Genomic DNA, 57,477 nt, shown 5'->3' on the forward strand with positions numbered 1-57,477 from the left:
AGCCGGTGCGGCAATACGCGCAAGCTGCGTGCGGTCGTCCATCGCAGAAGCCGCCGTCATGCACCCCGAACGATCCGCTGATGTGCCTCGCGTTTGATGCCTCGCAGCAACTCCCGCTTCGATCTCCCGCAGGCCGAGATCGGTGGCGATGGGGCGAGGCCGGCTGAAGGAAGAGCCGGCAGACTCCCTAGCGCGGCACGCGCGCAGTGGCGGCGCGCGTTGACGACCTCACTCGTTCGCGGCGCCAGCGGCCGCGACGACGCGTGCTGGATTGACTCGATTCCAGAATGTTCCTATTTTGTTCTATTGTCAATTTTCACGTCCGGGGACGGGCGGCTTCGGTCAGGTCAGGGATGAACGGGTCGAGATGGCAGCCGCAGCCACCATCCTTCATGCGGACCTCGATGCATTTTACGCATCGGTCGAGCAACTGCTCGAGCCGTCGCTGCGCGGCAAGCCGATCGCCGTCGGGGGCGGGGTTGTGCTGGCGGCGTCCTATGAGGCCAAGGCCTTCGGGGTGCATGGCGGCATGTCGGGGCGAGAAGCGCGCCAACTGTGCCCGCAGCTCGTTTTCGTCGGCGGCCATTTCAGCGATTACCAGCGGCTGGGCGACGCGGCCATCAAGGTGATCGGCGACTTCACGCCGCTGGTCGAGCGAATTTCGATCGACGAGGCGTTTGCGGATGTTGCCGGCTGCACGCACCTGTTCGGAACGCCTGCCGAGATAGCCGCGTCGATCCGGTGGCGCGTGCGCACCGAGCTCGGCCTTCCGATCTCGGTCGGCGTCGCCCGCACCAAGCATCTGGCGAAGATCGCCTCGCAGGTCGCAAAGCCCGACGGACTTGTCGTCGTTGATCCCACCGCCGAGCTAAGCTTTCTTCACGAACTGCCGGTTGAGTTGATGTGGGGGGTAGGGCCGGTCACCAGGACCCGGTTGGACGCGATCGGCGTTGCGACGATCGGTCAGCTCGCCAAACTGTCGGAACGGTCGCTGATGCACTTGCTCGGTCCGGCAGCGGGCGAGAAACTCGCCGCGCTGGCCTGGAATCGCGATCCGCGACAGCTCAAGCCACACCGGCGCGCGCGATCGGCAGGAGCACAATCGGCACTCGGCCGAAAGCCTGCGATCGAGCAAGTCATCCGGCCAACGTTGCTCCATCTCGCCGACCGCGTCGCCACGCGGCTTCGGGCGAAGTCACGGCCTGGACGAACCGTGACGGTGCGCGTCCGCTTCGCCGACCTGAAGTCGGTGACGCGCTCGATGACGCTCGATGCGCCGGTGTGCACGACCATCGTCCTGGCCCGGCTCGCCGAGAATCTGGTGCGCGCTGCCCTTGCCGACCATCCCGGCGAGAAGGTCATCTCGCTGTTGGCGATCTCGGTGTCGCATCTCGAGGAGCATTGGGATCTTGCGCTGGAGCTTCCACTCGGACTGGCGGATGAAGCGCTTCGCCCTGGAAGCCCGACAGGGATGGCCCGCTGGGCGGCGGACCGTGCGATCGACAAGATCCGCGAGCGCTTTGGCTGGGAGGCGATCGGATATGGTTCAGCCGCGCTGGAGGTGGTTCATTCGGTGCCCGATGCGTTTCGCAAGCTTGCCGAGAGAGAGCTCTAGCGCTCGCTGGTTCACGTACCTGTCACTGCATTAAGAAAAGGCAATTTGGAATCGCGCGCTTGTGAGTGGCGACCCCGCACCGCCGGCTTATTTTGAGCCTGCGGAGGGACAGCCATGAAGCACAGCGCCGAACTGATCCAGACGATGCGCGATGCGTTGGATGCGGTCATGACAAGCGTGCCGGCGGATCAATCCGTGTTCGGTCTCAAGGCCGCTGTTGCGGAATGCATCCTGCGAGCCGCAGCTCACGGCCAGACATCGTTCGACGGGCTCGTGACCTCAGCATCCGATCAGCTTCAGTCGATCATCTCGATGCTGACCTAGGCGATCGGGAGGCGTGCGACCATCGCTCGCACCATGCCGCGCGGAGCGCTGATGATGCAATCGCTCGGGCCGACGGTTCTCTCAGGGCAGCGATACGACCCGTAGATTGTTGGTCGTTCCCGCTTGTCCAAAGGGAATGCCGGCAACAACGACCAGCAGATCGCGGCTCGATGCAAACTGCTCTGCATGCGCGAATGCAGTTGCGCGCTCGACCATCTCCTCATAGCTCTGAACGTCGCCGGAAAGCACGCTGTGAGCGCCCCAAAGCAGGCACAGGCGACGCGACACTTCGCGGCTTGGGGTGATGGCGAGGATCGGGCGGCTCGGCCGCTTGCGCGCGACGCGTGCGGCCGTGGTGCCGCTCGAGGTGTAGGCCACGATGGCCGCGGCGTGAACGACGGAGGCGAGATCGGCCGCTGCCGTCGCCACGGCATGCGGTGGCGTCTGCTCTTCGCCGGGCTGGGTCGCCTCGACGATCGAGCGGTACATCTTGTGTTGCTCGGTGCTGCGGATGATGCGGTCCATCATCTCGACCGCCTCGCGCGGATATCGGCCTGTCGCGGACTCGGCCGACAGCATCACTGCGTCTGCGCCGTCATAGATGGCGGTCGCAACGTCGGAGACTTCCGCACGCGTCGGCGTAGGGGCGGCGACCATGGAGTCGAGCATTTGCGTGGCGACGATCACGGGCTTCACCGCGAGACGGCAGGCCCGCACCAGCTCCTTCTGGCGCCCCGGCACGTCCTCATGCGGGATTTCGACGCCGAGATCTCCCCGCGCAACCATGATGGCGTCGCACAACTGGATGATATCGTCGATCCGTTCGAGCGCTGCCGGCTTCTCGATCTTGGCCATCAGACCGGCGCGGTCCCCGATGAGGCCTCTCGCCTCGATGATGTCCGAGGGCTTCTGCACGAACGACAGCGCAACCCAATCCACGCCAAGTTTCAGGCCGAACTCCAGATCGAGGCGATCCTTCGCGGTCAGCGGTGAAAGATCGAGGACCGTCCCCGGCAGATTGACGCCCTTGTGATTCGAGATCGTGCCGCCGACGATCACCTTGGCTTCGATGAAATCGTCACCGAGCCCGGTAACGCGAACGCGGACCCTGCCGTCGTCGATCAGAAGGTCATGGCCAGGGGCAACGGCGGCAAAGATCTCCCGATGCGGGAGGGGAATTCCGGTTCGGTCGCCTTCCGATCCGGACAAAACGAACCGAATGGTCTCTCCGGCCACTGCGGCGATCTTTCCATCGCGCAAGGTGCCGACGCGGATCTTCGGACCCTGGAGGTCCATCAGGATGCCGATCGGTCGGCCGACTTCCTGTTCCAGCTTTCGGATCGCCGCGTGAATGCGTGCGTGGTCGCTCTGCGTTCCGTGACTGAAGTTCAGGCGGAATGTATCGACGCCCGCCAGCAGCAGCGCCTCGAGCATCTCGGGGGAACTGCTGGCGGGACCGACGGTTGCGACGATCTTGGCGCGTCGATGACGGCGCATGGGTCACCTCATTGCTGGCTTGATTCCCGGCTTGCCGGCTGCAATCAGCACGGCGCGGATATCGTTGACATTGGTAAGCGTTGGCCCGGTGCGTACGAGGTCTCCAAGGCGGTCGAAGAACGTATAGCTGTCATGGGCAGCCAGGTACGCCCGTGCGTCAAGCAGATTCGCGGCGGCGCGCCGCAGCGTATCCGGACCGATCAAAGCGCCAGCCGCATCTTCCGTTCCATCAATTCCATCGCTGTCGCCCGCAATGGCCCAGATATCGGACGCGCCGGACAGGGCGACGGCAAGCCCCAGCAGGAATTCGGTGTTGCGGCCGCCACGTCCCGCCGGCCCGCGCCCGATCGTAACCGTCGTTTCTCCTCCGGACAGCAGCACCGTGGGGGCGGGGCCTGGCTGCGCGCGCCTCGCGACTGATAGGGCGATGCCGGCCATCACGGTTCCGAGTTCCCGTGCCTCGCCCTCGATCGCGTCGCCAAGGATGATCGGCGTCAGGCCTTCGTCTCTGGCGGCGCTGGCCGCAGCGTCAAGCGCATGGAATGGAGCGGCAAGGATGCGGACATCGGCATCGATCTCGCCGGGTTTGGGCGTCTCGTCCGCCCGTTCAAGCACAAGCCGCGCCGCTTCCGGCAGGTCGATGGCAAACCGGCCAACGATCTCCAGCGCATCGGCTTTTGTGCTGCTGTCCGGCAGCGAGGGACCGGAGGCAATCGCGGCGGGATCGTCGCCGGGAATGTCTGAGATCACAAGGGTCGTGACGCGGGCGGGACGGGCAGCCAGCGCCAGCCGCCCGCCCTTGATCGCAGACAGATGTTTGCGGACAACGTTCATCTCGGCAATTGTCGCGCCGCTTGCAAGGAGTGCCCGATTGACCGCCTGCTTGTCGGCGAGAGTCATCGGAGATGCCGGAAGGGTCATCAGCGCCGAGCCACCGCCGGACATCAGCGCGATGACGAGATCGTCTGCTGAAAGCCCCTCGACGGCGCGCAGCATGCGAAGGGCAGCGGCCTTGCTCGTGTCATCCGGCACGGGGTGAGACGCTTCGAGCACTTCGATGCGGCCGGTTGGAACCGAATGGCCGTGGCGCGTGACGACGACACCCGAAAGATCGACGTCAGGCCATGCCGCGTCGAGGCCCGCCGCCATGGCCGCCGACGCCTTACCCGCGCCGACGACGATGCATCTGCCCTTCGGCTTTGCCGGCAGGGCGCTGGCGATCGTGATCCTCGGATCGGCGCTCGCGATGGCGGCGCCGAAGATTCGCCGCAGGGCGGTCCGAGCTCGCACATCCGTCCATTTGTCGCTCAATCGTTTGCGCTCCGGCCGATAAGTCTCTTGTTATGGCGCCTTCTCGAGACGGTCGTAAGACACGGGTGCCTCCAGTCGACCGCCTTCACCGGGAAAGACCTTCGCGCGAGCGGTTGCGGCGCTTGCCGTCGCTTCACTGCCGAGAATGAACGCGCGCCGCATCGGCTTGATCAGGAACAACGCGGTGAGGGCAGCGGTAGCATTGAGTGCAACCGCGACGATGAACACGGCCTGCCAGCCGAGCTGGGAAGAGATGATGCTCGCAAGCGGCACGAGCAGCGCTGCCGTGCCCTTCGCCGTGTAGAGCATGCCGTTGTTGGTGGTTGCGTATTTGGCGCCGAACGTGTCGCCCGCCGTCGCGGGAAACAGGCTGTAGATTTCGCCGAAGACGCCGAAATAGATCGCCGTGGCCAGCACGAAGACAACCGGAATGTGACCGTAGCTGGACAGCGTCAGCAACATCAGCGCCGCAGTCGCGAACGCGATAAACATCGTGTGCTCGCGGCCGATATTGTCGGAGACCCAGCCAAAGAGCGGACGGCCGAAACCATCGAAGACGCGATCGAGCGAGATGGCAAACGTCAGCGCCGCCATCTGGAAGCCCGCCAGGGTGACCGGCGTGTCCGCGATCTTGAAGTCATGGGCGATCGGCCCGATTTGCGCGGCGGTCATCAACCCGCCCGAAGCCACCATGACGAACACCAGGTACATGACCCAGAAGATCGGGGTGCGCAACACCTGGGGCGGGGTGTAGTCGATCGCGCTCTGCGGCAGATTGAGCCGCTTCTTCCTGGGCGCCTCGACGCCATCCGGCGGGCGGACGAACCAGGCCAGCAGGATGACGATGAGGCCTTGCCCGATCCCGAAGGTCAGGAAGGTGCTCTGGTAGCCGCTGGCGGCGATCATGTTGGCGATCGGTACGACGGTGAGGGCCGCACCGGCGCCAAACCCGGCGGCGGTTGCCCCTGCAGCCAGGCCGCGCCGGTCCGGAAACCATTTCAGCGCATTGCCGACGCAAGTGCCGTAGACGGCGCCGGCGCCAATGCCCGCGACGATTGCTGCCGCATAAAGCGTGACGAGAGATGAGGCGTATGAGTTCATGACCCAGGCCAACCCGATCATCAGCCCGCCGAACGTGATGACGATGCGGGGGCCGTATTTATCCACGAACCAGGCCTCCACCGGCACGAGCCATGTCTCCGTCATCACGAAAATCGTGAAGGCGAGCTGGATGGCTGGACGACCCCAGTGAAACTTCGCGTCGATCGGATCAACGAACAGTGTCCACCCATATTGCAGGTTGGCGATCATCGCCATGCAGACAATTCCGATCGCCAGCTGCAGCCAACGGAAGCCGCCGGCCGATGATGCCGGATTCGTGGAGATCATGTACGCTCCTAAGATCACTGTCGTTTGGGCCGGCTGCGTCGGGCGATCGTCCCGCCGCCGCCTACTGACGGAATTCGTTGGTCAACTCGCCGATTCCGTCGATCGCGACGGTGACCGTGTTGACAGGCTCCTTCATCACCCCGACGCCAATCGATGTCCCGCAGCAGATCAGGTCGCCCGGCAACAGCGTCATGTCGTGCGAGATCTTGCTGACCAGCGTCTGTGCGCTGAAGATCATGTCCGCGATCGGGTAGTTCTGGCGCTCGACGCCGTTCAGGATGGTGCGCACCACAAGGCGTGCGGGGTCGAGGCCTGAGGCAATGACGGGACCGAAGGGGCCATATCCGTCGAAGCCCTTGGCCCGTGCCCATTGCGGAAAGGTCGGGTCGCGATTGAGGATGTCCGCGGCGGTGACGTCGTTGGTGCAGGTGTAACCGAAGATGAAGGCGTCGGCCTGCTCGGGCGCGACCGCCGTGCAGCTCCTGCCGATGACGATGCCAAGCTCGCCTTCGTAGGTCGTCTTGCCGTCGTAGCCCACCGGGCGCCTGATGACGGCGCCGGGTGCGGTGACGCTGGTTGGCGCTTTCAACAGGTACAGCGGTTCGGCAGGTTCAGGCGATTTCAGCTTCTCCGCAAGTGCGTGAAAATTGTTCCAGAGCGCGATGATCTTGCTCGGTTGCGTCGGGGCGAGCAGCTCGACATTGTCCGGCGCCAGCGTTTGTCCCGTCGGTCGCGTGTCGCCGAACATGTCCCCTTCGTGCACGGAGATGCCGGCTGGGGTGAGTTGCCCGAAGCCGATTTCGGCATGGTGGCGGAAGCGGACCCAGCGCGTAACATTGGCCATCGGGATCACGCCACCGCCAGCGTTTCTGCTGCTGCGGCGCCGGCCGCTCCGTCATAGAGGCCGGCCAGCCTGGTGCGCTGCGCGACCAGGGCCAGCACCGCATCGAGGGCGGGCGTCGCGATTCCTGTCATCCGGCCCATCTCCTGCACCACGGTGATCAGCGGATCGATCTCGACCGGACGTCCACGTTCGAGATCCTGCAGCATCGAGGTCTTGTGCGCGCCGACCTTGCGCGCACCTTCGATGCGGCGTTCGACATCGACCCGAAACTTGACGCCGAGGCTTTCCGCGATCGCCTGGGCCTCCAGCATGATCGCCCGGGACAGCGCGCGCGTGCCGGGATTGCTGCAGATCACGTCGAGCGTCGCGTGGGTGAGGGCGCTGATCGGGTTGAAACAGACGTTGCCCCACAGCTTGAGCCAGATCTCGTCACGGATACGGTCGAGAACGGGTGCTTTCATGCCCGCGGCCACGAACAGCTCGGAAAGTTTCTGGACGTCGGATGTGATCTCGCCGGAGGGCTCGCCCAGCGGAAAGTTGTTGCCGTAGACGTGGCGGATCACGCCGGGCGCCTCGATTTCGGTGGCGGGGTACACCACGCAGCCGATTGCACGTTCGGGGCCTAGCTCGTTCCACTGCCGACCGCCGGGATCGATGCTCTCGAGCGTCGATCCCTCGTGCCGACCACCGTGCTTGTGGAAATACCAATAGGGAATGCCGTTGACGGCGGTGACGATGCGGGTCCGATCGCCCAGCAGCGGCTGCATGGGTTCGATGACGCCGGTGATCGAATGCGCCTTGAGGCAGATGATGACGTAATCCTGCTCGCCGAGTTCGGCGGGGTTATCGGTACAACGAGGATGCACGACGCGCTCCTCGTCGCCGATCAGGAGCTTCAGGCCGTTCTGCCGCATCGCGGCGAGATGTGCGCCCCGCGCGACCAGGCTGACATCGGCACCAGCGCGCATCAATTCGACACCGAGATAGCCGCCGATTGCGCCGGCGCCGTAGATGCAGATTCTCATGAGATCCTCGCAAGCAGAATGGGGACACAGCAGGAGCCGCAGCGGGCTCGAACCGAGTAGCGTGGCAATGGACTTGGGTAACTCTGTCAGGCCGCGCAGGCGGCTTCCTCGTAAGCAAGGGTGATGTCCCGCATGCTCACGACGCCGACAAGCCGGCCGTTGTCGATGACGGGGATATGGCGGATCCCGTGACGGGCCATGAGGCGCTCGACATCCGTGAGCGCATCTTGCGAATTGCAGGACAGCAGCGGCCGCGGCGAAATGAACTGCGCGACTTTCATCGCAAGACCATTGGTGCCGCGCTCGGCGATCACAGCAACGACGTCGCGCTCGCTGAACATTCCGACCACGGCGGCGTCCTTGCTGCGCGAGGCGCTTCTGACCACGAGGGCGCCGACATTGCTCGCGTACATCAGGTTCGCCGCAATGCTCACGGTTTCGTTCGAGCCGATCGTCACCAGGTGCGGACTGTTGTTGCGAAGGATGTCCCCGACGTACATGGCAGCGTTCTCCCGGTTGCGTGATTAGGTCGTTCCGAAATAATCGTGGTATACATTATCCCAGAAGTCAAACAAAAGAATCGAGCCATTTTAAAAGAAGAATGGCAAAAATACTGACCTATTCGCAGATTACGTTCCCTTGACTCCAGGGCGTTATGGTATGCCATATGCCAACTCTGGCGCTCGTTCTTGGCGAGCAATTTCGTTCTGAACCGCAACCGGTTAGGGTCAGGTCGTGATGAAAAGAGAGCCGATCAGGCGCAAGCCATCCGATCCCGATCTTCGCGCGCAGCCGGAGCAGGACGTACGCGACGGCGGTGTTCAGTCCGTCGATCGCGCCATGCAAATCCTGGAGACACTTGCAGAGGATGATGAAGGCTATCGGCTGACCGATCTGGCGATCCGTACCGGCCTGTCGCCCTCGACCGTTCATCGTCTGCTGACCACGCTCGAGAACCGCAGGTTCGTGCAGTTCGACCGCGAGGAGTCCAAGTGGCACATCGGCGCGCAAAGCTTCGTGGTCGGCTCGACCTTCGTGCGCCGGCGGAATTTTGCCGCGCAGGCGCTGCCTTATCTGCGCAAGCTGCGCGACCAGACCAGGGAGACGGCCAACCTTGCCGTGGTCGATGACGAATCCATCATCGTCGTGTCCCGCATCGAAAGCCGCGAGATCATGCGCTCGCTGACCAAGGTCGGCGGACGCGTCGCGATGATCGCCTCGGGAGTGGGCAAGGCGGTGCTGGCTACCTATTCCGATGCCGACGTCAACGCGATCATTCGCCGTCAGGGCATGCCGCGGCTGACGGAAAAATCGATCGTGCGGCCCGGCGAGTTGTTCAAGGAATTGGAGAGCGTGCGGCGTCAGGGTTATGCGGTGGATGATGAAGAGGCGCGCCTCGGCCTGCGCTGCGTAGCTGCGGTCGTCTTCAACGACTGCAACGAGCCATATGCCGCGATCTCGGTATCGGGCATGGCGGACAGGCTGACGAACGAACGCTTGCCGGAGATCGGTACGATTGTGCACCAGATCGCGGCCGAACTCACGGCCGAGCTTCGCGGGAACCGCACGCAGCAAGCGCAGGCGTGAGGCGGGCTGCAATTTCGTTCGCAACAATTTCCATTTCTACGTTGATGCTAATCGTTTGAAGAAGCGCAAGAAATCGCGGGCGTTGCCACAGCGCGGAAATTCCAATCGATTGCGTTGAGATCGATGCTCGCGGGCCTGATGATCGTGCTCAGGCCAACTCATAGCGAAGCGGGATCATCACATGAAGATGCGAGCGGTGGATGCAGCGGTCCGCATACTGGAGCGCGAAGGGATCACTTGCGCTTTTGGCGTTCCCGGCGCGGCGATCAATCCGCTTTACTCCGCACTGAAGCGCAACGGCACGATCCAGCATATTCTGGCGCGGCACGTCGAAGGCGCCTCGCATATGGCGGAAGGCTATACCAGAGCGAAGGCGGGCAATATCGGCGTTTGCATCGGCACATCGGGCCCCGCCGGCACCGACATGATCACCGGGCTCTATTCGGCGATAGCGGATTCGATTCCGATCCTCTGCATCACCGGTCAGGCGCCGCGGGCGCGGCTCTACAAAGAGGATTTCCAGGCCGTCGACATCGAGTCGATCGCAAAGCCGGTGACGAAATGGGCCGTCACCGTGCGCGAGCCGGCGCTGGTGCCGCGCGTGTTCAGCCAGGCTTTCCATATCATGCGGTCGGGGCGGCCGGGACCGGTGCTGATCGATCTTCCGCTCGATGTGCAATTGGCCGAGATCGAGTTCGACGACGAGACCTATTCACCGCTGCCGGTCTACAAGCCGACGGCGACGCGCAAGCAGATCGAGAAGGCGCTCGAGATGCTGAACGCCGCGGAGCGGCCGCTGATCGTGGCCGGCGGCGGCGTGATCAACGCCGATGCTTCCGAGCTGCTGGTCGCCTTCGCCGAGGCGGTCAACGTTCCCGTGGTTCCGACGCTGATGGCGTGGGGCGCCATTCCTGACGATCACGCGCTGATGGCAGGCATGGTCGGCTTGCAGACCAGCCATCGCTATGCCAACGCCACGATGCTCGAATCCGACTTCGTGCTCGGCATCGGAAATCGCTGGGCCAACCGCCATACCGGTTCGATCGAGACCTACACGAAGGGTCGCAAATTCGTCCACGTCGACATCGAGCCGACGCAGATCGGACGGGTCTTCAATCCGGACCTCGGTATCGTCTCGGACGCCAAGGCCGCGCTGGAAATGTTCGTGAGCGTCGCCAGGGAGTGGCGGAAGTCCGGGAGGCTGCGCGATCGGCAGGCCTGGCCCGCCGCCTGCCGCGACCGCAAGCGTTCGATGCTGCGCAAGAGCCATTTCGATAACATCCCGATCAAGCCGCAGCGCGTGTACGAGGAAATGAACAAGGCCTTCGGCCGCGACACCTGCTACGTGACCGTGATTGGATTGTCGCAGATCGCCGGCGCCCAGTTCCTCAACGTCTACAATCCACGCAACTGGATCAACGCTGGCCAAGCCGGCCCTCTCGGCTGGACGCTGCCGGCCGCGCTTGGCGTGCGCGCCGCCGATCCCGACCGCGACATTGTCGCGCTGTCGGGTGACTACGACTTCCAGTTCCTGATCGAGGAGCTCGCGGTCGGGGCGCAGTTCAATCTGCCCTACATCCACGTCGTCGTGAACAATTCATATCTCGGCCTGATCCGGCAGGCGCAGCGCGGCTTCGACATGGACTATCACGTCCAGCTCTCGTTCGAGAACATCAACGCGCCCGAGATCGGCGGTTACGGCGTCGACCATGTGGCCGTTGCGGAAGGGTTGGGCTGCAAGGCGATCCGGGTCACCGATCCGAACGACGCGCAGGCGGCGTTCGCGACCGCACGCGAGCTGATGACGAAGCATCGCGTGCCCGTGGTGGTGGAGTTCATTCTCGAGCGGGTGACCAATATCGCCATGGGAGCGGAGATCGACAACATCGTCGAATTCGAGGAGGTGCTGGATCTTCCGCTCGATGACGTGCCGAGCGCATCACGTTCCGGCACGCTGTTGCCGGCCTGACGACATCTTTCAGCGCTTCAAGCGGAGATATGACCCGTGCCTCAATTTGCCGCCAACCTCACCATGCTCTTCAACGAGCTGCCGTTCCTCGATCGGTTCGCGGCCGCCAAGGCCGCCGGCTTCAACGCAGTCGAGTATCTCTTTCCTTATGACTTCGAGAAGGGCGCGTTGCGGGAGGAGTTGACGCGCTGTGAGCTGACCCAGGTGCTGCACAATCTTCCGGCCGGCAATTGGGCAGCTGGCGAGCGGGGCATTGCGATCCTGCGCAATCGTGTCGACGAATTTCGCGACGGTGTGGTGCGCGCAATCGACTACGCCAAGGCGCTGGATTGCCGGCAGCTGAATTGCCTGGTCGGCATCGCCCCCGCCGGAGCGGATACGGCAGACCTGCGCGAGACCCTCGTGTCCAACCTCCGCTTCGCTGCCGGCGCACTCGGCCAGCATGGCATCAAGCTTCTGGTCGAACCGATCAACACGCTCGATATTCCCGGCTTCTTCCTGAACCGTACGGAACAGGCGGTGCAGCTCATTTCCGAGGTGGGCTCGTCCAATCTGTTTATCCAGTACGACATCTATCACATGCAGATCATGGAGGGTGATATCGCGCGGACCCTGCAGAAGCATCTCGGCCGGATCGCGCATGTCCAGGTCGCCGACAATCCGGGGCGTTATGAGCCGGGAACCGGCGAGATCAACTACTCCTATCTGTTCAAGCATCTCGACAGCATCGGGTATCGGGGCTGGATCGGATGCGAATACAAGCCGCGGACGACCACGCTCGAGAGCCTCGGCTGGCACGCCGCGCAGACTTTCGTCACCTAGAGCTTGTTCCGTTCCGATTGAATCGGGACGGAGCTCTGGAATTTTGTTTTGACGCGTTTTCTTCACGCGAGCCGAGAGTCGCTCGTTGGAAAACGCCTTCATCCGCCTGACAGGAGCAACGACAATGAAAGACATCGGGTTCATCGGACTTGGCACCATGGGACGTCCGATGGCGGGCCACCTCCTGGCTGCAGGCTATCGCCTGTTCCTGCACGACGTCGTACCGCTTGCGCCCGAGCTGATTGCAGCCGGCGGCATCGCTTGCGAGTCTGCCAAGCAGGTGGCGCAGGAAGCGGACGCCGTGATCATCATGGTGCCGGACACTCCGCATGTCGAAGCCGTGCTGTTCGGTCAAGGCGGCGTCGCGGAGGGCATCTCCAAGGGCATGATCGTGACGGATATGAGCTCGATCTCTCCGCTGGCGACGAAGGAGTTTGCACGCAAGATCGATGCGCTCGGGGCCGACTATCTCGACGCGCCGGTCTCCGGCGGCGAAGTTGGCGCAAAGGCGGCCAGCCTGACCATCATGGTTGGCGGACGGGAGCGGGCGTTCAATGCGATGAAGCCCCTGTTTGAAACGATGGGGAAGAATGTCACGCATGTCGGCGGCAACGGCGACGGCCAGACCACCAAGGTTGCGAACCAGATCATCGTGGCGCTGACCATCGAGGCGGTGAGCGAGGCATTGCTGTTCGCCTCAAAGGCGGGGGCCGACCCCGCGCTGGTGCGCCAGGCGTTGATGGGTGGCTTTGCGTCGTCGCGAATCCTTGAAGTGCACGGCGATCGCATGCTGAAGCGCAATTTTGATCCAGGCTTTCGCATTGAGCTGCATCAGAAGGATCTCAACCTCGCGCTGGAAGGCGCGCGCGCGCTCGGCTTGTCGCTGCCAGGCACTGCCGCAGCCCAGCAGCTGTTCAACGCCTGTACCGCCCTCGGCGGCAAAAGCTGGGACCATTCCGCTATTCTGAGAGCGCTGGAAGTCATGGCTGGCCACGAGGTCGCCGCTGCCTGAGCTTTATGCAAGGAATGGACGAGAATATCGCGGGCTCGGTCGGTGTGGGGGAGGCGGTAGCGCTTACCCGCCACGGATCAGGCGCCTTGCGCGCCAAGTCGGTCGCTCGGCGTTCGGATCGTTTGCTGGGCATTTTCTGGTGTCCCTAGCGCGCCCCGTGAGGACGAACAAGGTTGTCCGCCCACACCTCGGCAATGTGAGACAGTGCCAGATCCGGCTTGCGCTCGAGCAGAAGTTCAAGCACGCGCGGCGGCGTCAGGGGTAATTCCTGCACCCGCTTTCCTGTCGCGTTGGCAACGGCGCAGGCGACGGCGGCGCCAACATTGAGGATCGGCACCTCGCCGGCGCCCTTGGTGCCGAGCGGCCCCACCGACGGCGCGCCCTCATAGAGGCTGATCTCCACCGGTACGACGTCGAGCGCAAGCGGTACGCGGTAGGTCTCAAAGCCGCTTTGACTGACACGGCCATTGCCGCCGATCGTCACCTCTTCGTGCAGAGCGTAGCCGAGACCCTGCACCACGCCGCCCTGGATTTGGCCGTGGATTGCGCGTGGGTTCAGCGCACGGCCGACGTCTTGGACCACGCGATAGCTTAGCACCTCGACATGCCCGGTCTCCGGATCGACGGCGACCTCGCAGTCGTGGACGGCGAAGACGGGGATGTCGATCGCGTCGATGAAATGACCGGCAACGCAACCGGGCATCGCCGGAACCCCGGCGCCGGTGAAGGCGCCGGTGCCCGCGACCGGTCCGCCCAGCGCTTGAGCGCGGGTCGCGACCTCGGCGACGGTGCGGCCGGAGCCCGGCGCGCCCGCGATCTCGATCCGGCCATCGCGCATGACGAGATCGCCGGGCGCGGCCTCGATCATCTCGGAGGCGATCCTCAAAAGCTTGGTGCGGACCTCCTGTGCCGCCGACAGGCTGGCGGCGCCGAGCGAGACGGTGGTGCGGCCGCCACCGACGCCGACATCATAACCGGCTGCATCGGTATCGGCGGCGCGGACGATCACTTGCTCGGGCGCGATGCCGAGCGTGCTGGCAACGATCTGCGGCAGGCTCTGCATCATCGAGCCGGATCCGATCTCGACACCCGACGTGACCAGGGTCGCCGTGCCGTCGGCATTCATGTTCACCGTCGCGGCCGACGGGCCGACGAAGACGAACCAGGTGCCGACGGTGGTCGCACGTCCAAGGAGCTTGCCGTCGGTGCGCGCCGGCAGTGGCGCTGCGGCGTCGCGCAACGTATCCATCCGGTCGAGCATCGGGCCGAGCACATCGCCCTCGAATACCTGGCCGGTGGCGCCGAGGTCCTTGTCGCCGAGGACATTGCGACGCCGGAAAGCAAGTGGATCCATTCCGATCCGCGCTGCGATCTCGTCGGTGTGCCGCTCGAGCGCAAAGGTGTTGTAGACGCCGTTGCAGCAGCGGAACGCCCCGTTCGGCGCCGTGTTGGTATAGACCGCGCGCGAGACCATGCGCACGCTGCCAAGCCTGTAGTTTCCGCCGAGCGTGTGTGCGGTCATGGTGGTCAGGAAGATCTGTTCGCCGCCATAGGCGCCGCAGTCCATCAGTACGACCGCCTCGCGGCCCACGATTTCTCCCTCGCGCGTCACCGCCGAGCGGATGCGGATATCGGCGTTCTCGCGGAACAGGCAGGTCAGCATCTCGTCCTCGCGGGAATTGACGAGGCGCACCGGCCGGCCGCTAGCGCGGGCGAGGAGGGCAGCGAAGGGCTCAACCGCCAGATCGAACTTGAGACCGAAGCCGCCGCCGACCGGCGGCACAGTGACGCGTACCTGCGACGCCGGCACGCCCAACACGCGCGCGGTTGCATTGCGGATGCTCCAGGGAACCTGCGTCGACGTCTCGATATGGAAGCGCCCGTCCTCATAGCTTGCGACGACCGCACGCGGCTCGAAGGCCACGTGGTTCTGCCGGCCGACGCGATAGAGACTTTCGACGATCTCGACGTCAGGCCGCGCAAAGGCGGCGTCGACGTCGCCGCGAACGACGGTCGCCTCCCAGGCGACATTGCCCGCGCGCGCGCCGCCTTCGACCAGGACCTCATAGCTGCGCCAGTCCGGATGAACCAGCCGCGCACCTGGTGCCAGCGCCTCCGCCATGGTCAGTACTGCGGGGAGCGGCTCGATCTCCACGTCGATCGCCGCGAGCGCAGCCTGCGCCTGCGCCAACGTGACGGCTGCGACCGCGGCAAGCGGTTCGCCGTCGTAGCGAATGATATCGCGGGCGAACAGCGGGTGATCGGCGATGCCGATTCCGATCATGCCGGGCGCATCCGACGCCGTCACGATCGCACGTACGCCCGGCATGCGGGCAGCCCTCGACGTGTCGAGGCGAATGATCCGGCCCGAGGGGACGCCGGCGCGCAGCACCGCGGCGTGCAGCATGCCCGGCAGATATCGATCGATGGTGTAGCGCGTGCGGCCACGCAGCTTGTCGGCGGCGTCCCGCCGGCGCAAATCCATCGTCGCGGAAACGTCGGACATGCTTGCGCCTCCCGATTATGCGTTGGCCAAGGCGAGCAGCGTCGCCTCGACGATGCGTTCGTATCCCGTGCAGCGGCAGATGTTCCCGGTGAGTGCCGCCCGGATATCGTCACGGGTGGCGTCAGGCCGGGTCGTCAAGAGATGCGTCAGGCTCACCACCATGCCGGGAAAGCACATGCCGCATTGGACCGCATCGCTGGCCTCGAGGGCCGCCTGGATGCGGTTCAGTTCGCCGTGAGGCGCGAGGCCTTCGACGGTGCGGATCTCGCGGCCATCGGCGAGCGCGGCGGGCAACAGGCACGATGGCGTCGGCTCGCCGTCGACCAGCACCATACAGGCGCCGCAAAAGCCTTCGCGACAGACCGGTTTCGCGCCGGTCAGATGCATCTCCTCGCGCAGAATGTCGATCAGCGGCGTGGCGGGATCGGTCGCGGAGGAAAGATGATCGCCGTTCACGGTCAAGTTGAATCCCATGTCGGTCCCCACCAGTTCAGGAGCCAAGCGCTGCGATTGCAGCGCGGCGGACGAGACCGGGTAGCACGCTGACCCGATACCAGGCCGAGGCATCAACGCTGTCGCGGCCGACGAACTCGTCCGCCAACGCGGCCGCGGTCTGCGCGGCCTCCGCCGCATCGAGCGGACGTCCGATGAGCGCTGCCTCGAGCCGCTCCCAGCGCCGCGCCACCGGCTCGACTGAACCGACCGCGACGCGCGCCGCCTGGACACGGCCCGCTGCATCGATGCTGACCGACAGGCTGACGATGGCGACCGGGTAGTCACCCGATTTGCGCAGCGGCAGGCGGGCATGGGCGCTTCTGCGCACCGCCCGCGGCAAGATGATCCGCGTCACCAGATGACCGGGGGGAAGGGACGATCGGATCTTCAGGAAATGCGCCAGGCCGATGCGCTCGCGGCTGTCGCGTGCGGACATTTCGACTTGGGCATCGAGGCAGAGCAGCGCCGGCACGCAATCCGCTGCGGCGAATTCCGCCGTCGCAAGGTTGCCGCCGATCGTCGCCATCGCGCGGATCGCGGGATTGGCGGAGCGGCCGGCGGCGTCGACCAGGACCGCAAATTCCGGAAGATCGGCCAGGGCCGCCGTGAGTGCCGCATGGGTAACCGCCGCGCCGATCTCGATTGCATCGCTGTCGATGCGGACCGTGGTCAGCTCGGCGATCTTGCCGATCGCGACATAGTGTGGCTTCAACCGTTCGTGGCGGATCGGCGACCGCATGATCCATGTGCCGCCCGCAAAGGCAGCGCCGGCCGCGCCGAATTCGCTCAGTGCGTCGAGTGCGGAAGCGAGCGAGGGCGCGACGTAGATCGACGCAGGTGCCTCGTGCGTCTCGCCAGCGACGCTCTGCATGGGAGAACCCGTCGTCATTGGCGCCGCTCCAGTCGCAGGCGATCGAGCAGAACGCCGACGATGACGATCGCGCCGAGCACGACCATCTGGACGTATCCGTCGATCCGGGTGAGGTTCATGCCGTTGGACAGAATGGTGATGAACAGGGCGCCGAGCACTGCGGTGCCGACTCCACCGCGCCCGCCCGCCAGGCTTGTTCCGCCGACCACGGCGCCGGCAATCGCTTGCAGTGAAAGCGCTCCGCCGAGGTTCGGCTCGCCCGATCCGGTCCGCGCCGTCATCATGATCGCGCCGAGCGCCGCAAGCCCGGAGCACAGCACATAGGTCGCGATCAGGGTGCGCTTGACCGGCAGGCCGGCGACCGCCGCTGCGCGCGGGTTGGTGCCGATGAGGTAAAGCGAACGGCCGAACACCGTCCGCGTCAGGGTCCAATGGAGCACGGCGCCGACGCCGACCGTGATCGCGATGGCCGCCGGGATACCGAAGACGCTGCCGCCGTAGAATATCTGCGAGAACGGCGCCGGCACGCCTTGCACCGGCCGTCCGGACGACAGCGTGGTCGCAACTCCGATCGCGATATTGTAGCTGCCGAGCGTTGCGACGAAGGGGTTGACCCCGAGCAGCGCAATAACCACGCCGTTGAAGAGGCCGCACGCGGTGCCGAGCAGGAAACCGGCAGCGAGCCCGGCGAGCAGCACGACGCCTGTACCATGGCCCGACGCCGTGGCGCCGGCCATCGCCAGCGCGGTGCCGACGCTCACCATCGATACGGTCGGGCCGAGTGCGAGGTCGAAGCCGCGCGTCAGGATCACCACGGTCTGGGCCATCGCGAACAGGGCCAGATAGCTGGTCTGCTGCGCGATGTTGAGCAGGTTGGCCGGCGACAACACGTCGCGGTCGACCGCCGCGAAGCCGAGCAACAGGGCCACCAATGCGACCGGCAGCACTGCGCTCCAGAGCCATCGACCCGGCGCCAATTTCGGGCGATCCGCGTTCTTGGCGGCGACGGACAATTCGAGGTCAGACACGAGCCTTGCTCCGTCGGCTGAGTTCGTCCAGCGCCACGGCTGCGACCATGATGACGCCGAGGAAGACCGGCTGCAGCCGGGAGTCGACATGCAAGAGGTTGAGCGCATTGCCCAAGATGGTCAGGAACAGGGCGCTGATGGCGACGATTTCGATGCGCCCGACGCCGCCGCGCAAGCTGACGCCGCCGATCACGGCGGCCGCGATCGATTGCAGCATCATCCGGTCGCCGCCGAAGCTGGCCTGGCCGGAGCCGACCTGCGCGGTCAGCAGGATGCCGGTCAGTGCCGCGAGCATGCTTGAGACAACGTAGGTGCCGACGACGTGGCGCTGGATCGCTACGCCCGACACGATGGCCGCATCGACATTGCCGCCGATTGCGTAGACGTAGCGGCCGAACAGCGTGCGCCGCTGCGCAAACACCATCACGATGATGATGACCAGCGCGACGTGGACGGCGGTCGGCAGGCCGAGCGCCTGGGCGCGCCCAAAGCCCTTCACGAAGATATCGGGCATGCCGTAAACCGGGATTCCGTTGGTGATCATCAGGCCGACGCCCGCAGTCGCCGACATCGTGCCCAGGGTCACCACGAAGCCGGATACCTTGAGCTTCGCCACGCAAAATCCGTTGACGAGCCCGACCACGGCCCCGGAGCCGAGTCCGGCAGCCATTCCGCTGGCAATGATGAGGGCGTTGTTGCCGGGAAACGCGGTGGCTGCGGCGGCCATGGTCTTGGCGGTGACGACGCTCGCAAGCGCCACGACGGCGCCGACTGAAAGATCGAAGCCGCCCGCGATGATGACCAGCGCCTGACCGCAGGCGACGATCGCGAGCAGCGACGCGTTGCGCAGGATGTTGAGGATGTTGATGATGCCGTAGAACTGCGGATCGACCGCCGACATGCCGGCGACGAGCAAGACCAGCAGGGCCGGCAGGAACCCGACACGGCCTGCGATCGATCGCAGACCGATCGCGCCTTGCGGGTTTGCGGTGACCAGCGCGGTGTTCACGCGACCTCCGCGGCGAGATGGTCGCGGAAGAAGCTCGACAGCACGTTCTGCTCGGTCTTCTCGGCGCCCTTCAGTTCGGCGGCGATGCGGCCGTGATGCATGACGTAGAGCCGGTTCGACAGCGCCAGAACTTCCGGCAATTCCGACGACACCACGATCACGGCAGCGCCGGCCTCGACCAGGCGTTTCATGAACTGGTAGACCTCGAGCTTGGCGCCGACGTCGATCCCGACGCTCGGCTCGTCGAACAGGAACACGTTCAGCTCACGCGTGAGCGCGCGTGCCAGCATCACTTTTTGACGGTTGCCGCCGGACAGCGCGCCGGCGCTCCGTTCGATGTTCGGCGGCCTCAGCTGCAACCGCTCCATGATGTCCGCGATCGTGGCGCGTTCGACGGCCTGCCGCAGCACGCCGAAGCGCGCGAACGCGGGCAGGTCGAGCACCGTCATCGATGCGTTCTCGCGGATCGGACGGGACAGCGCGAGCCCTTCGGCAACTCGGTTGGCAGGAAAATAAGCGATGCCGCGCTTGAGGCTTTGCCTGGGGGTCGGGAATTCGTAAGGCAGACCGTCGATCCGGATCACGCCTGATGCCGCGGGCTCGATGCCGTAGACCGCGCGGATCAGCTCCGATTTTCCGCAGCCGACGAGACCTGCGATGCCGGTGATCTCGCCGGCGCGGGCATGGAAATTCACCTCCTGAACGCTACCGTCCGTGAGCGTCAGGTTTTCGATGTCGACCATCATTTTGTCAGGCCGGTGTGCGATGGTCGGGAACAGCAGGTCGATCCTGCGGCCGGTCATCAGTTCCACCAGCTCGCCGTCGGTCGAGCCGGCGGCGTCGAGGGTCTGGATGTGGCGGCCGTCGCGCAGCACCGTCACACGGTCGGCAAGGGCGCGGATTTCGCGCATGCGATGCGAGACATAGATCAGCCCGACATTCTGGCTCTTCAGGCGCGCGATCAGCTCGAACAGCCGTCCGGTCTCGCGCTCTGTCAACGAGGCGGTCGGCTCGTCAAGAATCAAAAGGCGCACGCGGCCGAGCAGGGCCTTGGCGATTTCGGCCATCTGCTGGTGCGCGCGGGAAAGGTCGTCGATCCGTTGCGCCGGATCGAGATCGAAGCCGAGCTCGTCGATCAGCGCCCTGGCGCGCTTGCGCATCTCGCGTGAGCGCAGCACACCGCCATGCGTGACCTCGCGGCCAAGGAACAGGTTCTCTTCCACCGTGAGGCTCGGGATAAGCGAGAACTCCTGAAAGACCGGGCTGATGCCGATCGTGCGGGCCCGCTGCGGCGTGAGATGATGGATCTCCTCGTCGCCAAAATGGAACGTGCCTTCGTCCGGCGGAAACGTTCCCGAGACGACATTGATCAGGGTCGATTTGCCGGCGCCGTTCTCGCCGAACAGGACGTGAAGCTTGCCGGCACGTACGTCGAGGTCGACCCGGTCGAGCGCGCGAACGCCGGTGAAGCGCTTCGATATCCCCCGCAATCGAAGCAGAGGCTCGGCAGGCTTCGGGGCGATCTCGACATCCATTCGCGTCTCCGTTGGGCCGTGAGCAGGACGGGTGGGAGCAGGTGCTCCCACCCGGCACCATTCGCGAGCGGCTTACTTGGCCTTGACCGAATAGACCGGTGTCCAGCTCGCCGGCGCCAGCACGAGGTCCATCTGCAATTTCGGTACCGTGGTCTTGTCGATGACCGCGGCGATCGGCTGGACAAGGCTCATGACCGGCTTCTTCTCGATGAGACGCACCGCCTGATCGATCGCGACGGCGCCTTCGCCGACCGGATACTGGGTTGCGAAGGCGAGGATGTCGCCGCGGTTGAGCGCGTCGAGCATGGCCTGGTTTTCGTAAGACGATACGATCTTCAGGTCGCTTCGGCCGGCCTCGGCAACGGCGCCGATGGCAGCTTCAGCGGTGGGGGCGGTGCCCCAGATCACGTTCATGGCGGGATAGGCCTGCAAGGCGTCCTGAATGAGCTGAAGCTGCACGGCGACGCCGGAGTCGCCGAATTTCTCGGCCAGAATCTTGGCGTTCGGGTTCTTGGCAACGGCCTTCTTGAAGCCTTCGTTGAACGACTCCGCCCAGCCAGAGCCGGCCGGGCCGGGGAACGTCACGATGTTGAGCTTGTCGCCAGGCTTGGATTGCGCCAGCAGGCCGGCGCCGGTGACTTCGCCCATGGCGACGAAGTCGACATAGTTGGCCGCGGGCAGCGCGTTCGGCGGCAGCGGGTTGGTGACGCCGACGACCGGCACGCCCTTGGCCTTGGCTTCCTCGAACTTCTTGCTGAGGCCTGCGCCGGAGATGGCGCCGACGATGATGGCGTCCGGTCCGCTCGCCATGCAGTCATCGAATTGCGACAGCTGTTTCGGCAGGTTCTCGTAACCTCCGGCCTCGTAGAGGTTCATGTTGACGTTCATCGCCTCGGCCTGTTTGACGATGCCATAGGCAACGGCGACCCAGAAACTGTCCTTCATGTGCGGAAACAGCACACAGAGCCTGTAGGGCTTCTCGGCCTTCGGCAGCGGCGTGTACTCGGCCGGCTTCGGTGTGCCAGACGACGCGTCGTAGACCTTCATCGGAAACCACGGCGTCTCGGCCGCGGCCGGCGCGACCGCGGCGGCAAGGGTGAGGCCTGCGGCAAGGCCGAGCGCGCGGCGGATCGGCCAAACTCGATTGGGGGAAAGGCACGTCGTACTCGTCATAGCACAATCCTCATGGCTCGAATGAAAGTGGAGGGGCGATGTCGGATCCAGTTTTTTGTGAACGCTCTGTGCCGCCTGCCGGCGGTGCGGTCGGCGATGGCAATCAACCCGCTTTCCACATTGCGACCGAGCGCCGCTCAAACGCTTCGCGGAACTGGCGCGTGGATTCGGGAAGCAAGGCGCCGGTGCCCCAATCGAGGATCACCGCGTGCTTGCGGATCGCGTCGAGCGCGTCGATTGCCCCGCTGCGATAGCGTTGCGCCACCAGCTCCGGATCGAGCCGGACATTGGCAACGCGCTCGGAGCGGATCTTCGCGCGGAGCGCCTCGGTCGCGACCTTGTCGACCTCGTAGTTGCAGAGCTCGGCGTCGATGGTGTGCACCACGACGCCATAGTCCTTGGCGGCGCGCTCGACCGAGACATAGTCGTCCTTGATATCCTCGACGACGAGGTTCGGATCGCGCTCAAGCGGATCGCCAAACCCGCCGCCGCCGGCGGTCGGACGCGAGAAAGTGTCGCCTTCGCCGATCGGGACGTCCGAGAAGATCGAGCCGAGCCGCTCCTCGGACGTGCTGCCGGCGCGCTTCAGGGTCAGGCCGTGCGGCATCGACGGCAGGCCGCCCTCGATGCCCCACACGATCGCACGCTCGCGGTCGCAGATATAGGAGATCACGGTTTTCTCGGCCTGAAGCATCCGCGACGTCTTCACCACGCCGGCGCCGCCGCGCCACTTGCCGGGGCCGGGAGAGTCCTTGAGGATCTCGCATTCCGTCGTCAGGATCGGGTTGGCGCGCTCCTGGCCTTCGACCGGCTGCGACATCAGGCCGGTGCCGAAGCAGGCGGTCGTGACATTGCTGCCATCCTTGCCGTTGCGCCCGCCCCAGCCGCCGGGCAGCCAGTCATAGAACATGAAGATCGGCTTGTCGGAGCTGCGGGCATCGAGCCCGCCGGTGAGCAGATATTCGAGATTGAACGCGCAAGCGAGCGCGCGCTCCGGCATCAGCTTCGACCACATTTCGTAGATCGAGTTCATGATCTTCTCGAACGGCATCAGAAAGCCGGTGACCGCGATCGGCCATTTGGCGTCGACGATCGAGCCTTCGGGGGCGATGATCTCGAAGCAACGGTAGAAACCGGAATTGAGCGGCAGGTCGGGGAAGAATGTCTTCATGCCGGCGGCGACGGCGGAAAAGGTCGCGCCGAACGCCGAATTGTAGATCGAGCCGATGGTCGGATGGCTGCCGGTGAAGTCGTAGATCGCGCGGTCGCCCTTGATTGTCATCTTGATGCGGATCGGGATCATGCCTTCGCCGCCGGCTGGATCGCGGTCGATGAAATCGACCGTCTCCCATTCGCCGTCAGGAAGCGCTGCGATGCGTTGGCGTGCCGAGCGTTCGACATAATCCTGCACGGCGGCAAGCCCGGTCTCGACGGTATCACGGCCATATTTGCCGACCAGGCGCAGGATCTCGCGTTCGCAGACGGCCGTCGCTTCGGCCTGTGCCTGGATATCGCCGATGATCGAGGCCGGATCGCGCGTATTCGAGGCGATCAGATGCGCGACGTCCTTGCGCAGGCCGTTCTTGTCGAACAGCCGGACCGGCGTGATGCGCAGGCCCTCGCGGAACATCTCGCGGGCGGCGACGTCGAACGATCCCGGCACGCTGCCGCCGACGTCGGACCAATGTCCGTTGGACTGGCTGAAGGCGATGATCTTGCCGTCGGCGAAGATCGGACGGATCAGGCGGACGTCCGAGAAATGCGTGCCGCCGGCATAGGGATCGTTGATGGCGAAGACGTCGCCCTCATGCATGTCGCCTTCGAAATGGCGCATGACATCCTTGCAGGTGAAATGCAGCGTGCCGACGTGGACGGCGATATCCTGGTTGCCCTGCGCCGCGCATTCGCCGTTGGCGTCATGCAGCGCGCTCGAGAAATCGCGATTGTAGATGACAAAGGAGTAGCAGGTCCTCAAGACCTGCTCGCCCATCTGGTCGACGCTGGTGATGAAGGAGTTCTTCAGAACCTCGAAGGTCACGGGGTCGAGCGGGAGAGCTCCGGCCATGGTTCACTCCTTCACGCGGATGATGATGTTGAGATATTTGTCGACCTCGGCGCTGGCGCCGGGCGGAACGACGGTAGTGGCATCGACCTGCTCGATGATCGCGGGGCCTTGAAAAGAGAAGGCGCAGGGCAGGTCGTCGCGCCGATAGACGGGTGTATCGAGCCCGCTGCCCTCGAACCAGACCCTGCGGCGGCTGACCGGCTCGGGGCTAGCGCCGGTCGGCTCGTGGACGGCAAACTCGGCCTTGGGCACCACCCCCACTGCCTTCAGATTGAGACGGAAGAAGCTGACCGGTGCGCTGTCGCGGCGGAAATTGTATTCGCGCTGATGCTCGGCATGGAAGCTCTGCACCAGATCGGCGATCGCGCCGATCGGCCGTGGCGCGTTGACGGCAAGCGAACGCCACTGGCCGCGATACATCATGTCGATCGAGCGCTGCAGCACGATGTCTTGCTGCGCGACGCCCTCATGGGTCAACCGCGTGAGCGCGGCTTTCTCGAGCTCGGCGAACTGCGCCTCGATCTCGGTGGCGTCGGCCTCGGCGGCGTCGGCCATGCAGCTTTGCGAAAAATCGTGCTGCATGTCGACGAGCAGGCAACCGAGCGCCGAGGTCACGCCAGGATTGGGCGGTACGATCACGACGGGAATCGCCAGCTCACGTGCGACGTCGACCCCATGCAGGGCACCGGCGCCGCCGAACGCCACCAGCGCAAAATCGCGTGGATCGTAGCCGCGACTGATCGAGATCAGCCGCACCGCATCCGACATGTTGGCGTTGGCGACCTTGACGATTGCATCTGCGGCTTCATGCAGGCCGAGGCCGAACGGCTTGGCAACGCCGCCCTCGACCGCTTGCCGCGCCAGCTCGGGGTCGAGCTTGACCTTGCCACCGGCGAGATCGGTGCCAAGCCGGCCGAGCGTCACATTGGCATCGGTGTTGGTCGGTTGCGTATTGCCGTTGCCATAGCAGGCCGGTCCCGGATAGGCGCCGGCCGATTGCGGGCCGTTGCGCAGCGAGCCGGCCGGATCGGTCCAGGCCAGCGAGCCGCCGCCGGCACCGATGGTGAGCACCTCGATCGATGCGAAGCGGATCGGATAGCCGAACTCGATATGCCAGTCCTTGGTGATCCGCGACTGGCCCTCATAGGCCAGCGACACGTCGGTCGATGTGCCGCCCATGTCGAGGCCGATCGAATTGGGGAAACCGCAAAGACCGGCGATATGGCGGCTGGCGATGGCGCCGGCGGCGATGCCGGAGCCGGCAAGGCGCGCCGCGAAATCCTTCACGCTCGCCGGCGTCATCACGCCGCCACCGGTGTGCAGCAGCAGAAGGTCGCGAGTGTAGCCCTCGTCTGCGAGGCGTTCGCCGAGCTGGCTCGTGTAGTTGACGACGACCGGGCTCACCACGGCATTGGCGACCGTCGTCGAGAACCGCTCATGCTCGAAGATTTCGGGAAGCACCTGCGAGGAGATCGAGACCGGAATGTCGGGCATCTCGGCCAGCAGAATATCGCGCATCGCGCGCTCATTGGCGCCGTTGAGATAGGCGTTCATGAAGCACACCGCGACTGCGGCGACGCCGCGACGCTTGAGGATGCGTGCGACGCTGCGCGCAGCTTCGACGTCGAGCGGCTCGATCACCGCGCCGGCAGCATCGACGCGTTCGGGCACGGTGAGGCGGTCGCGCCGTGGCACATAGGGCCGCACCACGTCCTTGTAGGTGTCCCAGAGATCCTCCTTGTTGGCGCGCCGGATCTCGATGACGTCGCGGAACCCCTTGGTCGTGACCACGGCGGTGCGCGGCAGGCGGCGCGTGATCAGCGCGTTGGTGGCAATCGTGGTGCCGTGCGAGAACAACGCAACCTTCGACAGGTCGATGCCGGCCTTGGATACGCCGCCCATGATCCCTTCGATCGGGTCGCGCGTTGAGGAGGTCTTCTCGATGCGCACGAGACCGGTCGTCTCGTCCATAATGCAGATGTCGGTGAAGGTGCCTCCGACGTCGACGGCCACACGAAGGTTCTGCGCCATGCCTCTTCCTTTCGAACGAGCGTTTCGCCGATCTTAGGCAGAGCGGCGGCTTCCGTTCTTGACGCTGAGCGCAGGAAGATTTGTGCGAGAGAGCGAACCGTGCCGGTGCCCATACATGCCCAGACCGGCGGCGGTGTGCCTAAGAATCGATCAGCAGGGCCAGTCTTCAGGAGTTGGCTGTGCGCGAAATGGCGCGCGCCTCGCTCGGGGTGCATCCGAACCGGCCGCGATAGTTGCGGCTGAACTGCGCCTGGTCGGCAAAGCCCCATTGATAGGCGATTTCCGAAATGCTCTTGCGGCAGTTCGCATCGCGCAGCAGAGCGTCGCACATTGAAAGGCGCTGGTTGCGGATATAGGCGCAGACGGTCAGACCTTCGCCCTCGAAAATCTGGTGCAAATAGCGCAGCGAGATGCCGCAGCCGTCGGCAATCATCTGCGGTGTGAGCCGCATATCGTCGAGGCGGGCACGGATGAACTGCTCGCAACGCAGCAAATGGCCGTTGCGCACGGAGGACGAGTGACCGGTCAACACACGGTCGTCGGATTCAATGGCCATCGCAAGCAGCTCGATCAGGTGCTTGCCCATCATCGTGCGCGCCGTCTCGTCCATTTCCTCGATCCGTTCACCGGAGAGGCGCAGCGTGTCGACGAACAGCGCGCCGACGCTGCGGCTGGCGTCGAATTGCAGCGTCGCGAGGCGCTCGGGCCGGGAAATGCGGGCGCGCAGCACTGCGCTCGGGATCTTCAGGCACCATAGCGCCGTCGGATCCTGATGGCTGAACTCGTAGGGCAGGTGGCTGCGTTCGATCAGGAACGCGCCCGGCCGGCAATGCACCACCTTGCCGTCCTGCTCGAAACGGATTTCGGCGAGCTCGGGTACCGTGATCAGGAATGACTCTTCCCGCTCGCTCAGGAGATGCCGCTCATGCCGCTTGTACAGCAGGCCGTTGGCAATGTTGCGGGACACCGAGACAGGGCCCATCGACCAGGCGCCGAGGCGCGCATTGAAGTCGCGCGTGCTCGGGAAGCGCAGGTCGAGCGAGTAATAGGTCTTCGAGACGACCTCCTGCCAGTACTGGCGGCGGGTCTGCGACGGAATGTCGTTGGTCGTGTAAGTGACTTGCATGTCTCACTCCCGCCGCCGGCTGTGCCTCCGGTCGTCGTGTCCCCAGGCAAAGTTTGGCGAGGACAGCCGGACGGCGTCAAGTCGAATAAAACGGAAACTGATATTCTAGATTTCGATGGCCTCCTCGGCCTGGTGCCGGGGATCGACGCTGACGGGGGGCCGGGCCGGCCCGACGCCGGCAACCGCAAAGCGCATGAAATCGCGGAAAGCCATGGCAGCCTCCGATGGCTTGGTGTCGCGACGCCAGGCAAGACCGATGTCCATGCTGGGCACCTCGTCCTCGATGACGCGGGTCTCGATCCGCTGCCCCTCCAGCGACCAGGGCCGGTAGATCAGGTCGGACAGAATGGCGATTCCCATGCCGCCGGCGACCATGGAGCGGACGGCTTCGACCGAGGAGGTGCGGAACACCGTCTTCGGTTCGAGTGAGGCGTTGTTCCAATAGCGCATCGAGGTGTGCTTGGCCTCGTCGACCGTGAGCATGACGTAGGGATAGGTGGCGACGTCAGCGAGGTGGACCCGCTCGGCACGGGTCAGAGGATGCTCGGGCGCAAGCCACAGCCGGCGCGGCGATCGCAGCAAGGTCTCGCTGGTAAGCATCGCGTTGTCGCGCAGGTTCGAGACCAGCATCACCGCGAGGTCGAGCGCACCATCGACGAGTGCGCGCTCGAGCACGTCGCGCGGCGCCTCGAACAGCTCGATCGTGATTCCGGGGAAACTCGCCTTGAAGCGCATCTGATGACGCGGCAGGAAGTAGCCCGACACGGTGTAGGTGACGCCGACGCGGATCGTCCCGAACAGGGGTCCGGCGGACATCTGGGTGTCGCGCACCGCCTCGGCGACGGCGGCGAGGATATGACGGCCCTGGGAGAGGAAGCGGCTGCCCTCCATGGTGACGGTTACGCCGTTCGGCGCGCGCTCCAGCAAGCGGGCGCAGACGGTGGCCTCGAGCTGCTGGATCGCCGCGGTGACCGCAGATTGCGAGACGTTGAGATCGATGGCCGCCTGGCTGATCCGCCCGGTCTCGGCGGCGGCGACGAAGTAGCGGATCTGTTTCAGAGAAACGGACATCGCGGTTGTTCCGATGTTTGCATAACTCATGAGCAGTGTTTCTCAGCCCGAATGTGTCCGCTGCAACTCTCGTGCCGCCCGACGGACGGCACGCCGTGGCACCGACCTCAGATGCGCGAGCGCGCAACCGACAGCCACAGGTTTTGGCTTGACCGCGCGTGATCGCGTCGGCGCCGGCGGCCGAGGCCCGTTGGCAGATGCGGCGAGCTCCTGGCGATTACGCCATGGCGCTGCGAAGCTTGCCCAGCAGCTCGGTCCGGCTTTTGCGTGCCGCAAGCGCCTGATCCATGTCGACCTTGACGAACTTCACCGGCGTGTTGGGCTGAAGCTGACCGATCAGATCCATATCAGCGGCGATCACGGTGCCGACCATGAAGTAACCGCCGCCGGATACGGCGTCGCGATGCAGCACGATCGGCTCGGTGCCGCCGGGAACCTGGATCGAGCCGTAGGGATAGCAGGCATCGGTGATGTTGGATGGATCGGAGCCGGCGCCGAACGGCGGTTCGCGCGGAACGAATTCGAGCGGCTTGCCACCCTTGAAGCGGTAGCCGATCCGGTCGGCTTCCGGCGCGACCTTCCAGGTGTCGGAGAAGAAGCCGTTGCCGGCGGCCTCGGTGATGCGGTGCCAATAGAGGCCGGGCATGGCGCGCAGCTCTGTCGGCATTCCCGCCGGTTGTCCGCGCAAATCGTTGGCGACGGTGCGGCCGTCCTTGACCGTCGCGCTGGCATGGCCGACCGGCAATTCGTCGCCGGCCTCGAGCTTGCGGCCCTTGAAGCCGCCGAGCGCGCCGAGTGCGTAGGTCGATCGCGAGCCGAGCACCACGGGCACATCGATGCCACCGGCGACCGCGATGTAGCCGCGCGCGCCTCGCTTGAGGAAGTCGAAGGAGAGAATCTGTCCGCGCTTCACCTTGAAGCTGGTCCAGGTCTCGCGCGGCCCGCCGTCGAGTTTCGGCGGAAGCTCCGCGCCGGTGACGGCGACCGTGGTGTCCTCGGTGAATTCGAGCTCGGGCCCCATGAACACCGCTTCAAGCACGGCTGCGCCTGCATCATTGCCGACGAGCAGATTTGCGGCGACCAGCGCGTGACGGTCCATGCCGCCGGAGAGCGGGATGCCGATGTGATAATAGCCGGGACGTCCGAGGTCCTGGACGGTGGTCGCAAGACCCGGCTTCAAAACCCTAACGGCCATGGAGAACTCCATCGAGCTTGCTGTTGTAGCCATCAATGTCGCGGTTGAACTCGGTCAGCGAGAACGAGACGTCGCGGATCACGGGCGCAAATCGGCCGGCGTCGACGTCGGCGACCGCAGCGTCATAGGCTGCCCGGTCGATCGGTTTCCATTTCACGATGTCGCCCGGTTTGAACAGGCACATGAAGTCGCGCAAATAGCTGATGGTCTGGTTGGGATCATAGATCGGCATCGGCGTGATGCCGAACATCTGGTAACCGCCGGCGCCGCGCACCGAATAAATGCAGCTGAAACAGCCGCCATGCCCGACCGTGAGCTTCGGCGTATCCGTGCGCGGGCGCAGATATTTCGGGGCCTGAAGCTGCCGCTTGCGCTCGACCATCTGGTACAGGAAGGGCAGGCCGGCGACGAAGCCGACCATCGAGACGAACCAGGGCGCGCTGGAATGCGCCTTGATGAAGGCATCGACGCTGTCGAGGCCGTTGATGCGCGCAGCGTATTCGAGGTCGGTGCCATCAGGATCCTGGTGACGCTCGCGGAAGCGCATCAAGGTCTCATGGGTCCAGGGATCGTTGTAGAGCACGGGAATCTCGATGATCCGGGTCTTGATTACCGGTTCCGATTTCTCGGATGCGGAATCCAGCCGCTTCAGCTCGGCGAGGAGATCGTCCGGCTTGATCTGATCCGGATCGAACTTGACCTGATAGGACGCGTTCGCCGGGCAGATCTCGGTGACGCCCTTGATCCTGGCATCGCGCACCGCATTGGTGATGAACAGGCTCTTGAAAAAGGCCTCGAGCGACATCGCTTCGCCGACCTCGGCGAAAATGTGCTCATCGCCGCCGAAGGAAAATCGAGTTTGCATGCTAGCGGCCTCCTGTTGCTGACGGGGCGGATTCTCTCGACATCATGAGGCGACCTTCGCGGGTGATAGCGGCTGAGCGGTGGCAAGGGCGGCGGCATGGGACTCAAGCCATGGTTCGAGCCATGCCGTATGGAAGCGTCCAGCCTGGACGTCGGCGTCGCGCGCCAGCGCCTGGTGCAGGGGCTTGGTCGTGAAAATGCCTTCGACGCTGAGCTCGGCAAGCGCGTGCTCGAGTTTCTTCATGGCGCTCGGCCGGTCCTTGTCGTGCACGATCAGCTTGCCGAGCAGGCTGTCGTAGAAGGGAGGCACCGTGTAGCCCTGATAGAGCATGCTGTCGAAGCGAACGCCGTCGCCGACGGGCAGGCTGAGCGCGCTCACCGTGCCCGGGTTCGGCAGGAAGTTTCTGGCCGGATCCTCGGCGTTGATACGGACCTCGATCGAATGGCCGCTGACGCGCATCTCGTTCTGGCTGATGCGCAAGCGTTCGCCGCCGGCGATCTGGATCATCTCGCGGACGAGGTCGATGCCCGTGATCATTTCCGTGACCGGATGCTCGACCTGGATGCGGGTGTTCATCTCCAGGAAGTAGAATTCGCCGGTGGCGTCGTCGTAGAGATATTCGAGCGTCCCGGCGCCGCGATAATTGACCGCTTTGGCAAGTGCCACGGCCGAGGTGCAGAGTCTCTCCCGCACGGCCTGGGTGAGCGAGGGCGAGGGGGCTTCTTCCCAGACCTTCTGGCGGCGGCGCTGCAACGAGCATTCGCGCTCGAAGCAATGGATCACGTCGTGTCCGTCGCCGAGCACCTGCACCTCGATATGCCGCGCGCCTTCGATCAGCTTTTCGACGTAAAGCCCGCCGTCGCCAAAGGCCGCGAGCGCCTCGGCCTGTGCCTGCGGCATCAGATGTTGAAACTCCTCATGCGACCGCGCGATGCGGATGCCGCGTCCGCCACCTCCGGCGGCGGCCTTGATCATCACGGGGAAGCCGGTTTTCTCGACCAGCGCGAAGGCCGCTTCCGCCGACTCCAGCCGCCCCTGGCTGCCGGGGACGGTCGGCACGCCGGCCGCAGCGGCGGCCTCGCGTGCCGCGACCTTGTCGCCCATCAGCCGGATCGATTGCGCGGTCGGGCCGACAAAGATCAATCCCGCGGCTTCGACAGCGGCGGCGAACTCGGCGTTCTCGGCCAGGAAGCCGTAGCCGGGATGGATGGCGTCGGCGCCGGCGCTCCGCGCCGCGGCGAGGATGGCAGCCTGGTTGAGATAGGATTTCGACGCCTGCGGCGGACCGATATCGACCGCTTCGTCGGCGAGCCTGACTGCAAGCGAGTCCTGGTCGGCCTTGCTGTAGACCTGCACGGTTGCAATGCCGAGATCGCGCGCTGCGCGGATGATGCGCACCGCGATCTCGCCGCGATTGGCTATGAGGAGCTTCTTGATCGCCATGGCTGGTCGGAGAGCCCTAAACGTCGATTTCGGCGATCGGCTGGCCGGCCATCACGGCATCTTCATTCTCGGCCAGGAAGCGGACGATCTTGCCGGCGATGCCAGCTTTCACTTCGTTGAACGATTTCATCACCTCGATAAGCCCGATCGTGTCGCTCTCGGCGACGGCGTCGCCGTCGTTCTTGTAGACCGGCTTGTCGGGAGCCGGCTTGCGATAAAAGATGCCTGGGAGCGGCGAGAAGATCTGCTGCGTTGCCATTGTTTCCTCGTGTTGTATTGGTTCGTTGCCGCGTCGGTTCAGCGCGCGGTGAGATAGGGGCGCACCGCCTCGCGGACGGCCTCGGCGATGGCGACGGCGTTCGGCGTGTCGGAGTGGATGCAGATCGAATCGGAGCCGACCACGATGTCGTTTCCCGCCACCGTGCGCGTTTTGCCTTCATTGACCGCCCTTGCGCATCGGGTGGCGGCGTCGGCCGGATCCTTCGCCTCGTGCTCGCGGGTGATGATCAGGCTGCCGTCGGCATTGTAGTCGAGGTCGGCATAGTATTCGGCGACGAAGGCATGACCGCGCCGCTCGTAGACCTTCTGGTGCAGCGTTCCCTTCATGCCGAGCAGCGGCACCTTGTAGACGTCAGCGGCATCAGCCACGGCTTCGGCGATCTCCTCGTTGCGCGATGCCATGCCGTAAAGTGCGCCGTGCGGCTTGATGTGATTGAGCGCCATGCCTTCGGCATCCAGGAAGGCCTTGAGTGCGCCGATCTGATAGAGCAGGCAATTGGCCAGCTCCTCGCGGTCGATCTTCATCTCCCGGCGACCAAATCCCTGCAGATCGGGCAGCGACGGGTGCGCCCCGACCTTGACGCCAAATTGCTTGGCGAGCTGCACGGTCTTGCGCATGTGATTGAAGTCGGAGGCATGAAAGCCGCAGGCGACGTTCGCGACGTCGATATGAGGCATCAATGCCTTGTCGTCGCCCATCTTGTAGAGACCGTAGGCCTCGCCCATGTCGCAGTTGATCACGACCATCTCCTGATTTCCTTCCAACTGGCTTTGCATATGACCGGCGAAGGCCGCCCCGGGGTATGACTGGCGCACCCAGGGCGGCGCATTGCCGGGTTACTTGGACACCAGATAGTCGAGCGGGATCTTTTCCGAGATCGTCCACTGGTCGATCACCTGAGGCTTGCCGGCCTCGGTATCGACGATCAGATAACGACCCTGGTTCTGGTGGTGGATGTCCTTGGTGAAGGTGCGCGGCCCGAACAGCGTGGACTCGTTGTTCATCTTCTCGAGCTCGGCCACGACGGCTGCCGCATCGGTCGATTTGGCGCGTTCGACCGCCTTGGCCCAGACGTCGATCAGGACGTAGCCCGGATAGACGTACTGGCTGGAGGGGTCACCGCCGGTGACCTCCTTGTACTTCTTGTTGAACTCGTTGACCTTCGGATTCGGATCGTCGCCATAGACCGAGCCCTGCACCGGGACGTAAAAGTTCGAGAGGTCAGGAACGGCGTTCATCCAGTAGCTGCCGTCGACACCCGACCCGTTGAGGATCATCGACTTGATGCCGGCGGCACGGATCTGCTTGATGGCGGAGACAGCGCCCGGCATCATTGTGCAGAGCATGATGGCGTCAGGCTCCTTCGGCAGGCTCTTGATGCGCGTGATCTGCGAGGCGATCGAGGCATCGTCGTTCTTGAAGGTGTCGCTGCCGACCAGCTTGGCCTCCTTCAGGCGCGGCAGCATCCAGTCGAAGCCGTCGCAGATGCCCTTGTTGTAGACGGTCCAGCTGTCGAGCAGCCGATAGAAGCTGCGTGCGTTCTTCTTGGTGTAAGCCCATTCCGACATGGTCGCTCCCTGCACCGGTGCCAGCACCGAGGCCGAGAACGAGAACGGGCCGACGCCGGGGATGCCGGCCTTGATCGATTCGGCGCAGAGGAAGAAGGAAACCTTGCCGGCAGCCTGCGCCTGCAGCGCCGCGGGCGCGCCGAAATCGTAGTCGCAGGAGACGATGACGAGGTCGGCACCCTGGTCGAGCACCGCAAGGCCGGCCTTGGCACCCTCGGCCTGATCGGTCTTGGTGTCGGCAAAGACGGGCTTGATCTTCTTGCCGAGCAGGCCGCCGGCCTTGTTGATCTCCTCGATCCGGATCAGCGCCGCGTCCTGCGCCGGCTTGTCATAGGCCTGCATGAATCCGGATGCAGCGGTCGCAAATCCAACAACGATCTCGTTGGCTGCCCGGGCTGGCGTGAACCAGAGCGCGGATGCTCCGGCCAAGATGCTGAGTAATGTCGTAAAGCGCATAACCCCACTCCTCCAATTGTACAAACGAGCGTCAGTGCAGTTCCTTCAGCGCGGTCTGGACCGGTGGCGTCAGGCGGCGCTGCAACGGCCATCGACGCCAGGAGAATTCCTGGTTGCGGGTCAGTCCCGTCGGCAAGTACATCAGGATCGCGATGGTGATGATGCCGATCGCGATCTCCTGGACACCGTTCGGCAGGCCGACGGTGTGACCGCCGAGGCTGATGCCCTTCTCGAGATTGCGGAACAGCTCGATCAGCACGGATATCGCGACCACGCCCGAGACGGCTCCGCTGAGGCTGTACATGCCGCCGACCACCAGCATCGACAGCGTGATGAACGTCGTTCGCAGATAAAATGCGCCGGGATTGACGATGCTCAGGAAATGCGCGTACAGCGCGCCGGCGAGCCCGATGATGAAGGCGCTGACGACGAAGGCGATCAGCCGCTCGCGAACGATATCGATGCCGGAGGCGCTGGCCGCGACGGCTTCGTCTCGCGTGGCGCGAAGTGCCAGTCCGGAGCGCGAGATCGAGTAGAGATAGGCGATCGCGATGGCCACGGCGCCGCCGATCCATCCGGTCCAGACATTCATGGTGGGCGGAATGCCGACGATCGAACCCTGTCCGCCCGTCACCGAATCCCAGTTCGAATAGACATTGTTGATGACGCCGAGCAGGCCGAAGGTCGCAATCGAGGCGGCGATGCCCGACAGGCGCATGATGACGCGGCCGACGATCAGCGCGAACAGTGCCGCAAACAGTCCGGATATCGGCGTCGCCACCCACATCGGCAGTTGCGCGTGGAGCAGCCACGCCGGCAGGCCCTTGAGCGTGATCGACTTCATCACCGGCGGAATCGTGAGCCAGGCGGTCATGTAGGCGCCGAGGCACATGAAGCTGATATGGCCGAACGACAGCAGGCCCGAATTGCCGACGAAGACGTAGAGCCCGACCACCACCATGATGTTGATGAACATCTCGACCACGGTGCGGTTGAAGGCCCGGCTGCCGAATTGATAGGAGAGGGCGGCCATGATGAGCAGCGCCACGATCAGCACGATCGGCGTGATGATCGTTTGCCGGATGACGGACGGCCGCTGCGACATCGATCAGACCCTCTGCTTGGCGGATTTCGGTGCGAACAGGCCCTGAGGCCGCACCAGAAGGACGACGATGACGGCGCCGTAGACGAAGGCGTCTCGGAATACCCTGGCGTCGTGTGGCAGGGTCGCCTGGAACACGACGCTGGCCGCACCGATCAGGAAGCCGGCGGCAACGGCGCCGGGAATGCTGCCGAGGCCGCCGATCACGGTCGCGATGAACGCGATCAGCATCACGTTAGCGCCCATGCCGATGTCGGCGGTGCCGGAATTGGTCGCCAGGATCAGGCCGATCGCCGCCGCCAGCATGCCGCTGATGGCGAAGGCCAGCAGGATCACGCCGTTGGCGCGGACCCCGAGCATGCGCGCCATGGTGAAATTGTCGGCGGCCGCGCGCATCTCGAGCCCGTAGCGCGTGCGCTTGAGGAACAGGACGAGGACCACCAGCACGGTCAGCGTGATAATGATGGTCACGACTTGGAGCATCGGGATGTGAGCGCCGAGGAGTTCGACCGGCAGGCCAAGGCTCGGCCACAGGGTGATCGACTTCGGCCGGCTGGAAAACAGCATCAGCAGGAGATGCCGGATCACGAAGCCGAGCGCGAAGGATGCGATCATCATCGTCGCCGGATTGGCATTGCGGAAGCGGCGGAAGACGACGATCTCCGACAGGACCGACAGCGCGGCTCCGATCAAGAGCAGCAGCGGGATCAACAGATAGAACGGCAGCTGCCCGGCAAAGACGAGCGCCGCCGCATCGATCGACGGCCACAGCATGGCGAAGACGCAAAACGCGATGAAATCGCCGTGGGCGAAGTTGACGAGCCGCATCACGCCGAAGATCAGGGCGATGCCGAGCGCACCAAGGGCGTAGAGGCTGCCGAGGCTGAGGGCATCGAAGATGATCTGGAGCAGCTCGCGCATCTCAATGATCTCCGAAGCCGAAATAGGACTGCTTCAGGCGATCATCCCTGACCATATCGGCCGCAGGGCCCTCGAGCACGATGCGGCCGCCGCGGATCAGGACCATCCGTCCGCCCGTCATCATGGCGCGTGTCGAACTCTGCTCGACGATCAGGAGGGTGAGCTTGCGCTGCGTCCGTAGCCGCACCAGGATCTCGTAGACCTGGTCGATGATCTTTGGCGCAAGGCCGAGCGACGGCTCGTCGATGGCCATGATGCGGGGCGCGGCCATCAAGGCACGGCCAATGACGAGCATCTGCTGCTGGCCGCCGGAGAGCATGCCCGCCGGGGTGTGGCGGCGCTCGGCCAGCATCGGGAATTCCTCGTAGACCTGATCCAGATCGTCGGCGATCTTCTTGCGGTCGGCGCGCATCCCGGTCCCGACCTTCAGATTCTCCTCGATCGTCAGCGCGCCAAAGACATTGCGTCCCTCCGGAACCAGGGAGAATCCACGCCGGGCGATGTCTTCGGGCGCGGCACCCGTGATCTTTGCGCCATCGATCATGATGGACCCGGAGCCCGGTGGCACGACGCCCGCGATGGCGTTGAGCAAGGTCGACTTGCCGGCGCCGTTCGGGCCGGTCACGAACAGGATTTCGCCTTCCTCGATGTTCAGCGTCAGGCCGCGGAGAGCCGTCAGGCGCCCGTAGCTGACGGTGATGTCGTCGACGGCAAGCAGCGTCATGACGCGACGGCCTCTTCGGCGGCGACCGGCGGAAGCGGCTCGTCGCGCTGCGTACCCATATAGGCGTGCCTCACCGCATCGCTGTCACGGATCTGAGCGGGCGGGCCGACTTCGATGACCTCGCCGGAATCGAGGACGTAGATCCGTTCGCAGAGCTCGAGCACGAGGCCGATATTGTGCTCGATCAGCAGCACCCCGACATTGAGCTCGCCGGCGATCCGCCGGATGATGGCGGCAAGTTCGTGGCTCTCATGCTCCGACATTCCAGCCGCCGGTTCATCGAGCAGCAGATAGCGTGGTGTGCACATGATGGCGCGGCCGATCGCGACGCGGCGCTCGTCGGTATAGGGCAGGGCGCCGGCAATCGTGTTGGACAGATGCGAAATGCCGAGCCAGGCCATCACGCGCTCGGCTTCTCCGATCGCCTCCGGACGGGATTGGCCCAGGCCGACGCCGGTCACCTCAAGGTTGTCCATCACCGGCAGGTCGCGGAAAAGCCGGCCCGACTGGAAGGTCCGCGCCACGCCTTTGCGGCGCAGCTTGTGCGCTGCAATGCCATTCAGCGTGTCGCCCTCCAGTTCCATGGTTCCGGCGCCAACCGGCTGGAAGCCTGTCAGCACATTAATAAGGGTGGTCTTGCCGGCTCCATTCGGACCGATCAGCCCGACGATACGTCCCCGTGGTACGGTCAAGGTCACGTTGGACAGCGCCTTCAGGCCTTCGAATTGGACGCTGATATCGCGAGCGACCAATTCCAAACCATCGGACATGACCTCAATGCCTCTCACTCGCGAACCGACGGATTGATTTTTCCGTTCCCCCGGGGGATTGTAAAATTCGAAATATCGTTCGCTGATATCGGAAATTTTTATGTCTCTGACGTTCCGTCAGGTTCGGCATTTCATCGCAACCGCCGAGACCGGGCGCGTTTCGGCCGCCGCGGCGGCGCTCAGCGTGACCCAGTCTGCGGTCACCGCGTCCATCAAGGCGCTCGAGGCCGAGCTCGGTCACAAGCTGTTCGACCGTCATTCGAACGGCGTGACGTTGACCTTTGACGGACGGGAGTTCTTGCAGCGCGCCCGCGCCATCGAGGCCAGCGTGTCGGATGCCATACGTGGGCCGCACCGCTGGGGAATGCAGGTCGACGGCACCGTCGATGTCGCCGTCAGCTACACCATCGCCGGATATTTCCTGCCGCCCTTGCTGTCGCGCTTCTGGCGATCATTCCCGGGCATCACGGTGCGTCTCCACGAGTTTCCGCGCGACGCGATCGAGCAGAGCTTGATCAGCGGTAGCGTCGATGCGGCCATCATGCTGGTCGCGAACCTGCATGACCGGCACTCCATTCGCTCGCGGCTCTTGCTGCGCTCGCCGCGTCGCTTGTGGACCTGCGTCAATCATCCGCTGCTGCGCAAGGACAGCATCAAGCTGGCGGACCTGGCAAGCGAGCCCTATCTGATGTTGACCGTCGATGAAGCCGAACGCTCCGCGATGCGTTACTGGCGGCATACGGCGCACGTGCCGAACGTCATCTTCCGGACCCTGTCGGTCGAAGCGGTTCGCAGCATGGTCGCAACCGGCATGGGAATTACCATCCTGTCCGACATGGTCTACCGTCCCTGGTCGCTGGAAGGACATCGCATCGATCTCAAGACGCTCGATGACGATGTCCACACCATGGATGTCGGGCTTGCCTGGAAGGACAAGGCGAAGCTTTCTCCGGCGGCTCGCGCGTTCTGCGAGTTCGTTGCTCATTCCTATCCCGGATCCGAGCCGATCCAATTTGAATAGCGGACTTGCCCCTGCCAGGGGCAGGCTTGAGCAGCGTCTTTCCTTGCCCGGAGCCTGGCCAAACTGCTCATGATGGATTGGACCGAAGGTTGCCGACACGTGCCTCTGCCCCAACGTCGAATAGGGCAAAGGCGCAGGATGTCAGGGGTTACCTGTCGGCTTGGACATCGCTGAACGCGCGCGTCTCAGGGCAGTGGCGGCGACAACGCCTGCGCAACAGCCGGCGCCTTTGACGAATATGTCTTTTATGTAGCCATGCCTGCCGGCGAGCAGCTTTTGAATGAGTTCGAAGCCGACAATGACGGCGAGCAGTGCCAGCAGGATTGGCAGGACATGCTTCGGATAGGCGAACGAAAAGACGGCACCGACAACGAAGAGCGCGGCAAAGCGATCGGCGTTTGGCGATATCAACGTGTGGGGACGAAATGCCAGCGTTGTATCGGTGACGATGAAGAGGCCCAGGATCAAACCCCAAGCCAAATATCGGAATGCGGTTTGGGGCATTTCTGGGCTCAACGGGCCATGCCGCCGGGCGCGGCATTGAGCGGTGCGCCGCCAATCGAAACGGGACCCGAAGTCCTGGCGGCCCGAGGCGGCGGCTTTCTCGGCTGCGGGGCGGGTGGCGCGATCGGGGCGCGCGGCACCTCGGCCGCAACAGGTGGCGGCGGCGCTGCCGGCGGGGGCAGATGCTGCAACTCGTCGACCTTCGAGGTCAGGACCGCCAACTGGTCGGTAATGGCCTTCAACTGCGCCTGCCCGTCGGCTACCGACCGATCGAGTGCGGCGAGGTCTTCCTCGAGCTTCTGCTGGGCCGCGAGGAGAGTTGGCAATGCCTCCTTGTCGCTCGTCGTCATCGCCTCGCCGGACGATTCGTGGCTTATGGCGGGGACCAACGCCGCGACTTCGGGCCAAGCGTAGACGCCGCCGGCGCCGACAAGGGCGAGGACGACGATCAGAAGGAACCACGGCCAGCGGCGGCGACCGGCGGGCAGGGGGCTTTTCGGCGCATGGCCGTGCCACGCCTGGTCGGAATCGTTGTCCATCAATGCTTCCTAGGCGCCTCTGGCATTCGTTGCAATCAATACGGAGTTCGACCATGTTACCGGGTAATGCTCCATTTGCCCGTTTCCCCCTCAGCGCCTACCCGTACTTCCCAACTCCTCGAAGAACTCGTCGCGCAAGCACCTGACGGCGCCGTCGACCTTGAATGGCTCCTCAGCCATCTGGACAGGCGCTCGTTCGGGCTGCTCCTGCTGTTGCTGGGACTGCTCGTGATCGTCCCCGGCGTGGCCACGGTTGCGACGCTGGCCCTTCTGTTTCCGGCGGTCGAGATGATGTTGGGGCACAGTGCCCCATCCTTTCCCCGCTTCCTGTCGAAGCGGCCGTTCGACTTCAAGCGATTCAAGCGGTTCACCGTCAGGGCGGGTCCGCTGCTGCGCGCGATCGAGAACATCAGCCGGCCGCGCTGGAACGCGCGCCATGACGTGACTGACCGGCTTGTTGGCTTGGTCGTGTTCCTGTTGGGTCTGTTGGCGGGCTGGCCCCTGCCTCTGGTCAACGTCATTCCCGGGATTGTGGTCGTCCTGATCGCGATTGCTTACCTGCAGGAAGATGGTCTGCTGTTGGCTGTGGCATGGCGGCCGCGGTGATGTCCTTGCTTGGCCTTGGATGGACGCTCTGGACGTCGACCGCGGCCGTAATCAGCTGGATTGCGATCTGAAATACCGCGGCAAGCCGCGGGGTAGATGCGCTACAGGACCGCTGAAGTTTAAGACATTGGTTATCACTTTGCTTTCATTTTCACCGCCTCATTCAACAAAGAGGCACCATGTCTGACATCACCATTCCCGGCGGAAAAATTCGTTCCTTCATCGAGCGGATCGAGAATCTGGACGCTGAACTGCAGGAACTGAACGAGCAGAAGAAGGAAGTGTTTTCGGAAGCCAAGGGTGAGGGTTTCGACGTGAAGATCCTCAAGGAGATCGTCAAACTGCGAAAGCAGGATCAGGATGAGCGCGACGAGCGCGAATCGCTGCTCGATCTCTACATGCGCGCCATGGAAACGGCACCGGCGGACAAGGCTGCTGCGAAAGCGGCGTGAGAAGCCCGGTGCGTTCCCCGCGATCGAGATCCGGGGGCGCGCGATCTCTCGGCGGACGAACTTCCCAAGCTCGTCCGCCTCCGTCCCATCAACCATTCGCGCGGCGTTGGTCGCACCTTCCGCTCATGATTGCGTCTTCCGATCGGATCGGAGTAGCGCTCGATCAGGTTTGATGCGGCGATGCGCAGCGGATCGCTGGAACCGGCAATCCAAGGTCATCGCGCCGCTTTGGCGCCCCGCGCCGTTCCGACCATGGTTCGAAAGGTGATCGAGTATCTGGGGGCCTCGACCGGCGGAATGCTGTGCTCCCACATCTGCCGTGCATCACCGCCCATCAGGTAGAGTGATCGGGGCGCCACATCGAGCGTGAACCGCTCCCATCCGTTTTCGGTCCGGCGTCGGAAGCGGAACTTGCATGCGGATCCCAGGGACAGTCCAAAAATCCTGTCGAAGTGCGGCTTGTCGCGGTGCCAGCCGATACCGACGCCGCGATCATACTCGGTGCACAGGATCTGCCCGATCTCGGTCGACGCGCCGCCGAAGGATTGGATCGCAGCGACGATGCCGTTTAACCACGAGGGGATCGGTTCGGCACATTCCAGTCGGCGCGACCCATAGTCGTACCGGTAACCGAACGAACCCACGCGGCGCTTGCCTTCGAACTGTCCGAACTGGAAGGGAGCAAGCGGAAGGGCCCGGATGTGGCGGATGAGTTCGCCCTCTGTCGCTTTGGAGATGAAATCCGGCGCGTAGTGCAGACCCGCCGGACCTGCGGCGGGCGCATCGAACATCGACAATTGTTCGGACAATCTGGTGCCGTCAGTGTTTGCGAACCTGTCACGAATATGGGCGCGCCGAGACAGAATTTAAACCGGCCGTCAGGTTGCTTGGGCTTCCACCTGGCGCGGCTTCGATGGGCGAAAGACGGCGTCAACGCTCGGTCCCGGCATCCTCTTTCGCCACGATCTTCAGGCCTTGGCCAGGAAGCGATTGCCGCAACGTCGTCGGCCCCGTCCTGTCGCCGCGGGTGATGGCGCTGTGAGAACCAGTTGACTTTAGGGACACAGGCCGAATGTATCCAATATCGCAATGTCGGCTTCAAAAAGACCGATCGAACTCGGAAAATGCGTTTCGATTGTGATCCCCTAGACCGCGCGTATATCTATGATTTTACAGATAGTTATGCGATTATCAGGTGTGAATATATCCTCTGATCAAATAAGTTGCAGTCCAAATCTTGGATACGGGCGTTGACTTTTGGATACATTCTGTTCAATTTCCGCCCACAATAAAATCAATCCTGGGAGGACCCGGTGACCGGCAGTTCGGGCGCGCGCGGGGCGAAATTGACGCAGACGACAGCCGTGCTGGTGATGTGCGCGGTCCTGATCGTCATTTTTTCGATCTTCCTGAAGGGCTTCCTGACGCTGGGCAATCTGTTCGCGCTGGCGCGCAACATTTCGATACTCGGCATTCTCGCGCTCGGCATGGCGGTGGTCGTGATCGGGCGTGGACTGGATCTGTCGCAAGTCGCCTCCTTTGCCGCCTCCACCGCGATCGCGATCATTCTGATGAATTCGGGCTACGCGACGCCGGTCGCGCTGCTGATCGGCTTCGTGATGGCGATCGTCATCGGCATCCTGAACGGGTTTCTGATCTCGGTGATCGAGATGCCGCCACTGCTGACGACGCTGGCGTCGAGCCTTGCAGTGCTGGGAATCGTACGCACCACAGCCGTGCAGCACTATGTCGTCTATCTTTCCAAGGGGCATGACGAATTCCTGCGGCTCGGCGGCAACATCTGGGGCGGCGTTCCGATCTCGATCCTGATCTTCGCGGCCACCGCGGTCGTCGTGCATCTTTTCCTGTCGCGCACCGTGATCGGGCGCTTCGTCTATGCCCATGGCGACAATCCCGACGCCGCGCGTCAGACCGGTCTGCCGACCCGCCCGCTGACCATGATCGAGTACGCGCTGTGCGCCGCGATCGGGTATGTCGGCGGTGTCGTGATGGTCGCGCAGACGGCCCTGATGCATCTCCAGGTCGCGGAATCCACGATCATTTTCGACGTCATCATGGTCGTGGTGCTCGGCGGCGTCAGCCTCGTCGGCGGCCGCGGCAACGTGATGAGCGTCATCGCCGGAACGCTGCTGATCGGCGTGCTGCTGAACGGCATGACCATCATGGACATGGACGTGCAGACCCAGAACATCGTCAAGGGAGTCGTGCTGCTGATCGCGATCCTGCTCGATTCCCGGCTGCATCCGCGCGACGAGGAGACGTCGAAGCAGGGCGATTAAGCTCTGCATCAACCAACGGGCCGCAACAGTCGGCCGACATAACAGGGGAGGAATTGACATGACGAAAGCTGTGCACAGAAGGGCGTTTGCCGGCATCGGGCTGGCCGCGATGGTGGCATCCGCCGTGCTGGTGGCGGCGCCGTCGCAGGCGGCCGGGCCGCGCGACCAGCTGCGCGAGAAATTCGATAAGTCGCTCAAGGGCAAGACGGTGGCCTGGTCGCCGGTCTGGATGGGCGTTCTGGAATCCGAATGGACGCGCGTGATGAAAGATCGTTTCGACGATTACGGCATCAAGCTCGTCACCCGCGACGCCAACATGAAGTCCGACATCCAGCTTCAGACCGTCAGCGACTATATCAACGACAAGCCCGACGTGATCGTGGTGCAAAATCCGAACGTCACGCTGCTCGCCAAGGAGCTGAAGCGTGCGATGGATGCGGGCATCTATGTCGTGCAGGTCAACATGGCATCGAACACCCTGACCGACGCCTATGTCGGCGTCGATGCCAAGGATCTCGGCACCAAGATCGCGCGCGAGGTCATCAATCAGTGTGGCGGCGGCAAGGGCTCCGGCGAGGTTGCGATCCTCGAAGGCGAGGCGACCGCAGCCTATTCGCTCGACATGAAGAATGGCGCGATGGAGGTGTTCAAAACCGATCCGTCGATCAAGGTCGTGTCGTCGCAGCCGACAAGCTGGGACGCCAACAAGGCCGGCGACATCACGACCACCGTGCTGCAGCAGCATCCCAAGCTGTGCGGGATCCTCAGCGTCTGGGGGCCGCAAACCGCGGGCGCGGCGCAGGCGATCAAGGCGGCCAACATGGGCGACAAGGTGAAGGTGTTCGTCGCCAGCGACGGCCAGCCTGCGGACTGCGATCTGCTCGAGCAAGGCGCGTTCTCCGCGAACCTGTCGTATCGTGCCGACGTGCAGGGCCAGACCATCGCCGACGCGGTGATTGCGCTGTTGCAGAGCGGCGACAAGCCGGGCGCGAAGAACATCGCCTATTACACGACCCCCGCCTGGGTGAAGTCGAAGGACGATCGCATGTACTGCTTCAGCATCCCGAAGGGCGCGAAGTAAGTCGTTCCGGCGCCCGCGCCCACTGCGGCGCGGGCAGGCCGGAGCCGTCGATCCAAATCCCCCGCGTCGTCCCGCCGTTCGGCCGCTGCTGCGCCGAGCCCGCCGGAGTCTGTTGATGAAGAGCCTGCAACGAGCCTGGCACCGCCATTCGCCCCAGTTGTTCCTGGGCGAACTGCTTGAGAAGCGCTGGATGGAGCCGATCATTCCATTCACGCTGACGATCGCGGTTTTCCTGGCCTTCGCGATCATGATCCCGCGCTACCTGACGGCGGGCAGCCTGCAGGAACTGATGCGGAATTTCGCGGAGCAGGGGATGGTCGCGGTCGCGATGGCCTTCTCCGTGCTGTCGGGCGGCATCGACCTGTCGGTCGGCGCGGTGTTCGCGATGTCGAACTTCCTCGCACTCTATCTGTACCTCATCCTCGGGCTGCCGCTGCCCGTGACCATCGTGCTTGTCGTCCTGTTCGGCGCGGCGATGGGCGCGATCAACGGCGGCCTGATCGCCTACGGCAAGACCCGGCCGTTCCTGACGACGCTGGTCGTCCTTATCATCGTCCGCGCCGCCTACAACAAGGTGACGGTCGCGTTCACGAACGAGCTCGCAAGCATCGACAGCGGGTCCAGTACGTGGGACTTCATGGGATCGGGGAGGGTTCTCGGCATTCCCTTCAACATGCTGGTGTTGATCCTGCTTGCGGTCGGAACGCACTTCTTCCTCACGCGCATCAAGCCCGGCGTCCACATCATGGCGGTTGGGTCGAGCCGCAAGGCGGGCCGCCACGCCGGCGTCAACGTCAAGCGCGTGCTGTTCTCGGCCTATGTGATGTCGGGCGCGATCGCAGCGCTGGCGGGAATCCTCTATGCCGCCCGGCAGAGCAGCTCGGGCACCGACACCGGCGTCGGCTGGGAGATCAACGCGCTGGCCGCGGTGGTTCTCGGCGGCATCAGCCTGTCCGGCGGCCGCGGCACCATCGCGCGCGCCGTCATGGGCGCGGCGATCATCTTCATGCTCACCAGCGGCATGGTCCGGCTCGGCATCTCCGGCAACCTGACGACCGCCATCATCGGCATCATCCTGCTGCTCGCGGTCGGCTTCAACGTGAAGTGGGTCAAGAACAAGGGCAAGGTGCTGCAAAAGGTCTACGTCACCCCAAGCTGGGTTGATTTCGAGCCGCCGCCGTCGGTCGAGCGGGGCAGCGGCACGCCGTTCGCGGAGAATGATCGCCTGAAGAACGCGGAAGCGATCGCGCTCAACATGATCGAGGGGCCGGAAGACATCATCCTTGACCGCAAGGACAACCTCTACACCGTCAACCGCAACGGCTCGATCATCCGCTTTCTTGCGCCTGATTATATCGTCCGCGAGGAATTCGCGCGCATCGGCGGCCGGCCGCTCGGGTTGGCGTTCGATCGGGATCAGAACCTCCTCGCCTGCATCGCGGGTATGGGCGTTTACGGTGTGAAGCCCGATCGTTCGGTCTTCAAGGTCACCGACCGCACCACGCGCACGCGCACGCGTCTCAAGGACGATTCGCGGCTCTATCTCGCTGACGATCTCGACGTCGCGCCCGACGGCAAGATCTATTTCAGCGAGGCCTCGACCCGCTACGAGCTGACCGACTGGGCGCTCGACGGTTTTGAGGGGCGCGGCAACGGCCGGCTGATCTGCCACGATCCGAAAACCGGGATCACCAGGACGGTCCTCAAGAACTTGACGTTCCCGAATGGCATCTGCATTTCGCATGACGGTCAGTCGGTGCTCTGGGCCAGTACCTGGCTATGCCAGATCAACCGCTTCTGGATCGCCGGCCCGAAGGCGGGCACCAGCGAAATCCTGATCGACAACCTTCCGGGCTATTGCGACAACATCAACCGCGCCTCCGACGGCAAGTATTGGCTCGCCTTCGTCGGCCTGCGCACGCCGGTCTATGACCTTGCGATGCGCAACCCTGTTTTCCGTACCCGCATGGTCAAGCAGATTCCGCCGGACGAGTGGCTGTGTCCGGGCATTAACTACGGCTGCGTGGTCAAGTTCGATGACAACGGCGTGGTGACGGAATCGCTCTGGGATCCGGGCGGGCTTTCGCATCCGACCATCACCTCGGTCCGCGAGCACAAGGGCCATCTCTATATCGGCGGTCTGGAGAACAACCGCATCGGCCGCATCCGCCTGCAGGACGCCGACCCGACCTGGGAAGCGCACAAGTCCTATTGGGGAGGGGCCTGAGCCATGTCTCTGCTTGGCGATATCATCGATCGCGTGTTGTCCCCGAACCGGGAAATTCACGGCATTCCGGTGCTCGACGGCGCCTTCTCCCCGAACCAGCGGCTCGATCAGGCCCGCCAGCTCGGCGATGAGATCGAGCGACCGGACGACATCGCGCTCGGGCAGGACGGCGCGCTCTACGTCTCGACCGGCAACCGCGTCCTGCGTTGCACGGGGGACGACTTCAAAACGCGCACGGCGTTCGCGACGCTCGACGGCCCGGTCGGCGGGCTTGCCTGCACGCCGGATGGCCGGCTGCTCGCCTGCGTCTCTGGCGTGGGGTTGGTGGCGCTTTCGCCAACTGGCGAGACCGTCGGCAAGCTCGAAAGCGTCGGTGGCGAGAAGATTCCCTGTCCGTTGTCGGTGACGGTCGCGCCGGACGGGGCGATCTACCTGACCGACGGCTCGCGAAGCAATCGGCCGGAGCATTGGCTGACCGACCTGATGCAGAACCGCGCCCCGTCGGGCCGGCTCATCGTCTGCAATTTCTCGCTCGGCGGTGCGAGCGTGCGTGCGGACAAGCTCGCATGGCCGCTCGGCTTGGTCGTAACCGGTGACGGCAAGGAGATCTGGGTCGCCGAATCCTGGGCCCACCGCCTGACCGCTTTTTCACGCGCGGGTGACGACAAGCGCGTGATCGTCAAGAATCATACCGGCTATCCGGCGCGTCTTGCCCGAGGCGCGAATGGTGAGGTCTGGATGGCCTTCCTCGCGCTCCGCACACAATTGACCGAGTTCGTGCTGCGCGAGCGGGCATTCTGCGAAGAGATGATGCGGACGGTACCACCAGAGCTTTGGATCGGGCCGGCTCTGGATGGCCGCCTCAATCCGCGCGAACCGACCCAGATCGGCCGCATCAAGAAACTCGGCATCCAGAAGCCGTGGGCGCCGCCGCGTTCCTATGGCCTCGTCGCCCGGCTCGACGCCAGGGGCGCGGCGACGGAGACGCTGCACAGCCGCGTCGATGGTCGTGTTCATGGGATAACCGCCGTCCGCCCGGTCGGCTCGCGTGTGCTGGCGGTGTCCAAGGGACGCGATTGCCTCGTCGAACTGCCGCCTGGCCGCGGCACGCAAGAAGGATGAACGCCATGGCGGCCGAACAACAGGCAGGGACCCCGCTGCTTCAGATCGTCAACGGCAGCAAGGTCTATGGTGGCCTGCACGCGATCGATGCTGTCAATTTCGATCTGCGGCCGGGCGAAATTCACGCGCTGCTGGGGGAAAACGGCGCGGGGAAATCGACGCTCTGCAAGGCGATTGCCGGTGCGATCGTGCTGACCTCCGGCGACTACCGGATTCAGGGACGCAAGGTTTCGTTCGCGTCGCCAAAGGAAGCGCTCGAGGGTGGGGTCGCGATGGTCTACCAGGAATCCAGCCTGGTCCCTTCGATGACGGTGGCGCAGAACCTTGAACTCGGCATGGAGAAATGGGTCACGGTCTACAGCAAGATCAACATCGCGGCGACCCAGTCGCTGCAATCGATGAACTTCAACGTCGACCCGCTGGTGCTGGTGGAGAATCTCGGAACGGCCAAGCGGCAGATGGTCGAGATCGTGCGCGCGGTTCGCCACAACGCCCAGGTCTTCATCTTCGATGAGCCGACCGCATCGCTGACCCCTGAAGAGACGCAGCATCTGTTCCATCTTCTCAACACCCTGAAAGAGAAGGGCGCCGGGATCATCTTCATCTCGCATGCACTGGAAGAGGCGTTGAACATCGCCGATCGCATCACCGTGCTGCGCGATGGCAAGCTGGTCGCCACCGTACCGGCGAAGGACGTCACGCGTGACGCCCTGGTGCGGATGATGGTTGGCCGTGAGGAAACGGCAGCGCAGTACGCGACCCACGGGGCCGATCCGGATGCGCCGAAGCCGCATGCCTCCCACGGTGAGAAGGTGCTTTCAGTCGAGAACGTGACGATGGGCAGCATCGTCAAGAACATGTCGTTCTCGGTGTTCAACGGTGAAGTCGTCGGCATCTTCGGGCTGGTCGGGGCAGGGCGCTCCGAGATCGCGCAGATCGTCAGCGGCGCGCGCAAGCGCAACTTCCTGCGCGGCGGGATGATCTATCTGCGGGACAAGCCGGTCCGCTACCGGGTCCCGCGGCAGGCGGTGCGCGACGGAATCGCCTATATCACCGAGGACCGCAAGGTCGACGGCTTCTTCGAAACGATGACGGTGGATCAGAATATCTATCTTGGTTATCTGTCGTCGCCGCGCGTCAAGCGGTTCCTTTACTCTACGCGCGAGATGAAGCGGATCGCCGATCAATGGATCTCGGCGCTCTCGATCTCCGCATTGAAGCGGACGCTGAAGATTGTCGAATATTCCGGCGGCAACCAGCAGAAGGTCGTGGTGGGAAAGTCTCTGGCCCAGGAGCCTACGGTGGTCATCTTCGACGAACCGACGCGCGGTGTCGACGTGAGCGCCATTCCACAAATTCACGAGGCGATTCGCAGGCTGGCGCGCGAGAACAAGGCGGTTGTCGTTATTTCTTCCTATCTGCCTGAGATTCTGGCTATCTCGGACCGGATCCTGGTCGCTCGCGGCGGACGTATCGTCGAGGAAATGGCTCGGGCTGATGCGACCGAGGACAAGATCATGTACGCGGCCATTCATTGAAGGAGGGCCTTTCATGAGTCCTTATCAGCGGCCTCCCCATTGGAAGGACATGACGCGGGACGGCAATGAGGACGATCCCGAGTCCCGTCGCCTGATGAGCGAGAGGATCGCAAGCGAGATTCGCAGCGCGGTGCTGAGCGGCGAGATGCGGCCAGGCACGCGGATTCGGCAGGAGCTCCTTGCGGCCCATTTCGGAGCAAGCCGCATTCCCGTGCGCGAGGCGCTGAAGCAGCTCGAGAACGAGGGGCTCGTCGTGATGGCGCCGAACCGTGGCGCCTGGATTGCGGACGTCAATTCGGAAGAATCGATCGAGATCTACAAGATCCGTGAAGCGGTCGAGCCGCTCGCCATCGGCGAAAGCGTTCCAAACCTGACCGACGAGGATATCGAGACGCTTGACCGCATTGTGCGCGAACTTGAGCAGGTCACCACGCTCGAGGAATATATCCAGCTTGATCGGGAGTTCCATCTGCGGACCTATTCGCGGGCACGGATGCCGCAACTGCTCGCGATGGTCGAACGCTTCTGGAACAGCACGCAGCATTTCCGGCGGCAGTTTGTGAGCGAGACCTACGCCAAGGACGGGTTTCCGTTCTCCGATCCCCAGCACGTCCTGATCATGGACGCGATCCGGGCGCGCGATGTCGAGGCTGCACAGGTGCTGGTGCGCCTCCACATCCGGCGCACGCGCGTTGTCATTCAAGCAAAAGAGAGTGGAGCGGCCCAACCGCCCCTTGCAAGCCGTGCCGCTCTACCGCATGCGCGTCTTGGCTCGGTTTATCGAGGAAAAAGTGCCAATGAGTAGTGGCGGCGAACGCCTTTTGCCACGGTTCCTGCTGCGCCAGGTGGCGGCGGGCTATAGCGGCCGCCGGGCCGGACGGGGCTGCCATCGTTGCGACACTGGTGGCAAGCGTCGATGACTGTTGACCTGGATTCCGTGTCGCGTGGACGCGCCTACGAGGAAGCCGCGGGCCGGCTGCGCGCGCGGCTCGGGGAAGCGTCGGTCGCTCCGCCCGATCCCGGAAGGCGGACGGCGCTTGATCTGTTTCGTGCCGCGCCGCGCGAGGCGCCGGCGGTGTTCTATTTCGATGCGACGCAGACCTATGCCGATATCGATCGGCTCAGCGACCGGCTCGCTGCCCGCTTCGCGCAGAAAGGCGTCGGGCGCGGCGATCGGGTCGCCGTCATTCTTCAGAATGTGCCGCAGTTCGTCATCGTCAGCGTGGCGGCCTGGAAGGTCGGGGCCATCGTCGTCAGCCTCAACCCGATGTACCGCACGCCGGAGCTTCGCAAGCTGTTCGGGGATTGCGAACCGAAGGCGGTGATCTGCCACGACGACCAATGGGAGAACGTTTTCCCGGCCGCCGGTTCGGTCGATTCCGAGCTGGTGTTCTGGACCGGCGCTCACGAATTCCAGATGCGTAACGATGTCCGGGTGCTGCCGGTGCCGGGCGCAGCGCCGCAGGCCCATGCGCTGGCGACGGTTTTCGCCGAGAACGCAGCCGCTCCACCGGCACCGGTTCTGACGTCCGACGACATCGCGCTTCTCTTGTACACCTCCGGAACCACGGGCGTTCCAAAGGGCGCCATGCTCACGCATCGTAATCTGGTGGCGACCGCGTTGATCTGTTGCGATCATTTCGAATTGAACAGCATGTCGCGTATCTTTGGCGTCGCGCCGCTGTTCCACATCACCGGCTTTGAAATCCAGATGGTCGCGGCGTTTGCCGCGCGTGCGGCGATGGTGCTGACCTATCGCTTCCAGCCCCAGGTCGCGCTCGATGCCTTCCTTGAATGGCGGCCGACATTCATCGTCGGTGCCATCACCGCGTACATCGCGCTGATGAACCAGGCTGACGCGACGAGCCGGCATTTTGAGAGCTTCGTTCATATCTATTCCGGCGGCGCGCCGATCGCGCCCTCGGTCATCGATGCCTTTGCGAGACGGTTTGGACGGGCGATCCGCAGTTCCTATGGAATGACTGAACTGACCTCTGCAAGCCATCTTGCGCCCAACGAAGGTCGGATTCCGGTCGATCCTGACTCTGGCGCGCTGTCGATCGGCAGGCCGACCTCGGGCGTCGATGCGATCGTCGTTAACGACGAGCGCCGCCCGCTCGGACCCGGCGCGCATGGCGAGGTGGTTGTGCGTGGCTCAGGCGTGATGGCCGGCTACTGGAGAAAGCCGGCGGAAACCGACGAGGTGCTGACCAACGGCTGGCTGCATAGCGGCGACGTCGGCTTCTTCGACGAAAGCGGCTGGTTCTACCTCGTGGATCGTAAGAAGGACATGATCTCCGCCTCCGGCTTCAAGGTCTGGCCCCGCGAAGTCGAAGACGTGATCTATGGCTTTCCGGGCGTGCGCGAAGCAGCCGTCGTCGGCGCCGCCGATCCCTATCGCGGCGAGACGGTGGTCGCCTTCGTCTCCGCTCAACCCGGCACCGTGATCGACGTCGCCGCTCTCTCGCGCTTTTGCCGCGAGCGACTGGCGGCCTACAAGTGCCCGGTCGACATTCGGGTGCTGGACGATCTGCCGAAGACGGAATCCGGAAAAATCACCCGAAACACGCTCAGGGACGGCCTGCGCGGCCGGTAAGGAGAATTTACGTGGATATCACCCAAAGCGAGCGCAGCCAGCAACTGGCCGCGCGTCTCCAGCGCTTCATGATGGAGCACATCTACCCGAACGAGCGCCGATACTATCAGGAGGCCGAGCGGCTCGGGCCCTGGGCCGTGCATCCCGTTGTCGAGGAACTGAAGCCGCTCGCACAACAGGCCGGCCTGTGGAACCTGTTTCTGCCCGCTCACGAGGACGGGCTGACCAATCTCGAATATGCCCCGCTATGCGAGATCATGGGGCGTTCGCATCTTGCTCCCGAGGTCTTCAATTGCAGTGCCCCTGACACGGGCAACATGGAGACCATCCTGCGCTACGGTACGGAGGCGCAGAAGGAACGCTGGCTGAAGCCCTTGCTGGCCGGCGAGATCCGTTCTTCCTTTGCGATGACGGAGCCCGATGTTGCCTCGTCCGACGCGACCAATGTGGCCAGCTTGATCGTCCGTGATGGCGACGATTACGTGATCAATGGTCGCAAATGGTACACCACCGGCGCCACCGATCCGCGATGCAAGATCATCATCTTCATGGGGCAGACCGATCCGCAGAATCCGGATCGTCACAAGCGTCAGTCGATGATCCTCGTGCCCAAGGAGACGCCCGGCGTGCATGTCGTCCGTTCGCTGCCTGTGCTCGGCTTCTACGGCGTACCGGATCGTGCATCCGAGGTGATATTCACCAATGTACGCGTGCCGGCCGCCAACATGTTGCTCGGCGAGGGGCGTGGATTCGAGATCGCGCAGGGGCGGCTCGGACCCGGACGCATTCATCACTGCATGCGGCTGATCGGCCTCTCCGAGCGCGTGCTCGAGCGCATGTGCCGACGAGCGCTGAAGCGTGTCGCCTTCGGCAAGCCTCTCGCCGAGCAAACCGTGACGCTCGAGCGCGTGGCCGAAGCGCGCATGAAGATCGATCAGGCGCGGCTGCTGACGCTCAGAGCTGCCTACATGATGGACACGGTCGGCAACAAGGCGGCGCGGCAGGAAATCGCGATGATCAAGGTCGTCGCGCCGAACATGGCGCAGACCATCGTCGACTGGGCGATACAGGCGTTCGGGGGAGGCGGCACCAACAACGACCATTTCCTTTCGGCAGCACTCGCAACGACTCGCTTGTTGCGACTGGCCGACGGCCCCGACGAAGTTCATCGCAACCAGATCGGCAAGCTCGAATTGCGCCGATGGCTCAATGTCGATCCCGCACGAACCGGCGGTGGCGCGGATCCGTTGTCGCCAGATGAATCTGAATCCTGGTCCGAAGGCGGCTTGTGGCCGCGCCCGAAAGATCTGCCATAGGCGCGTTGGGAAGGGGCTGGAGCCGGAAGGCATCGGCTCCAGCGATGATCAACAAAAGGAGAGATGTGAGCGGTCTCACAGGAGGACTGCGAGTTCTCCACTAGTCAGGGATCGGACTCGCTTAGAACCAACGGAGATTCGCATGAAGCTCCTGATGATCGCCGGCCTGACCGCCCTCGCGCTTGTTGTGGCCGCGACGAATGTCCCGAGATCGCATCCATCGTCCGTGAGCCGCGCGCCGGTGGCGGGGATGCCCACTGTGCAAGATCAAGACAAACTGCCGGTCGAAGATTTCGAAGATCGATCGCTGGTGTTTCCGAGGGGAGCACAGCAGTAGAGAGACGAGTGCCACCGCATCTGAACGAGTCCAGATCAATGGGTCGGGAAATTCGTCCCGCGTCGAACAGTTCGACGCGTCGGATGGTTTGTCCGCGTGCACAACCGTCCCCTCGCGAGCTGTGTTTCAAAAGCTCATGAAGATCGGGTTGATCTCAGCGGGATCGCCGACATGTCCCGGGAATTGAAACGGCGCACGGTGGCGATCGACGATCAGGATCGCCAGGAGTAGCGCCAACACGGCGACGATGTAGATCAGCAGTGGCGACGCGTCCCGGGTGGCGGGATTGCGATCTCGCGGCGGCAACACGCGAAAGTGCCAAAAGCGCGAGATGAACTGCAGATATGCTTTCGGATGTATTTGCATGTTCGACCTCGATTGTGAGGCGCCTTTGCCAAGACTGCGACCGCGCGGACCGTCTTTCAAGGCGCCGCTTGTCGCACCCGGAACTGAATATGAGCTCCCTTCGTTGATCGCCGGCCGGGCCCGATGGACGCCAAGGGAGCACTTTGGCCGGGCAGCAAAAACGGGCAGAATGGCCGGGGGCTTCGCTGCGAGTGTCTCCGACGGCCATGGATTTGATTTTTCGTCTCGCCACGTTCCTTGTGACGGCATCGTTGCTTCTTGCGCTGCAGCCCGCGCAGGCGCAATTGGCCGGACACGGCGGACCCGTCCGCGCGATCGCCGTTTCGGGCGATGGCAAGACGGTTCTGTCGGGCAGCTTCGACACTGCGGCGATCCGATGGTCGCTGGCAACCGAGTCTGCGGAGCAGGTCCTTCGCTTCCATTCGGGTGCGGTGAACGCAGTTGCCTTCCTCACAGATGGAAGGATGGCAACGGCTGGTGCGGACGGTCAGATTGCGATCTGGACGTCGGGCCGGCCCCAGCCGGACCGGGTTTTCGCGGACCATACCGGACCCATCGTCGGGCTCGCCGTTTCGCCCGATGCATCAAGGCTCGCATCCGCCTCCTGGGACCAGACCGTGCGGATCTCGTCGTTGTCCGACGGGGGCACGCGGGTGCTGCAAGGCCACTCGCAGAACGTGAATGGCGTGGCCTTTGCCGCCGACGGACAATCGCTGGTGAGTGTCGGCTACGATCTGACGGTGCGGATCTGGCGCCTGCCGGACGGCAGCGCCGAGATCGTCACGGTGCCGTCGCCCCTGAATGCCGTAGCGATCTCGCCTGATGGCGAAATCGTCACCGGCGCAGCGGACGGCGAGCTGCGCATGATGTCTGCCGATGGCAAGGAAAGCGGCGAGGTCATGGCCGGTGCCACGCCGATCGTCGCCTTGGCGGTCTCGCATGACGGCGCCTTGATCGCCGCGGCGGCAATTGACGGCACCGTGGCGATCGTCGATCGCAAGGCGCGCAGCGTGCTGCGCACGCTCGCTGGGCTGGGCGGACCGGTTTGGTCGGTTGCATTCCTGCCCGATGGCGTGACCCTCCTGACCGGCGGCGCCGACGGCAAGATCAGGCGCTGGAACGCACTGACCGGCGCGGCGATCGGATCGAACCTGGTGGGCACGCCGGGGGATCCGCTCGCCGCCTATGCCGGCGATCACGGCGCCGAAATCTTCAGGGCCTGCGTCGCCTGCCACACATTGTCGGAGACGGAGCTGCAGCGTGCCGGTCCGACGCTTGCCGGACTGTTCGGCCGGAAGATCGCCTCGCTGCCGGGCTATCGCTTTTCCGACGCACTCAAGACGATGGACATCGTCTGGACGCCGGAGACCGTCTCAAAACTGTTCGAGATCGGGCCGAACGCCTATACGCCCGGCACGAAGATGCCGGAGCAGCACATCGGCTCCGCCGAAGATCGCCGCGCGCTCACGGACTTCCTGGCGCGTGCGACGTCGAAATAGCTCGATTTGGCGGCAGCTGCCTTGCGGCGTCCTCAAGCGAAGGCGTCAAGCCGCGATATGAGGCTCTAATACCCCGGCCATTGCTCCACCGGGATCTTCGTCAGCTCCGGGTTCTCCTTGAGCATGTGGGCGATATTGATGCTGGGATGTTCCTTGAGCGCCGCCACGACGCACTGGTTGACGTATTTGCGGCGCGACAGCCACTTGATCTTCTTGCCCTTCGCCTCGGCCTTGCAGGCGACGACCGCCTGCTTGAGGGCAACCTTTTCCGCCTTCGTAAGGGCTGCCTCGACGGCCGTGCCGGAGAGGACCGTGGTGACAATGCACGTCGACAGAACCATCGTGAATCGAGGCATACGGCTAGTCCTTGTTCTCGCGTTGACGCAGATAGTCATCCGTCGTCCGTGGTGGCGCGCGTTCCGGCACGTCCTGGATCGGATCGAACTGTTGTTCGCTCATGACAATGACCCGGCAATCGGCGCACATCCGCAAGGCCTCGGTCCGGCGGTCCCCGGCAGGGTACATCCAATGCCGTCCCTCGAGTTTGGTCGCGATCCGATCGATCGTGCTCTTGACGCCGAAGGGCGTGCCACAGCGAACACACAGGGCCGGTTCTTCTTCCTTGATCACCCGCGCCGGCGCGCGTCTTGCCCGGAAGTCGATCTGCGGGGTGAGCTTGATAACTTTTTCAGGACAGGTGCTCTGACACAAACCGCACTGCACGCAGGCGTCTTCCACGAATTTGAGGACGGGGCGGTCCGGATCGGCGCGGAGCGCGCCGGTTGGGCAGGCCGAAACACAGGACAGGCACAGCGTGCAACCGCCGACATCGACGGTGACCGCACCGATAGGTGCACCCTCGGGCAAGGCGATCACGTCGACCGGCTTGGGCGCGAGGCGATGCAGTTCGCTCAAGCCGAAGCGAAGCAGATCGCCACGCTTGCCGACCGTCAGGAAAGTCGCGGGATTATCGAGGCCGGCGAGGGGACCAATCCCCGTCAGTTGCTCGGCCAGGGTGTCGGGGTCGTCGGTTTCGATCGTGCTCACGCGGCGGCCGTCAAATCCGAGTCCGGAAAGAATGGTCTCGGCCATCCGGATCGTCTGCAACGATCCGGTCACGTCGTGTCGTGGCTTGGCGCGCAGCAGGAGCCGCACGGCAGCCGCGCCATAGGCGAAGGCCCCGATGATGGCTTCCAGGCCGACCTGCGTCAGCTCGTTGACGGTGAGGGGAAGCACATTGGCCGGCAATCCGTCGCCATGGCGGGCGAGCGCATCGATCAGCGGCGTGCCGTGCTGGCTGTCGTGCAGCAGCAGGACCGGATGCGTTCCGCCGGCCTCGCGATAGGCGCGCAACATGGCGCGGAGGATCTGCAACTGGGTATCGGCGGGTGGCAGCGCGTAGGATGCCGCTCCCGTGGGGCAGGCGGCCGCGCATTGCCCGCAGCCCGCGCACACCTCCGCGTTGACTGCGACATGATCGCCGTCTGGCGTGATCGCGCCGGTCGGGCACAAATCGAGGCAGCGATGGCATCCGGTCAGCTTCGAGCGCGAATGCGCGCAGAGGCTGGGTGTAAAGTCGACATATCTCGGCTTGTCGAAGCTTCCGACGAGATCGCGGGCCGCAAGCACCGCTCGCAGCACGGCCGCGGGATCTCGCGGATCCGCGCGGAGATAGCCGTCTCGCAGATCGTGTGCGGGGAACAGAGGCGGCTCGCCGGAGAGGTCGAGCACGAGGTCACAGCGCGAGATCGCGCCGTTGCGCGGGCCTTCGAACTCGAAGCGGGCGCGCGAGGACGGGCGTGGCTGCGCGTAGTCGTCGACCGTGAGCTCGAAGCCACCAAAATGCCCGCGCGCGTTGCGTATCGTGCCCTTCACGATCGGGAATACCGCCGCGGCAGGCGGCACGACGTCTGCCGGCTTCCTGAGCATGACCGTGACGTCGAGATGGTCCGCCAGCAGCCGGCCGGCCTCGATCGCGGCCTCGTCGCGCCCATAGATCAGGATGATGCCATCGCTCGACAATGTGACCAGCGGATAGTCCGGCGCGGGAATCGCGGCCGCCGCGAGCAGCGCCGCCATCTTCGGGCCCGCATTCGCGCCGTCGCGCGACCAGCCAGCCGTCTCGCGGATGTTGACGAAGCTGATCGGGCCAATGCGTTCGCCCATCTCATTGGTGAACTGGCCGGCCTGCTGCGTGCAGGCGACGGTCAGCGGGCCGTCGACTTTTGCGGCGGCGCGGAAATGTTCGAGCTCTGCGCCGCAGAGATGACGATGGCTCCTGATCTCGCAGTTGGGACAGCCCCGCTGGATCGCGGCCACGTCAAGGCGCATCGTGTCTTCACAC

Annotated in this window: 52 protein-coding genes; 19 read left to right on the forward strand and 33 right to left on the reverse strand. The window is 64.1% G+C overall.

All coding sequences use genetic code 11. The features are described 5' to 3' along the window. Positions 1 to 367 precede the first annotated feature (367 nt). The gene (dinB, locus tag QJT82_RS01785) at positions 368 to 1,615 is read left to right on the forward strand and encodes a DNA polymerase IV (RefSeq protein WP_028345079.1); all 1,248 of its coding nucleotides are present in this window, start codon (positions 368 to 370) and stop codon (positions 1,613 to 1,615) included. 114 nt (positions 1,616 to 1,729) lie between these two features. Beyond that, positions 1,730 to 1,939 carry a hypothetical protein gene (locus tag QJT82_RS01790; protein ID WP_028345078.1) on the forward strand — a complete coding sequence of 70 codons (210 nt, stop codon included), beginning with the start codon at positions 1,730 to 1,732 and terminating at the stop codon, positions 1,937 to 1,939. Positions 1,940 to 2,020: 81 nt separating this feature from the next. On the opposite strand, the gene pyk is transcribed toward QJT82_RS01790, so the two are convergent. The 6 genes from pyk to QJT82_RS01820 all read right to left on the reverse strand — a co-directional run bounded on the left by pyk (position 2,021) and on the right by QJT82_RS01820 (position 8,505). Continuing rightward, the gene (gene pyk, locus QJT82_RS01795; protein WP_028345077.1) at positions 2,021 to 3,436 is read right to left on the reverse strand and encodes a pyruvate kinase; all 1,416 of its coding nucleotides are present in this window, start codon (positions 3,434 to 3,436) and stop codon (positions 2,021 to 2,023) included. 3 nt (positions 3,437 to 3,439) lie between these two features. After that, a complete protein-coding gene (locus QJT82_RS01800) occupies positions 3,440 to 4,747 on the reverse strand; it encodes a glycerate kinase (protein WP_028345076.1) in 1,308 nt (435 codons plus the stop codon). A 30-nt stretch (positions 4,748 to 4,777) separates the two neighbouring features. Beyond that, on the reverse strand, positions 4,778 to 6,136 hold the full coding sequence (gene oxlT / locus QJT82_RS01805) for an oxalate/formate MFS antiporter (RefSeq protein WP_028345075.1): 1,359 nt from the start codon (positions 6,134 to 6,136) through the stop codon (positions 4,778 to 4,780). 61 nt (positions 6,137 to 6,197) lie between these two features. After that, the gene (locus QJT82_RS01810; RefSeq protein WP_028345074.1) at positions 6,198 to 6,980 is read right to left on the reverse strand and encodes a fumarylacetoacetate hydrolase family protein; all 783 of its coding nucleotides are present in this window, start codon (positions 6,978 to 6,980) and stop codon (positions 6,198 to 6,200) included. A 5-nt stretch (positions 6,981 to 6,985) separates the two neighbouring features. Further along, entirely contained in the window at positions 6,986 to 8,005 is a 1,020-nt protein-coding gene (locus tag QJT82_RS01815) for a 2-dehydropantoate 2-reductase (protein ID WP_028345073.1), read from the reverse strand. A gap of 86 nt (positions 8,006 to 8,091) precedes the next feature. After that, on the reverse strand, positions 8,092 to 8,505 hold the full coding sequence (locus tag QJT82_RS01820) for a CBS domain-containing protein (protein WP_028345072.1): 414 nt from the start codon (positions 8,503 to 8,505) through the stop codon (positions 8,092 to 8,094). 238 nt (positions 8,506 to 8,743) lie between these two features. Here QJT82_RS01820 and QJT82_RS01825 point away from each other — a divergent pair, with 238 nt between their 5' ends. From QJT82_RS01825 to QJT82_RS01840, 4 genes are all read left to right on the forward strand, one after another. Then, positions 8,744 to 9,592 carry an IclR family transcriptional regulator C-terminal domain-containing protein gene (locus QJT82_RS01825; RefSeq protein ID WP_028345071.1) on the forward strand — a complete coding sequence of 283 codons (849 nt, stop codon included), beginning with the start codon at positions 8,744 to 8,746 and terminating at the stop codon, positions 9,590 to 9,592. A gap of 181 nt (positions 9,593 to 9,773) precedes the next feature. After that, a complete protein-coding gene (gene gcl / locus QJT82_RS01830) occupies positions 9,774 to 11,561 on the forward strand; it encodes a glyoxylate carboligase (RefSeq protein WP_028345070.1) in 1,788 nt (595 codons plus the stop codon). A 36-nt stretch (positions 11,562 to 11,597) separates the two neighbouring features. After that, entirely contained in the window at positions 11,598 to 12,383 is a 786-nt protein-coding gene (gene hyi / locus QJT82_RS01835; protein ID WP_028345069.1) for a hydroxypyruvate isomerase, read from the forward strand. Between the two features lie 124 nt (positions 12,384 to 12,507). Continuing rightward, a complete protein-coding gene (locus QJT82_RS01840; protein WP_028345068.1) occupies positions 12,508 to 13,395 on the forward strand; it encodes a 2-hydroxy-3-oxopropionate reductase in 888 nt (295 codons plus the stop codon). A gap of 145 nt (positions 13,396 to 13,540) precedes the next feature. Here QJT82_RS01840 and QJT82_RS01845 read toward each other — a convergent pair whose 3' ends face one another. From QJT82_RS01845 to QJT82_RS01945, 21 genes are all read right to left on the reverse strand, one after another. Further along, positions 13,541 to 15,901 carry a xanthine dehydrogenase family protein molybdopterin-binding subunit gene (locus tag QJT82_RS01845; RefSeq protein WP_028345067.1) on the reverse strand — a complete coding sequence of 787 codons (2,361 nt, stop codon included), beginning with the start codon at positions 15,899 to 15,901 and terminating at the stop codon, positions 13,541 to 13,543. 15 nt (positions 15,902 to 15,916) lie between these two features. Further along, positions 15,917 to 16,375 carry a (2Fe-2S)-binding protein gene (locus QJT82_RS01850; RefSeq protein ID WP_028345066.1) on the reverse strand — a complete coding sequence of 153 codons (459 nt, stop codon included), beginning with the start codon at positions 16,373 to 16,375 and terminating at the stop codon, positions 15,917 to 15,919. A 16-nt stretch (positions 16,376 to 16,391) separates the two neighbouring features. Then, positions 16,392 to 17,285: an FAD binding domain-containing protein gene (locus tag QJT82_RS01855; protein WP_245288954.1), complete on the reverse strand. Its 894-nt coding sequence runs from the start codon at positions 17,283 to 17,285 to the stop codon at positions 16,392 to 16,394. After that, positions 17,282 to 18,295, reverse strand: a complete 1,014-nt coding sequence (locus QJT82_RS01860) for an ABC transporter permease (protein ID WP_028345064.1) — start codon at positions 18,293 to 18,295, stop codon at positions 17,282 to 17,284. The genes QJT82_RS01855 and QJT82_RS01860 overlap by 4 nt, the downstream gene beginning before the upstream one ends. Next, positions 18,288 to 19,304, reverse strand: coding sequence for an ABC transporter permease (locus QJT82_RS01865; RefSeq protein ID WP_028345063.1), 1,017 nt, complete (start codon positions 19,302 to 19,304; stop codon positions 18,288 to 18,290). Before QJT82_RS01865 ends, QJT82_RS01860 begins: the two co-directional genes overlap by 8 nt. Beyond that, entirely contained in the window at positions 19,301 to 20,839 is a 1,539-nt protein-coding gene (locus QJT82_RS01870; protein WP_028345062.1) for a sugar ABC transporter ATP-binding protein, read from the reverse strand. The genes QJT82_RS01865 and QJT82_RS01870 overlap by 4 nt, the downstream gene beginning before the upstream one ends. A gap of 72 nt (positions 20,840 to 20,911) precedes the next feature. Continuing rightward, positions 20,912 to 22,012: a TMAO reductase system periplasmic protein TorT gene (gene torT / locus QJT82_RS01875; RefSeq protein WP_028345061.1), complete on the reverse strand. Its 1,101-nt coding sequence runs from the start codon at positions 22,010 to 22,012 to the stop codon at positions 20,912 to 20,914. A gap of 103 nt (positions 22,013 to 22,115) precedes the next feature. Next, positions 22,116 to 24,077, reverse strand: a complete 1,962-nt coding sequence (locus QJT82_RS01880) for a hydantoinase B/oxoprolinase family protein (protein WP_028345060.1) — start codon at positions 24,075 to 24,077, stop codon at positions 22,116 to 22,118. A 3-nt stretch (positions 24,078 to 24,080) separates the two neighbouring features. Continuing rightward, on the reverse strand, positions 24,081 to 26,108 hold the full coding sequence (locus QJT82_RS01885) for a hydantoinase/oxoprolinase family protein (RefSeq protein WP_264641910.1): 2,028 nt from the start codon (positions 26,106 to 26,108) through the stop codon (positions 24,081 to 24,083). Between the two features lie 166 nt (positions 26,109 to 26,274). Beyond that, positions 26,275 to 27,234 carry a helix-turn-helix domain-containing protein gene (locus QJT82_RS01890; RefSeq protein WP_028345058.1) on the reverse strand — a complete coding sequence of 320 codons (960 nt, stop codon included), beginning with the start codon at positions 27,232 to 27,234 and terminating at the stop codon, positions 26,275 to 26,277. A 105-nt stretch (positions 27,235 to 27,339) separates the two neighbouring features. Next, a complete protein-coding gene (locus tag QJT82_RS01895; RefSeq protein WP_028345057.1) occupies positions 27,340 to 28,305 on the reverse strand; it encodes a LysR family transcriptional regulator in 966 nt (321 codons plus the stop codon). Positions 28,306 to 28,522: 217 nt separating this feature from the next. Next, positions 28,523 to 29,500 carry a biotin-dependent carboxyltransferase family protein gene (locus tag QJT82_RS01900; protein WP_028345056.1) on the reverse strand — a complete coding sequence of 326 codons (978 nt, stop codon included), beginning with the start codon at positions 29,498 to 29,500 and terminating at the stop codon, positions 28,523 to 28,525. Continuing rightward, positions 29,490 to 30,365: an allophanate hydrolase subunit 1 gene (locus QJT82_RS01905; protein WP_028345055.1), complete on the reverse strand. Its 876-nt coding sequence runs from the start codon at positions 30,363 to 30,365 to the stop codon at positions 29,490 to 29,492. The genes QJT82_RS01900 and QJT82_RS01905 overlap by 11 nt, the downstream gene beginning before the upstream one ends. A gap of 42 nt (positions 30,366 to 30,407) precedes the next feature. Continuing rightward, entirely contained in the window at positions 30,408 to 31,808 is a 1,401-nt protein-coding gene (locus tag QJT82_RS01910; RefSeq protein WP_028345054.1) for an acetyl-CoA carboxylase biotin carboxylase subunit, read from the reverse strand. 16 nt (positions 31,809 to 31,824) lie between these two features. Then, entirely contained in the window at positions 31,825 to 32,067 is a 243-nt protein-coding gene (locus tag QJT82_RS01915) for an acetyl-CoA carboxylase (RefSeq protein WP_018270951.1), read from the reverse strand. A gap of 38 nt (positions 32,068 to 32,105) precedes the next feature. Next, positions 32,106 to 32,834, reverse strand: coding sequence for a 5-oxoprolinase subunit PxpA (gene pxpA, locus QJT82_RS01920; RefSeq protein ID WP_028345053.1), 729 nt, complete (start codon positions 32,832 to 32,834; stop codon positions 32,106 to 32,108). Between the two features lie 90 nt (positions 32,835 to 32,924). Then, complete coding sequence (locus QJT82_RS01925) at positions 32,925 to 34,112, reverse strand: ABC transporter substrate-binding protein (protein ID WP_028345052.1); 1,188 nt, start codon at positions 34,110 to 34,112, stop codon at positions 32,925 to 32,927. A gap of 31 nt (positions 34,113 to 34,143) precedes the next feature. Next, positions 34,144 to 35,217 (reverse strand): branched-chain amino acid ABC transporter permease, encoded by a 1,074-nt coding sequence (locus QJT82_RS01930; protein WP_016846056.1) that lies wholly within the window; start codon positions 35,215 to 35,217, stop codon positions 34,144 to 34,146. 3 nt (positions 35,218 to 35,220) lie between these two features. Then, on the reverse strand, positions 35,221 to 36,135 hold the full coding sequence (locus QJT82_RS01935) for a branched-chain amino acid ABC transporter permease (protein ID WP_028345051.1): 915 nt from the start codon (positions 36,133 to 36,135) through the stop codon (positions 35,221 to 35,223). 1 nt (position 36,136) lies between these two features. After that, a complete protein-coding gene (locus tag QJT82_RS01940) occupies positions 36,137 to 36,859 on the reverse strand; it encodes an ABC transporter ATP-binding protein (protein ID WP_028345050.1) in 723 nt (240 codons plus the stop codon). Then, positions 36,856 to 37,629, reverse strand: coding sequence for an ABC transporter ATP-binding protein (locus QJT82_RS01945; RefSeq protein ID WP_028345049.1), 774 nt, complete (start codon positions 37,627 to 37,629; stop codon positions 36,856 to 36,858). Before QJT82_RS01945 ends, QJT82_RS01940 begins: the two co-directional genes overlap by 4 nt. A 100-nt stretch (positions 37,630 to 37,729) precedes the next feature. On the opposite strand from QJT82_RS01945, the gene QJT82_RS01950 reads away from it, so the two are divergent. Continuing rightward, positions 37,730 to 38,650 (forward strand): LysR substrate-binding domain-containing protein, encoded by a 921-nt coding sequence (locus QJT82_RS01950; protein ID WP_028345048.1) that lies wholly within the window; start codon positions 37,730 to 37,732, stop codon positions 38,648 to 38,650. A 141-nt stretch (positions 38,651 to 38,791) separates the two neighbouring features. On the opposite strand, the gene QJT82_RS01955 is transcribed toward QJT82_RS01950, so the two are convergent. Both QJT82_RS01955 and QJT82_RS01960 read right to left on the reverse strand, forming a co-directional pair. Continuing rightward, the gene (locus QJT82_RS01955) at positions 38,792 to 39,154 is read right to left on the reverse strand and encodes a hypothetical protein (RefSeq protein ID WP_063607146.1); all 363 of its coding nucleotides are present in this window, start codon (positions 39,152 to 39,154) and stop codon (positions 38,792 to 38,794) included. 8 nt (positions 39,155 to 39,162) lie between these two features. Continuing rightward, complete coding sequence (locus QJT82_RS01960; RefSeq protein ID WP_028345047.1) at positions 39,163 to 39,693, reverse strand: hypothetical protein; 531 nt, start codon at positions 39,691 to 39,693, stop codon at positions 39,163 to 39,165. A 66-nt stretch (positions 39,694 to 39,759) separates the two neighbouring features. On the opposite strand from QJT82_RS01960, the gene QJT82_RS01965 reads away from it, so the two are divergent. Together QJT82_RS01965 and QJT82_RS01970 are read left to right on the forward strand one after the other, a co-directional pair. Then, complete coding sequence (locus tag QJT82_RS01965) at positions 39,760 to 40,299, forward strand: exopolysaccharide biosynthesis protein (RefSeq protein WP_051448206.1); 540 nt, start codon at positions 39,760 to 39,762, stop codon at positions 40,297 to 40,299. Positions 40,300 to 40,478: 179 nt separating this feature from the next. Then, complete coding sequence (locus QJT82_RS01970; RefSeq protein ID WP_016842183.1) at positions 40,479 to 40,751, forward strand: DUF2312 domain-containing protein; 273 nt, start codon at positions 40,479 to 40,481, stop codon at positions 40,749 to 40,751. A 215-nt stretch (positions 40,752 to 40,966) separates the two neighbouring features. Here the strand turns inward: QJT82_RS01970 and QJT82_RS01975 are convergent, their stop codons facing one another. Continuing rightward, on the reverse strand, positions 40,967 to 41,560 hold the full coding sequence (locus QJT82_RS01975; protein ID WP_338132212.1) for an alpha-ketoglutarate-dependent dioxygenase AlkB: 594 nt from the start codon (positions 41,558 to 41,560) through the stop codon (positions 40,967 to 40,969). A 504-nt stretch (positions 41,561 to 42,064) separates the two neighbouring features. Here QJT82_RS01975 and QJT82_RS01980 point away from each other — a divergent pair. The 9 genes from QJT82_RS01980 to QJT82_RS02020 all read left to right on the forward strand — a co-directional run bounded on the left by QJT82_RS01980 (position 42,065) and on the right by QJT82_RS02020 (position 53,268). Beyond that, complete coding sequence (locus QJT82_RS01980; RefSeq protein WP_051002594.1) at positions 42,065 to 43,051, forward strand: ABC transporter permease; 987 nt, start codon at positions 42,065 to 42,067, stop codon at positions 43,049 to 43,051. Between the two features lie 58 nt (positions 43,052 to 43,109). Next, on the forward strand, positions 43,110 to 44,132 hold the full coding sequence (locus tag QJT82_RS01985) for a sugar ABC transporter substrate-binding protein (protein ID WP_028345045.1): 1,023 nt from the start codon (positions 43,110 to 43,112) through the stop codon (positions 44,130 to 44,132). Between the two features lie 115 nt (positions 44,133 to 44,247). Continuing rightward, the gene (locus QJT82_RS01990; RefSeq protein ID WP_264641909.1) at positions 44,248 to 46,359 is read left to right on the forward strand and encodes an SMP-30/gluconolactonase/LRE family protein; all 2,112 of its coding nucleotides are present in this window, start codon (positions 44,248 to 44,250) and stop codon (positions 46,357 to 46,359) included. 69 nt (positions 46,360 to 46,428) lie between these two features. After that, positions 46,429 to 47,481, forward strand: a complete 1,053-nt coding sequence (locus tag QJT82_RS01995; protein ID WP_245288953.1) for an SMP-30/gluconolactonase/LRE family protein — start codon at positions 46,429 to 46,431, stop codon at positions 47,479 to 47,481. Next, a complete protein-coding gene (locus tag QJT82_RS02000; protein ID WP_051448205.1) occupies positions 47,478 to 49,019 on the forward strand; it encodes a sugar ABC transporter ATP-binding protein in 1,542 nt (513 codons plus the stop codon). Before QJT82_RS01995 ends, QJT82_RS02000 begins: the two co-directional genes overlap by 4 nt. 130 nt (positions 49,020 to 49,149) lie before the next feature. Continuing rightward, positions 49,150 to 49,824 (forward strand): GntR family transcriptional regulator, encoded by a 675-nt coding sequence (locus tag QJT82_RS02005; protein WP_229189506.1) that lies wholly within the window; start codon positions 49,150 to 49,152, stop codon positions 49,822 to 49,824. Between the two features lie 111 nt (positions 49,825 to 49,935). Then, on the forward strand, positions 49,936 to 51,615 hold the full coding sequence (locus tag QJT82_RS02010; RefSeq protein ID WP_028345040.1) for an AMP-binding protein: 1,680 nt from the start codon (positions 49,936 to 49,938) through the stop codon (positions 51,613 to 51,615). 11 nt (positions 51,616 to 51,626) lie between these two features. Beyond that, a complete protein-coding gene (locus tag QJT82_RS02015; protein ID WP_028345039.1) occupies positions 51,627 to 52,931 on the forward strand; it encodes an acyl-CoA dehydrogenase family protein in 1,305 nt (434 codons plus the stop codon). Positions 52,932 to 53,073: 142 nt separating this feature from the next. Then, complete coding sequence (locus QJT82_RS02020; protein ID WP_028345038.1) at positions 53,074 to 53,268, forward strand: hypothetical protein; 195 nt, start codon at positions 53,074 to 53,076, stop codon at positions 53,266 to 53,268. A 126-nt stretch (positions 53,269 to 53,394) separates the two neighbouring features. On the opposite strand, the gene QJT82_RS02025 is transcribed toward QJT82_RS02020, so the two are convergent. Further along, on the reverse strand, positions 53,395 to 53,634 hold the full coding sequence (locus QJT82_RS02025; RefSeq protein ID WP_028345037.1) for a hypothetical protein: 240 nt from the start codon (positions 53,632 to 53,634) through the stop codon (positions 53,395 to 53,397). A gap of 206 nt (positions 53,635 to 53,840) precedes the next feature. Here QJT82_RS02025 and QJT82_RS02030 point away from each other — a divergent pair, with 206 nt between their 5' ends. Beyond that, the gene (locus QJT82_RS02030; RefSeq protein ID WP_028345036.1) at positions 53,841 to 55,133 is read left to right on the forward strand and encodes a c-type cytochrome; all 1,293 of its coding nucleotides are present in this window, start codon (positions 53,841 to 53,843) and stop codon (positions 55,131 to 55,133) included. A gap of 65 nt (positions 55,134 to 55,198) precedes the next feature. Here the strand turns inward: QJT82_RS02030 and QJT82_RS02035 are convergent, their stop codons facing one another. Beyond that, complete coding sequence (locus QJT82_RS02035) at positions 55,199 to 55,474, reverse strand: hypothetical protein (protein ID WP_028345035.1); 276 nt, start codon at positions 55,472 to 55,474, stop codon at positions 55,199 to 55,201. Between the two features lie 19 nt (positions 55,475 to 55,493). After that, the gene (locus QJT82_RS02040) at positions 55,494 to 57,464 is read right to left on the reverse strand and encodes a 4Fe-4S binding protein (protein WP_028345034.1); all 1,971 of its coding nucleotides are present in this window, start codon (positions 57,462 to 57,464) and stop codon (positions 55,494 to 55,496) included. Between the last annotated feature and the right edge of the window lie 13 nt (positions 57,465 to 57,477).

Source organism: Bradyrhizobium sp. Mp19 (assembly GCF_029952935.1).
Classification (GTDB): domain Bacteria; phylum Pseudomonadota; class Alphaproteobacteria; order Rhizobiales; family Xanthobacteraceae; genus Bradyrhizobium; species Bradyrhizobium elkanii.

Bases quoted from the DNA above. Each gene is read 5' to 3' on its own strand.
- dinB (WP_028345079.1), top strand. From the start codon at position 368: ATGGCAGCCGCAGCCACCATCCTTCATGCGGACCTCGATGCATTTTAC.
- QJT82_RS01790 (WP_028345078.1), top strand. From the start codon at position 1,730: ATGAAGCACAGCGCCGAACTGATCCAGACGATGCGCGATGCGTTGGAT.
- pyk (WP_028345077.1), bottom strand. From the start codon at position 3,436: ATGCGCCGTCATCGACGCGCCAAGATCGTCGCAACCGTCGGTCCCGCC.
- oxlT (WP_028345075.1), bottom strand. From the start codon at position 6,136: ATGATCTCCACGAATCCGGCATCATCGGCCGGCGGCTTCCGTTGGCTG.
- QJT82_RS01810 (WP_028345074.1), bottom strand. From the start codon at position 6,980: ATGGCCAATGTTACGCGCTGGGTCCGCTTCCGCCACCATGCCGAAATC.
- QJT82_RS01815 (WP_028345073.1), bottom strand. From the start codon at position 8,005: ATGAGAATCTGCATCTACGGCGCCGGCGCAATCGGCGGCTATCTCGGT.
- QJT82_RS01820 (WP_028345072.1), bottom strand. From the start codon at position 8,505: ATGTACGTCGGGGACATCCTTCGCAACAACAGTCCGCACCTGGTGACG.
- QJT82_RS01825 (WP_028345071.1), top strand. From the start codon at position 8,744: ATGAAAAGAGAGCCGATCAGGCGCAAGCCATCCGATCCCGATCTTCGC.
- gcl (WP_028345070.1), top strand. From the start codon at position 9,774: ATGAAGATGCGAGCGGTGGATGCAGCGGTCCGCATACTGGAGCGCGAA.
- QJT82_RS01840 (WP_028345068.1), top strand. From the start codon at position 12,508: ATGAAAGACATCGGGTTCATCGGACTTGGCACCATGGGACGTCCGATG.
- QJT82_RS01845 (WP_028345067.1), bottom strand. From the start codon at position 15,901: ATGTCCGACGTTTCCGCGACGATGGATTTGCGCCGGCGGGACGCCGCC.
- QJT82_RS01850 (WP_028345066.1), bottom strand. From the start codon at position 16,375: ATGGGATTCAACTTGACCGTGAACGGCGATCATCTTTCCTCCGCGACC.
- QJT82_RS01855 (WP_245288954.1), bottom strand. From the start codon at position 17,285: ATGACGACGGGTTCTCCCATGCAGAGCGTCGCTGGCGAGACGCACGAG.
- QJT82_RS01870 (WP_028345062.1), bottom strand. From the start codon at position 20,839: ATGGATGTCGAGATCGCCCCGAAGCCTGCCGAGCCTCTGCTTCGATTG.
- torT (WP_028345061.1), bottom strand. From the start codon at position 22,012: ATGACGAGTACGACGTGCCTTTCCCCCAATCGAGTTTGGCCGATCCGC.
- QJT82_RS01880 (WP_028345060.1), bottom strand. From the start codon at position 24,077: ATGGCCGGAGCTCTCCCGCTCGACCCCGTGACCTTCGAGGTTCTGAAG.
- QJT82_RS01885 (WP_264641910.1), bottom strand. From the start codon at position 26,108: ATGGCGCAGAACCTTCGTGTGGCCGTCGACGTCGGAGGCACCTTCACC.
- QJT82_RS01890 (WP_028345058.1), bottom strand. From the start codon at position 27,234: ATGCAAGTCACTTACACGACCAACGACATTCCGTCGCAGACCCGCCGC.
- QJT82_RS01895 (WP_028345057.1), bottom strand. From the start codon at position 28,305: ATGTCCGTTTCTCTGAAACAGATCCGCTACTTCGTCGCCGCCGCCGAG.
- QJT82_RS01900 (WP_028345056.1), bottom strand. From the start codon at position 29,500: ATGGCCGTTAGGGTTTTGAAGCCGGGTCTTGCGACCACCGTCCAGGAC.
- QJT82_RS01905 (WP_028345055.1), bottom strand. From the start codon at position 30,365: ATGCAAACTCGATTTTCCTTCGGCGGCGATGAGCACATTTTCGCCGAG.
- QJT82_RS01910 (WP_028345054.1), bottom strand. From the start codon at position 31,808: ATGGCGATCAAGAAGCTCCTCATAGCCAATCGCGGCGAGATCGCGGTG.
- QJT82_RS01915 (WP_018270951.1), bottom strand. From the start codon at position 32,067: ATGGCAACGCAGCAGATCTTCTCGCCGCTCCCAGGCATCTTTTATCGC.
- pxpA (WP_028345053.1), bottom strand. From the start codon at position 32,834: ATGGTCGTGATCAACTGCGACATGGGCGAGGCCTACGGTCTCTACAAG.
- QJT82_RS01925 (WP_028345052.1), bottom strand. From the start codon at position 34,112: ATGCGCTTTACGACATTACTCAGCATCTTGGCCGGAGCATCCGCGCTC.
- QJT82_RS01930 (WP_016846056.1), bottom strand. From the start codon at position 35,217: ATGTCGCAGCGGCCGTCCGTCATCCGGCAAACGATCATCACGCCGATC.
- QJT82_RS01935 (WP_028345051.1), bottom strand. From the start codon at position 36,135: ATGCGCGAGCTGCTCCAGATCATCTTCGATGCCCTCAGCCTCGGCAGC.
- QJT82_RS01940 (WP_028345050.1), bottom strand. From the start codon at position 36,859: ATGACGCTGCTTGCCGTCGACGACATCACCGTCAGCTACGGGCGCCTG.
- QJT82_RS01945 (WP_028345049.1), bottom strand. From the start codon at position 37,629: ATGTCCGATGGTTTGGAATTGGTCGCTCGCGATATCAGCGTCCAATTC.
- QJT82_RS01950 (WP_028345048.1), top strand. From the start codon at position 37,730: ATGTCTCTGACGTTCCGTCAGGTTCGGCATTTCATCGCAACCGCCGAG.
- QJT82_RS01955 (WP_063607146.1), bottom strand. From the start codon at position 39,154: ATGCCCCAAACCGCATTCCGATATTTGGCTTGGGGTTTGATCCTGGGC.
- QJT82_RS01960 (WP_028345047.1), bottom strand. From the start codon at position 39,693: ATGGACAACGATTCCGACCAGGCGTGGCACGGCCATGCGCCGAAAAGC.
- QJT82_RS01965 (WP_051448206.1), top strand. From the start codon at position 39,760: ATGCTCCATTTGCCCGTTTCCCCCTCAGCGCCTACCCGTACTTCCCAA.
- QJT82_RS01970 (WP_016842183.1), top strand. From the start codon at position 40,479: ATGTCTGACATCACCATTCCCGGCGGAAAAATTCGTTCCTTCATCGAG.
- QJT82_RS01985 (WP_028345045.1), top strand. From the start codon at position 43,110: ATGACGAAAGCTGTGCACAGAAGGGCGTTTGCCGGCATCGGGCTGGCC.
- QJT82_RS01990 (WP_264641909.1), top strand. From the start codon at position 44,248: ATGAAGAGCCTGCAACGAGCCTGGCACCGCCATTCGCCCCAGTTGTTC.
- QJT82_RS02000 (WP_051448205.1), top strand. From the start codon at position 47,478: ATGAACGCCATGGCGGCCGAACAACAGGCAGGGACCCCGCTGCTTCAG.
- QJT82_RS02010 (WP_028345040.1), top strand. From the start codon at position 49,936: ATGACTGTTGACCTGGATTCCGTGTCGCGTGGACGCGCCTACGAGGAA.
- QJT82_RS02020 (WP_028345038.1), top strand. From the start codon at position 53,074: ATGAAGCTCCTGATGATCGCCGGCCTGACCGCCCTCGCGCTTGTTGTG.
- QJT82_RS02025 (WP_028345037.1), bottom strand. From the start codon at position 53,634: ATGCAAATACATCCGAAAGCATATCTGCAGTTCATCTCGCGCTTTTGG.
- QJT82_RS02030 (WP_028345036.1), top strand. From the start codon at position 53,841: ATGGATTTGATTTTTCGTCTCGCCACGTTCCTTGTGACGGCATCGTTG.
- QJT82_RS02035 (WP_028345035.1), bottom strand. From the start codon at position 55,474: ATGGTTCTGTCGACGTGCATTGTCACCACGGTCCTCTCCGGCACGGCC.
- QJT82_RS02040 (WP_028345034.1), bottom strand. From the start codon at position 57,464: ATGCGCCTTGACGTGGCCGCGATCCAGCGGGGCTGTCCCAACTGCGAG.